Below are 57,671 nucleotides of genomic sequence, written 5' to 3'. Positions count from 1 at the left end.
CCTGGGTGACCTGGACCGGCGGGTCCAGGCCGTGCTCGGGGTGGCCGAGGCGGCCGGCCACGAGGTGCGGGCCGTCGTCGGGGCGGTGCCGTTCGCCCCCGACGCCCACGCCCAGCTGGTCGTCCCCATGCGCCTGCGCCGCACCGGTCCCGCCGGCACCACCGAGCCGGTCCGCATCAGGCGCCAGGGCATCACCGCGCTGCACCCGGTGCCGCCGGCGGACCGCTACGCCGCGGCCGTCGACCGGGCCGTGCACCAGATCGGCGCGGGTCACTACACGAAGGTCGTCCTGGCCCGGTCGGTGCGGGCCGAGGCGCCCGGCTTCGACCCGGCCCCCGTCGTGCGGGCGCTCGCCGCGCGGGAGCCCAGCGGGTACACCTTCGGCATCGATCTCGGCAACGGCCGGACCCTCTTCGGGGCCAGTCCCGAGCTGCTCGTGTCCCGGCACGGCCGCCAGGTCGCGGCCCACCCCCTAGCCGGCTCCGCGGCCCGCAGCGCCGACCCGGCCGAGGACGCCCGCCGCGCCGCCGCCCTGCTGCGCTCCGAGAAGGACCGGCACGAGCACGCCGTCGTGGCCCGCGCGGTCGCCGACGCCCTGGCCCCGTTCTGCGCACAGCTCTCGGTGCCACCGGAGCCCGCACTGGTGCGCACCGCCACCATGTGGCACCTGGGCACCCTCGTCACCGGTACCGTCGCCGACCCCGCCACCAGCGCCCTGACCCTGGCGGCGGCGCTGCACCCGACGCCGGCCGTCTGCGGCACCCCGACCGCCGCCGCCCGGGCCGCGATCGGCGAGCTCGAACCGTTCGACCGCGGCTTCTACACCGGCATGGTCGGCTGGGTCGACGCCGCCGGCGACGGCGAGTGGGCGGTCACCATCCGCTGCGCGGTCGCCGACCCGGGCGGGCTCGACCTGTTCGCCGGGGCCGGGATCGTCGCCGGCTCCGACCCGGCGGCCGAACTGGCCGAGACGTCGGCCAAGCTCGGCACGATGCTGGCCGCGCTCGGCCTCGCCGCGGAGCACGGCAATGTGGCCTGAGGACATTGCGCGGGGGTACCGCGAAGCCGGCTACTGGACCGGACAGACGTTCGACGACCTGCTGCGCGAGCGGGCCCTCGAGCACGGCGAGCGGATCGCGGTCGTCGACGGCCCACACCGTATTACCTATGCGCGGCTGCGCGACCGGGCGCTGCGCCTCGCCGCCGGGCTGCACCGGATCGGGGTGCGCCGCGGCGACCGGGTCGTGGTGCAGCTGCCCAACCGGGCCGAGTTCTTCGACGTCATCTTCGCGCTGTTCCGCCTCGGGGCCCTGCCGGTCTTCGCGCTGCCGGCCCACCGCGCGGCCGAGATCGGCTACTTCTGCGCGCACACCGAGGCGGTCGCGCTCATCACCACCGATGTGCACGAGGGCTTCGACCACCGCACCCTGGCCGCCGCGGCCGCACCCGCGACCCTGATCGTGGCCGGTGACGCGGGCGGGCACGTGAGCCTGGCCGCGCTCTACGCCGACCCGGAGGACGTCGAGCGGCTCCCGGCCGGGCCGGGCGCCGACGAGGTCGCGTTCCTGCAGCTGTCCGGCGGCAGCACCGGGTTGCCGAAGCTCATCCCGCGGACGCACGACGACTACCTGTACAGCGTCCGCGCCTCCGCCGACATCTGCGCCCTGCGCCCGGACAGTGTCTATCTGACGGCGCTGCCGGTGGCGCACAACTTCACCATGTCCTCGCCGGGCGTGCTCGGGGTCCTGCACGCCGGGGGCCGGATCGTCCTCGCGCCCCGCCCCGACCCGGCGACGGTATTCCCGCTCATCGATGCGGAGCGGGTCACCATCACCGCCGTCGTGCCACCCCTGGCCCTGCTCTGGCTGGAAGCCGTCGATCGACAAGGTTCCAACGGGAGTGTGCGGAGCCTCGAGGTGCTCCAGGTCGGGGGAGCGAAGCTTGCCGATACTGTCGCCGCGCGGATCGGGCCGGTGCTCGGCTGCCGGCTGCAGCAGGTGTTCGGCATGGCCGAGGGCCTCGTCAACTACACCCGGCTCGACGACCCCGACGAGGTCGTGCTGCACACCCAGGGCCGCCCGATCAGCCCCGCGGACGAGCTGCGCATCGTCGACGACGCCGACCAGCCGGTGCCGGTGGGGCAGGTGGGGCACCTGCTGACCCGGGGCCCGTACACCATCCGTGGCTACTGGCGGGCGGCCGAGCACAACCGCACCGCCTTCACCGCCGACGGCTTCTACCGCACCGGCGACCTGGTGCGCCGCCGCCCCGACGGCTACCTGGTCGTCGAGGGCCGGGCCAAGGACCAGATCAACCGCGGCGGCGAGAAGATCGCGGCCGAGGAGGTCGAGAACCACCTGCTCACCCACCCGTCGGTGCACGACGCCGCGGTCGTCGCGGTCCCCGACGCCTACCTCGGCGAGCGCGGTTGCGCCTTCGTCGTGCCCCGGCCCGGCGCCGAACCGCCCACCCTGCCGGCCCTGCGCCGCCACCTGCGCGAGCGGGGACTGGCCGAGTACAAGATCCCGGACCGGCTCAAGGTCCTCGACGCGTTCCCCGTCACCGGCGTCGGCAAGGTCAGCCGGCGCGAGCTCCGCGCGGCCCTCGCCGCCACCCGGAGCACCACCCGGAAAGGCTGATCCCGTGCTGCCCCGAATCACCCCGTATCCGGCTCCGGCGGACTTCAGCGGCGACCAGGCCCGGGTCGGCTGGCGCCTCGACCCGCGCCGCGCCGTGCTGCTCGTGCACGACATGCAGAACTACTTCCTTGCCCCGTTTGGTACCGCCGGTGACGAACCACTGGCCCCGGTGGTCGACAACATCACCGTGTTGCGCAAGCACGCCGTCGCGGCCGGGGTCCCGGTCGTCTTCTCGGCCCAGCCGGGCGGGCAGAGCCGGGCCGAGCGCGGCCTGCTGCAGGACTTCTGGGGCGACGGGCCGCCGCCGGACGAGCACGCCCTGGCCATCACCGCCGCGCTCACCCCGGCCGCGGGCGAGCACCGGATCACCAAGCGTCGATACAGCGCGTTCGTCGGCACACCCCTCGGGCAACTCCTGCGGCAGTGGCAGCGCGACCAGCTGGTCATCACCGGGGTGTACGCGCACATCGGCGTGCTCGCCACCGCGCTTGACGGGTTCATGCGCGACATCCAGCCGTTCGTGGCCGCCGACGCGGTCGCGGACTTCGGCCCCGAGCACCACCGCGACGCCCTGCGCCACATCCGGGACTGCTGCGGCGTCGTGGCGACGACGGCCGAGATCGCCGAGGCACTGCGGTGAACGAAGAGAAAGGCGAACACATGGACTCGACGGTCTACGACGTCGTCGGCATCGGCTTCGGGCCGTCCAATCTGGCCCTGGCCATCGCGATCGAGGAGTACAACCTCGAACGCCCGGCGCCCGAACGCATCCGCGCGACCTTCGTCGAGCGCCAGGACCGCTTCGGCTGGCACCGCGGGATGCTGTTCACCGACGCCACCATGCAGGTCTCGTTCCTCAAGGACCTCGTGACCCTGCGCAACCCCAGCAGCGACTACAGCTTCGTCTCGTACCTGCACGCGAAGAACCGGCTCGCGGACTTCATCAACTACAAGTCGATGTATCCGCTGCGGGTCGAGTTCCACGACTACCTCGAATGGGCGGCCGGCCGGGTCGGCGCGCCGGTGCTCTACGGCCACACCGTCACCGACGTCGTCCCGGCCGCCGGCGGGGAGCTGCTCGACGTCGTCGCGACGGGTGCCGGGGGACCGGGGGCCGGGGGAGCGGTCCGGCACCTGCGGGCCCGCAACGTCGTCGTCGCCGCGGGCCTGGAGCCGAGCCTGCCGGCCGGGGTGGAGCCGGCCGAGCGGGTCTGGCACAACCTCGACATCCTGCACCGGGCCGAGCGGTTCACCGTCGAGCGGCCGGAGCGGTTCATCGTGATCGGCGCCGGCCAGAGCGCGGCCGAGTCGGTGGCGTTCCTGCACGAGCGGTACCCCACCGCCGAGGTCTGCTCCGTGTTCCACCGCTACGGCTACAGCCCGGCCGACGACAGCAACTTCGCCAACCGCATCTTCGACCCGGACGCCATCGACCTCTACTTCGACGCGCCCGCCGACGTGAAGCGGATGCTGTTCGACTACCACCGCAACACCAACTACTCCGTCGTCGACGGCGACCTCATCGAGGAGCTTTATCGGCGGGGGTACCGCGAGCAGGTCCTCGGCCACCGCCGGCTAAGGATGCTCAACGCCTCCCGCCTGGCCGAGCTGCGGCCCCGGCCCGACGGCGTCACCGCGGTCGTCGAGCACCTGCCGTCCGGTGCGGTCCTCGAGCTCGAGGCCGACGCGATCGTCTACGCCACCGGCTACCGCCCGGTCGATCCGGCCCGGCTGCTCGGCGCGGCCGGTGCGCACTGCCGGCGGGACGAGGAGGGGCTGCTGCGGCTGGGCCGCGACTATCGGGTCGTCACCGGCGCCGGGCTGCGGGCCGGCGTCTATGTCCAGGGCGGCACCGAACACGCCCACGGCATCACGTCGACGCTGCTCTCCGCGGTCGCGGTGCGCGCGGGCGAGATCGCGGCCGCGATCGGCGCCGGCGTCGGCGACCGCCCCGAGGCCGCGTCGGGGCCGGCCCGTCCGCTCGTGGGCATCACCCCCTGATCGGCTGCTCACCCAACCGTTTCAGTGGTTTGGTCGGAGGATTAAGAACATGAATATTTGCACCTAATTCACCACGAATGGGTGATGCTCCGGGGGGAAAGCCGGAGGAAAGGTGCGCCGGAATGGCTGCAGGCGAGAACATCGCGATGCGGCGGGCCGTCATGCTCGGTTCGTTCATCGCTGTCGGCATCGGGTTCGTGCTGCTGACCTTTACCCAACGCGCGGAGGCGAAAACAACCGCGGATACGGGGAAGGGCACGTCGGCCGTCGTGGTGAAGGCTTCGAAGCCCGTCACCGCGCCGACCGGCAAGGCATCGACGAAACCCGTGGCCACCAAGCCGCCGGTATCGAAACCGGCCGCCACGAAGGCGACCGCGGTATCGAAACCGGTGCCCACCAAGGCCGTCACCGCACCCCCGAAGGCGGCCACCGCGGCCACCACGGCGGGCACCGCCCCGGCGAAAGCCGCGAGCACCGCCCCCGTGAAGGCCGCGAGCACCGCCCCGGCGGCGAAAACGGCGAGCACCGCGCCGGCGAAAGCCGCCAGCACCGCTCCGCCCGTGAAAGCCGCGAGCACCGCGCCCGCGAAAGCCGCGGGCACCACCGCGAGCACAGCCGCGACCCCGCCGCCCGGCGGTGGCGTCGCGCACATCGAGGCCGCTCCCGCCGCCCCCACGGTGCTCACCGTGGCGGGCGGCGTCAACGCGATCTCGGCGACCTGGCTCGGCTCGCTCGGCGCCAGCGGCTACACCCTCACCGCCACCAGCGGCGCCACCACCAAGACCTGCACCTCGGCCGGGCTGACGTGCAGCATCGCGAGCGTCCCGGCCGGCAGCTGGGTCGTCACGCTCACCGCCACCGGCGTCGGCGGCACCTCGATCCCGGCCGCGGCCGGCACCGTCACCGTCGTCGACCCGGCCAACCCGCCCGGCATCCCCACCGGCGTCTTCGCGACCTCCGGCAACCAGCAGGCGGTCGTCACCTGGACCGCCCCGGCCAACGCCGGTGCTGGCATCGCGTACTACACCGTGACGACCGTCCTGGGCGCCCAGACCTGCACCACGACCGGCACCTCCTGCACCGTCGGCGGCCTGACCCCCGGCGGCTCGTACTCGTTCCAGGTCACCGCGACCGCGATCAACGGCGCCGGCACCTCGCTCGCCAGCGTGGCATCGCCGCTGGTCAACATCGGTCCGCCGAGCGCGCCGCTGTCCGTCGGCGCCATCGCCCTCGCCAACTCGGCCCAGGTCTCCTGGCTCGGCCCGCTCAACGGCGGCGCCGGCATCGACTACTTCCGGGTGACCGCCAGCCCCGGCGGCCAGACCTGCACCGGCACCCTGCTCACCTGCACCGTGACCGGCCTGACCAGCGGGCAGGTCTACACGTTCTCCGTCGTCGCGGTCGGGCTGGGCAACACCGGCACCTCGGCCGCGGCCGTCACCAACGCCGTGACCCCCGGCCCACCCGGCGCACCGACGAACGTCACCGTCACCCCCGGCTTCCTGACCGCGACCATCAACTGGACGCCGCCGGCCTTCGCCGGCGCGGGCATCGACCACTACGTCGCCTACGCCAGCCCGGGCCTGCTGCCCTGCGCCACCCTCACCGCGACCGACACCAGCTGCACGATGCTGAGCCTGCTGCCGACCACCAGCTACACGGTGACGGTCGTCGCGGTCGGCGTCGCGCTCACCGGCACCTCGGTCGCCAGCCAGCCGTCGGCGGCGTTCGTCCCCGGCCCGCCCGGCACCCCGACCGCCGTCACCGCGACCCCGGGCAACGCGGCCGCCACCGTGTCGTGGACCGCGCCGGCCAGCCCCGGCTCCGGCATCACCGGCTACACCGTGACCGCGTCGCCGGGCGGCGGCACCTGCGTCACCGCCGGCACCTCGTGCACGGTGGCGCTGCTGACCCCGGGCACGGCGTACACGTTCACGGTCGTGGCCAACAGCATCTCCGGCCCGTCACCGGCCAGCGCCGCGTCGAACTCGGTCCGCCCCGGCCCGCCGGGCCTGCCGACGGCCGTGACCGCCGTCGCCGGTGACAGCTCGGCCACCGTGTCGTGGACCGCGCCCGCCACCACCGGCGCCGGCATCGACCACTACACGGTCACCGCCGTGCCCGGCGGTGCCACCTGCACCACCACGGGCACCGGCTGTGTGGTGAGCGGGCTGGCCAACGGCACCGCCTACGCCTTCACCGTCACCGCCTACGGCGCGGGCGGCAGCGGCACCTCGCTGCCGAGCCTGGCCTCGAGCATCGTCGTGCCCGGGCCGCCGGACGCGCCGATCCTCGTCAGCGCGAGCCCGGGCGTCGGGGCCGCGACCGTGTCGTGGACCGCGCCGCTCGTGCAGCGGGCCGGCATCACCGGCTACACGGTGACCGCCAGCCCGGGCGGGAGCACCTGCACCACCACCGGCACCTCGTGCACCGTCACGGGGCTGAGCACCGGCACGCAGTACACCTTCGGGGTCGTCGCCACCGGCCCGGGCGGCACCTCGGCCGCCGGGACGACGTCGGCCACCACGAACGTCGGCCCGCCGGGCGTCCCCTCCGGGGTGCAGGCCACCGCGCTCAACGGCGCGATCACCGTCTCCTGGACGCCGCCGCTGCTCTCCGGCAACCTGGTCTCGGCGTACATCGCCACGGCCACGCCGGGCCTGCACGCCTGCGTGACGGTCAACTTCGCGCAGCAGTCGTGCACGATCACCGGCCTCGACGACGGCACGCAGTACACGGTCGCGGTCGTCTCGGTCGGCCTGCTCGGCACCGGCTCGTCGGCCCCCAGCACCCCGAGCAATCCGGTAACGCCCGGTGCGCCCGACGCGCCCACGGCCGTCAGCGCGACGCCCGGCGCCCGCAGCGCCGTGGTCTCCTGGACCGCCCCGGCCGTCACCCGGGCCGGCGTCGACACCTATACGGTGACGGCCGGCCCCGGCGGCGCGACCTGCACCACCGCCACCACGTCGTGCACCGTGACCGGGCTGGTGCCCGGGACCGCGTACACGTTCGGTGTCGTGGCCACCGGCTCCGGCGGCGCCTCGGCCGCGGCGAGCACCACGACCGCGGTCAGGCCCGGCCCGCCCGGCACCCCGACCGGCGCCAACGCGCTGGCCGGCCCGAGCTCGGCGACGGTGTCGTGGACCGCGCCGGCCAACCCGGGTGGCGGCATCGACCACTACACCGTCACCGCCGTCCCGGGCGGCGCAACCTGCACCACCGCCACGACCTCGTGCACCGTCACGGGGCTGACCGACGGCGTGGGGTACACCTTCCAGGTCGTCGCCAACGGCGTCGCGGGGACCGGTGACTCGGCCGCGAGCCTCCCGACCGCGCTGATCGCCCCGGGTGCGCCCGACGCGCCGACGCTCGTGGTCGCCACGCCCGGCAACGCCGCCATCAACGTCGCCTGGGTCGCCCCGCTGATCCAGCGCGGCGGTGTCACCGGCTACACCGTGACCGCGTCGCCCGGCGGCGCGACCTGTACCACCGTCGGGGTGTCGAACACGAGCTGCACGCTCACCGGCCTGACCGGCGGCACGCCCTACACCGTCACCGTGGTCGCCAACGGCAACGCCGGCTCGTCGACCGGCACCACCACGACCGCGGTGACGCCCGGGCCGCCCGGCGCGCCGACGGCCGTCACCGCCACGTCCGGCGCGACCGCCGCGACCGTGTCGTGGACCGCGCCGGCCAACCGCGGCGCCGGCATCGCCACCTACACGGTGACCGCCGCCCCGGGCGGCGCGACCTGCACCACCGCGCTCACCAGCTGCACCGTCAGCGGCCTGAGCGCGGGGACGCCGTACACGTTCACCGTCGTGGCCAACGGCACCGGCAGCACCGGCACCTCGCCGGCCAGCGACCCGTCCGGTGCGACGACGCCGGGTGCGCCCGACGCGCCGACGTCCGTCACCGCGACCCCGGGCGCCGGGATCGCCGCCGTCTCGTGGACGGCCCCGGCCGTCACCCGGGCCGGCCTGACCAACTACACCGTGACCGCCGCGCCCGGCGGCGCCACCTGCACCACCGCCACAACCGGCTGCACCGTCGCCGGTCTGACCAGCGGTACCGCCTACACGTTCACGGTCGTCGCCAACGGCCCCGGCGGCTCGTCGAGCGGCGCCGCCTCCGGCCCGGTCACGCCCGGCCCGCCCGGCGCGCCGACCGGCGTCACCGCGAGCGGCGGCAACGGCACCCTGGCCGTGTCGTGGACCGCGCCCGGCAACACCGGCGCCGGCATCGACCACTACGTCGCCACCGCCACGCCCGGCGGCGCGACCTGCAGCACCGCCGGCACTTCCTGCACCATCACGGGCCTGACCGCCGGGGTGACCTACACCGTCGCCGTCGTCGCGGTCGGCACCGGCAGCACCGGCGCCTCCGCGGCCGGGTACACCGGCCCGGCCACGCCCGGCGCCCCCGACGCACCGACGCTCGTGGTCGCCACGGCCGGCAACGGCGGGGTCGACGTCTCCTGGCTCGGGCCGCTCATCGTGCGGGCCGGGGTCACCGGCTACACGGTGACCGCCTCGCCCGGCGGCGCCACCTGCACCACCAGTGGCCTGTCGTGCACCGTCACCGGCCTGACCGGCGGCACGCCGTACACGTTCACCGTCGTGGCCAACGGCCCCGGCGGCGCGTCGCCCGGCACCACCACGACCGCGGTGACGCCCGGCCCGCCAGCCCCGCCGAGCGCCGTCGCCGTCACCGGCGGCAACACCACCGCGACCGTCACCTGGTCGGCGCCGGCGAACACCGGCGCCGGGATCGCCGGCTACACCGTGACCGCGTCGCCCGGCGGGGCCACCTGCGTCGCCGGTGTGGTCGTGCGCTCCTGCATCCTCACCGGCCTCACCAATGGCACCGCCTACCAGGTGACCGTCGTGGCCAACGGCGTCGGCCTGACCGGCGACTCGCTGCCCAGCGTCGCCGCGAACGTCCAGCCCGGGCCGCCGGACGCGCCGACCGCGGTCACCGCGGCACCGGGCAGCAATGCGGCCACCGTCTCGTGGACCGCGCCGGCCACCACCCGCGCCGGGGTGAGCGCCTACACGGTGACCGCGTCGCCCGGCGGCGCCACCTGCACCACCAACTCGACGTCGTGTTCGGTGCCGGGCCTGCTCAGCGGTACCGCTTACACCTTCACCGTCACCGCGACCGGCCCGGGCGGCACGTCGCCGTCGAGCGGCCCGTCGTCGTCGATGACGCCCGGGCCGCCCGGCGCGCCCACCGCCGTCACCGTGGCCGGGGGCAACACCACCGCGACCGTGTCGTGGACCGCGCCGGTCAACGCCGGCGCCGGGATCGCCGGCTACACCGTGACCGCGTCGCCCGGCGGGGCCACCTGCACGACCGCCGGCACCAGCTGCACCATCACGGGTCTTGGCAACGGGGTGGCGTACACCTTCAGCGTCGTGGCCAACGGCACCGGCTCGTCCGGCACGTCGGCCCCGGGCACGTCGGGCGCCGCCGTCTCCGGCCCGCCGGACGCCCCGACGCTCGTGGTCGCCACGCCCGGCGACGGTGCCGCGACCGTCGCCTGGACCGCGCCGCTCATCACCCGGGCCGGGGTCACGAACTACACCGTGACCGCGGCCCCCGGCGGGGCCACCTGCACCACCAGCGGCCTGTCCTGCGGCGTCACCGGCCTGACCGCCGGGACCGCCTACACGTTCACCGTGGTCGCCACCGGACCCGGCGGCTCCTCGCCGGCCGGCGGCCCCTCGAACCAGGTGCGCCCCGGCCCGCCGGACGCGCCGACCGCCGTGACCGCGACACCCGGCAGCGGCAGCGCCCTGGTGTCGTGGACCGCGCCCGCCACCACCGGCGCCGGCATCGCCACCTACACCGTGACCGCCTCCCCGGGCGGCGCCACCTGCACGACCGCCACGACCAGTTGTACCGTCACCGGCCTGACCGACGGCACGCCGTACACCTTCAGCGTCGTCGCCAACGGCGTCGGCACCACCGGCTCGTCGCTCGCCAGCGGCGCGTCCGCGGCGGTGACCCCGGGCGCGCCCGGCGCCCCCGGCAGCGTGACCGCGGTCGCCGGCTCCCACTCGGCCGTCGTGTCCTGGACCGCGCCGTCCGACCCGCGGGCCGGTGTCACCGGCTACGTCGTGACCGCCAGCCCGGGCGGCGCCACCTGCGTCACCACCGGTCTGTCCTGCACGGTCGGTGGCCTGCTCGGGGGTACCGCCTACACGTTCACCGTCACCGCCACCGGCGCCGGTGGCCTCGGCGCCGCCAGCACGGCCAGCAACTCGGTGACGGCCGGCCCGCCCGGCAGCCCGACCGGCGTCTCGGTCACGCCGCAGGGCGGCACCGACGCGGTGATCGCCTGGACCGCGCCCACCAACGCCGGCGCCGGGATCGACCACTACGTCGTGACCGCGTTCCCCGGCGGTGCCACCTGCTCGACCGCGACCGCGGCCGACACCACCTGCACCGTCACCGGCCTGACGGCCACCGTGGGCTACCTGTTCACCGTCGTCGCCGTCGGCTCGAGCGGCACCGGCGACTCGCTGCCGAGTGTCGCGGGCTCGCTGTCGCCGGCGACCGCACCGGACCCGCCGACGGCCGTGAGCGCCGTCGCCGGCGACAGCACCGCCACCGTGTCCTGGACGGCGCCGGCGGTCGTGCGCGGAGGCGTGGCCGGGTACACCGTGACCGCCTCGCCGGGCGGCGCCTTCTGCGTCACGCTGTCGCCGTCGGACACGTCCTGCGTCGTGCTCGGGCTGACCCCCGGCACCGACTACACGTTCACCGTCGTGGCGAACGGCGCCGGCGGCAGCTCGCCGGCGAGCGACCCGTCGAGCCCGATCGCGCCCGGCCCGCCCGGCGCCCCGACGGCCGTCACGGTCGCGGCCGGCAGCGGCCAGGCCACGGTCTCGTGGACCGCGCCCAGCAGCCTCGGCGCCGGGATCGACCACTACACGGCGACCGCCACGCCCGGCGGAGCGTCCTGCAGCACCGGTGGCACCTCGTGCACCATCACGGGGCTGACCGACGGCGTGCCGTACACCTTCCAGGTCGTCGCCCATGGCACCACCGGCACCGGTGACTCCCTGCCCAGTACCCCGGCCGGTGGTGTGACCGGCGCCCCGGGCGCCCCGACCGCGGTGAGCGCCACCGCCGGCGACCGCTCGGCCGCCGTGTCCTGGACCGCGCCGGGCAGCGCCGGGGCCGGGATCACCGGCTACACCGTGACCGCCGCGCCCGGTGGTGCCTTCTGCGTCACGCTGTCGGCCGCGGACACCACCTGCACCGTGCTCGGGCTCGCGCCCGGCACCGCCTACACGTTCACCGTCAAGGCCACCGGCCCCGGCGGGCCGTCGGCCGCCAGCGACCCGTCGAGCCCGGTCAGCCCCGGCCCGCCCGGCGCGCCGAGCGGCGTCACGGCGGCCGGCGGCGACGCCAGCGCGACGGTGTCGTGGACCGCGTCGGCGAACACCGGCGGCGCGGTGGACCACTACCTCGTCACCGCCCTCCCGGGCGGGGAGACCTGCGCCACCAGTGCCACCACGTGCACGGTGCACAACCTGACCAACGGCGTGCCGTACACCTTCGTGGTGAGCGCCGTCGGCCCGGCCGGCACCGGCTCCTCGCTGCCGGCCCTGCCGTCCACGCCCATCACGCCCGGCCCGCCGGACGCGGTCACCGGCGTGAGCGTGGTCGCGGGCGACGGCGGTGCCACCGTCTCGTGGCAGCCGCCCGGCATCCTGCGCTCGGGCGTCACCGGCTACACCGTCACGGCCAGCCCGGGCGGGCTGACCTGCACCACCACCGGCACCTCGTGCACCGTCGCCGGGCTCACCGCGGGCACCGCCTACACGTTCACCGTGCGGGCGAGCGGCCCCGGCGGCGACGCGCCGCTGTCCACGCCGAGCGTCGGGGTCCTCGTCGGGCCGCCGGGCGCGCCGACCAGCGTCGCCGCCACCGCCGGCAACGGCACGGCCCTGGTGACCTGGACGGCTCCCCTCAACGCGGGCGCCGGCATCGACCACTACCTGGTCACCGCCGCGCCCGGCGGCGCCTTCTGCATCGCCGCGGACGCGTCCGGGTGCACCGTCACCGGGCTGGACAACAGCACCGCGTACGGCTTCTCGGTGGTCGCCGTCGGCCTGGGCGGCACCGGCATCTCGGCCGCGGGCGTCACCGGCGCAGCCGTGAACCCGGGCCCGCCCGGCGTCCCCGGCACCGCGAGCGCCGTGGCCGGCAACGCGAGCGCGACCGTCACCTGGACCGCGCCGACCGGCGGGGCCCCCGTCGACCACTACGTCGTCACGGCCGCGCCCGGCGGGGCCACCTGCACCACCGGCGGCCTGTCCTGCACGGTCAACGGGCTGACGCCCGGCACCTCGTACACGTTCACGGTGGCCGCGGCCGGCGCCGGCTCGGTCGGCTCGTCCGCGCCGTCGGCGGTCTCCAACGCGGTCATCCCCGGCCCGCCGAACTCGCCCACCGCCGTGGTCGCGACCCCCGGCAGCGGCCAGGCCGTCGTGGCCTGGACCCCGCCGGCCTCCGGCGCCGCGGTCTACAACTACGTCGTGACCGCCGCTCCGGGCGGGGCGACCTGCACCACGAGCGTCAACCAGTGCACCGTCACCGGCCTCACCGACGGCACCGCCTACACCTTCGGCGTCGTCGCGGTCGGCCCGTCCGGCACCGGCAGCTCGGCCCCGGGGTACTCGTCCGGCGGCGCGGTGCCCGGCCCGCCCGGGCCGCCCACCGCGGTGGTGGCGACCCCGGGCAGCGGCGCGGCCACCGTCACCTGGATGGCGCCGGTCCAGCTCGGCGCGGGCGTGAACCGCTACACCGTCACCGCCGCGCCCGGCGGCGCGACATGCACCGCGACGACCGGCACCACCTGCACCGTGACCGGCCTGACCGGCGGCACCGGCTACACGTTCACCGTGGTCGCCAACGGCGTCAGCGGGGACTCGAGCGCGAGCGGCGCGTCCGTCGCCGTGACGCCCGGCCCGCCGGCCGCGCCCACGAACGTCACCGCGGTCGCCGGCAACGGCACGGCCAACGTGTCCTGGACCGCGCCCGCGAACCAGGGGGCCGGGATCGTGCAGTACACCGTGACCGCCACACCCGGCGGGGCCACCTGCACCAGCGTCGGGACCAGCTGCACCGTCAGCGGGCTCGTGAACGGGACAGGCTACACCTTCGCGGTCGTCGCCACCGGCGTGCCCGGCACCGGCGACTCCACGGCCGGCCTCACCGCCGCCGCGGTCGTCCCCGGCCCGCCCGGCGCGGTCACCGGCGCCACCGCGGTCCCCGGCGACGCCGACGCCGTGGTCAGCTGGACGGCCCCGACCGGCGGCCCGGCCGTCACCGGCTACACCGTCACCGCCGCGCCCGGCGGGGCGACCTGCACCACCACGGCGACCACGTGCACGGTGACCGGGCTGACCAACGGCACGGCCTACACGTTCACGGTCGTGGCCAACGGCACCGGCGGGGCCTCCACCGGCTCCGTCACCGCCGCCGCCACGCCCGGGCCGCCGGAGCCGCCGACGGACGTGACCGCCGCCGTCGGCAACGGCGAGGTCAACGTCTCCTGGACGCCGCCGGCGAACCGGCGGGCGGGCGTGCAGCGTTACCGGGCGGTCGCCTACCCCGGCGGCGCGGACTGCGAGACCACGGCCACCAGCTGTGTCATCGACGGCCTCGACAACGGCACCTCCTACAGCGTCATGGTCTGGGCCCTCGGCAACGGCGGCGCCTCCGACCCCAGCGTCGCGTCGCCGGCGGTGGCGCCGAGCGCGGGCGTGCCGGCCGCGCCGACCGACGTGACCGCGGCTCCCGCCCCGGCCGCCGGGACCGTGACCGTCACGTGGACCGAGCCGGTCGTCACCGGCGACGGCGTCACCGGCTACACGGTCACGGCCAGCCCCGGCGGGGCGAGCTGCACCGCGGGCGCCGGCGCGAGCTCGTGCACGGTCGCGGGCCTGACCGACGGCACCCCGTACACCTTCGTGGTGGTCGCCGCCGGGCCGGGCGGGCAGTCGGCGCCGAGCGCGCCGTCGCCGCAGACCGTCACCGGCCCGCCGCCGGCGCCGGCCGCGGTCACCGCCGACTCGGGTGACGGGCAGATCGTCGTCACCTGGACCGCGGGCACCCCGGTCGCGGGCGGCGCCACCGCGACCGGCTACACGGCCACGGCCATGCCGGGCGGGGCGACCTGCACCACGACGGGCGCGACGCACTGCACGATCACGGGCCTGACCAACGGCACGGCCTACACCGTCACCGTCGTGGCCACCGGGCCGTCCGGTGCCTCCGCACCCGCGGCCGCGGCCGCGACCGTGCCCGGGCCGCCGCGCACGCCGTCCGGTGCGACCGCGACCGCGGCCGCGTTCGGCGCGACCGTCTCCTGGGACCCGCCGGCCGCGAACACCCCGGCCGTCACCCACTACACCGTGACCGCGGTGCCCGGCGGCCAGACCTGCACCGCGACCGGGCCGAGCTGCACGATCACCGGCCTCGACCCGGGTGACCCGGTGACGTTCAGCGTCGTGGCCAACGGCCCCGGCGGCGCGTCGAACCCGGCCAGCACGGGGCCGATCGTGCCCGGCCCGCCCGGCCGCCCGGACAACGTGACCGCCTCGCCCGGCAACGGCGCGGCCACCGTCACCTGGGACGTGCCGACGAACACCGGGGCCGGCCTGGACGTCTACACGGTCACCGCCGCGCCCGGCGGCGCGGGCTGTACCACCACCGGCCGCACCTGCACGGTCACCGGCCTGACCAACGGGGCGCCCTACACGTTCACCGTCGTCGCGCACGGCGCGGGCCTCACCGGCTCGTCGCCGGCCAGCGACCCGTCGGCCGCGGTCACGCCGCAGGCCGCCCTGCCCGGCCCGGTCGGCGCGGTGAACGCGGTGGCCGGCAACGGCTCGGCGACGATCAGCTGGTCGGCGCCGATCGTCAGCGGCGGCGGCATCGACCACTACGAGGTCATCTCCGACGACGGGCAGACCTGCACCACGACGGGCACGACGTGCACGGTGACCGGCCTGACCAACGGCCGCGACTACCACTTCGTGGTCCGGGCGATCAGCTCCGTCAACCCGGGCACACCCGGCGCCGGGACGATCAGCATGCCCGTCACCCCGCTGACCACGACGGCGAGCGTGCCGACGGCCGTCACCGCGGTGGCGGGGGACACCACGGCCACGGTCAGCTGGACGGCGCCGGCCGACGGGCCCGCGGTGACCGGCTACACGGTGACCGCCGCACCGGGCGGGTTCACCTGCGACGCGCCGAGTGGCGCCACGTGCGTCGTCAGCGGGCTGACCAACGGGGTGGCGTACACGTTCACCGTGGTCGCGCACTCGGCCGGCGGCGACTCCGCCGCGAGCACGCCCTCCAACACGGTGGTCCCGGCCCCGCCGTTCAACCCGAACGGGACCGCTCCGGCCAGCCCCGGCGGCGTGACCGCGCAGCCGGGGTCGGGGCAGGCGACGGTGAGCTGGACGCCGGGCACCGGCGGGCCGGCGGTCACGGGCTACACCGTCACCTCGGTGCCGGGTGGGCTCACCTGCACGACGACGGGCGCCACCACGTGTACCGTCACCGGGCTCACCGACGGCCTGGCGTACACGTTCACCGTCGTCGCGCACGGGTCGCTCGGCGACTCGCTGGCCAGCGCGCCGAGCACGGCCGTGTATCCGAGCACGGCACCGGGCGTGCCGGTGAACGTGACGGTCACGGCCCGGCACAGCGGCCTGGTCGTGAAGTGGACGCTGCCGTCGTCCGTCGGCACCGGCATCAGCCACTTCACCGCGACCTCGCGCACCGGCAACGGCCGCTGCGTGACGACGTCGCCGACGGCCAGGCGGTGCACGATGTTCGTGCCGATCGGCGCCGACTACACCGTCGACGTCGTCGCCAACGGCCTGCACGGCCAGGACTCGGCGCCGGTCTCGGCGACGACCCCGGCCCGGCCGTCGTTCCCGCCGCTGCCGACGTGGCCGCCGGACCTCAACGGGGCCGACGCGCTGCACAGCGACCTGGGCTCCGGCAGCGTCCGGATGAGCCCGGGCGACGGGATCACGCTGCAGGCGGCCGGATTCGCGCCGAATTCGTCGGTCCGCTTCACGGCGTTCATGACGAAGGGCTCGGCCGACCAGAACCCGACCGCCGACGCCGATGTGCACAAGCGCGACGGTGACGTGTCGGCGCAGTCGGGCGGCCCGATGGTCTCGGCGACCGTGCTCGGCACGCCGACGGTCGCCAACGACGGCACGGCCACCATGTGGGCGCAGATCCCGGCGACCTTCGCCGACGACGACGTGGACTTCCTCGCCGAGGGCGTGGCGCCGGACGGCTCGGTGCGCATGCTGGTGCTCGACGTCGACCCGATCAGCGCGACGGCGCCGGTGGTGACGCCGCCGGTGATCACGCCGCCGGCCGAGCCGGTCACGTCGCCGGTGAAGGCGCCGGCGAAGGCCCCGGTCCGGCACGGCGGAAGCTCGGGCACCGGCACGTCCGGCAGCGGCTCGGGCGCGCTGGCCACGACCGGTGACCCGGTCGGGTCGCTGGCCCTGGCCGGCCTGATCCTGCTGCTGCTCGGCGTGGGCGCGTGCCTGCTCGGCCGCCGGCCCGGGCGCCGGGGTGGCCGCACGGCTCAGGCCTCGCCGACCACGTACCGGCCCTTGCCGCCGGACTTCGCCGCGTACATCGCGGTGTCGGCCCGGCGCAGGATGTCGTCGACGTCCACCGCGTCGCCGCTGAGCGCGACCCCGACGCTGGCGGTGACCGGCAGCTCGGCCGCGGCCGGCGGGACGCCGTCGATCGGCTCGATCGGCCGCTCGACGGCGCTGATGATCCGGTGCGCCGCGATCCCGGCGTCGCCGGGGGCGGCGAGCTGCTCGACGAGGATCGCGAACTCGTCGCCGCCGAGCCGGGCGACGGTGTCGGCGGCCCGGGTGGCCCGGCGCAGACGATCGGCGACCTGGCGCAGCACGGCGTCACCGGCGGTGTGCCCGAGGCGGTCGTTGACCGGCTTGAACCCGTCGAGGTCGACGAAGAGCACGGCGAAGGTCTGCGCGGCCCGCTGATGGGTGGCGAAGGCGTGCTCGACCCGCTCCCAGAACAGGGCGCGGTTGGCCAGCCCGGTCAGCGGGTCGTGCAAGGCCAGGTGGCGCAGCTCGCTCTCGCGGGCGCGCAGCCGGCTCTCGGTCTCCTCCCGGCGGGCGATGTCCTCGCGCAGGGCCAGGGTCGCCGCCGCGACCTGCGACACGGCCCGGTCCCGGGCCCCGGTGAGGGTCCCGACGAGCCCGGCCACCAGCACGGTCACGACGACCCCGCCGGCCAGGGTCAGCGCCGTCATCCGCCGGTCGGTGGCCGACAGCAGGCGGTCGGTCGGGGTCACGGAGAGCTGCCAGGTCCGCTGCCCGATCTCGAGGATGCGGTCGCGGTCCAGCTCGGGCCCGGCGTCGCGGGGCGTGCCGGCCGCGGCCGAGGCGATGACGCGCTGGATCGTGCCGTCGTGCTCGGTGAGCGTCAGCCGCACGGACCCGCGGGACTCGGCCCGCAGGGTGTCGGTCATGAAGTCGGTGCCGCGGACCCCGAGCACCACCCAGCCGCGGAACCGGTTGGGGTCCCAGGCGCCGCCGGTCTGGCCGAAGACGGGCTGGACGAGCATCACCGAGCGCTGCCGGCTGGCCTCGGGCAGCTTGCGGTCGCGCAGCAGCACGTAGCCGCGGGAGATCGCGAACGCGGCCGACACCCGGGCCATCCGCAACGCCTCGATCGGCTCGGCGGCCTCGCTCAGGTCCCGCCCGGTGGCCGCGCTCTGCCCGTCGAAGGAGCGCTCCAGCACCACGAACGCGTGCTCGGTGCCGAACACCGGGGCGTGCGGGGCCAGGGTCAGCCCGGTGGCGCCGCGGTCCCGCCAGGCGGCCTGCAGCGCGGCGACACCGTCGTCGTCGGCGGCCGCGACGAACGCGACCCCGGCCGCGGCCGGCAGCCGCTGCCGGTTGAGGTTGGAGGTGACGGCGGCGAACCGGGCCGCGGTCGGCTCGTCCTCGGCGCCGAGCGCGGTGGCCAGGTCGGCCAGGGTGTGCTCGTAGTCGCCGACCTGGTCGACGACGGCGGACGTGGCGTCGTCGGCGTAGCGGTCCATCAGCTGCCCGGCGTAGCGGCGCTCGCCCTGCCCGACGAGCACGCCGGCCATGACGGTGAGCCCGCCGCCGATCACCAGGACGACGGCGACGACCACCGTGTTGACCACGCGGCGCCGCTCGCCGGGCGCCGCTCGTGCCGAACCCCGCATACCTGTGGCATCGGCGCGCACAGCGCGGACCTGCGCGTTCTGCGCCGCGGGCCCGGGCCGGCGGTCCGGCCCGGGCCCGCCCGGATTCACGCCGCGGTCAGCAGATCGATGACCTCCAGGGCCGCGTCCGGGCGGCCGACGACCACGACCACGTCGCCCGGGTGCAGCCGGCCGTCCGGCGGGGCGACGATCTCGTCACCGCGCACGACGGCGACGACGACCGCACCGTCGACGGCCGCGCCGTCCGGGGCCGTCCGGACCGGGCCGCTGCCGATGAGGACCTGCAGGACGGCGACCCGGTCGGCGTAGCGCTCGAGCCGGGCGCAGTGCACCGTGGGCCCGTCCACGCCGAGGACCCCGGCCAGGACCGTGGCCTCGGCCGCGGTGAGCAGGACGCCGGTCCGGCGGGTGTCCGGGTCGGCGGGGTCGTAGACGACGAGCTCGCGGCGGTCGTCGGCGTGCCGGACGATGCCGACGTGGTGACCGTCCACCGCGTGCAGCACGTGCAGCGTGCCCACGCCGGGCAGGGCGATGTCCCGTTCCAGATTCATGAGAAGTACCTCAGCCAGACGTAGAGCCACGCGATGACCGTGGTCATGAGCGTGGTGACGATGCCGTAGCGGGTGAACTGCCAGAAGCTGATCGGCTCGCCGGATTTCGCGGCGATGCCGAGGACGACGAGGTTGGCGCTGGCGGCCACGGCGGTACCGTTGCCGCCGAAATCCGCCCCGAGCGCGAACGCCCACCACAGTGACCGTCCGGTCGCCGGATCGGGTGTGGTGGCGACGAGGTCCTCGACGATCGGGGCCATCGTCGCCACATACGGGATGTTGTCGAAGAACGCCCCGAGGATCGCCGAGCCGAACAGCAGCCCGGTCGCGGCCAGGAAGTAGTCGTCACCGACCCGGGCCGACGCCCAGCTGCCGATGCTGTGGATGACGCCGGTCTCGACCAGCCCGCCGACCATGACGAACAGGCCCATGAAGAACACCAGCGTGCCCCACTCGACCTCCTCCAGGTAGGCCTCGGTGGGGACCCGCGCGACGAGCACCATCAGCCCGGCCCCGAGCAGCGCGATGATAGCCGGCTCGACGTGGATGACGGCGTGCAGCCCGAACCCGGTGACGACCAGCGCCAGCACGGCCAGGCACCGCCACAGCAGCCCCCGGTCCCGGATGGAGGCCCGCTCGTCGAGGGCCATGACCTCGGCCACGCGCTCCGGGTGATACTCGAAGCGCTTGCGGAACATCACCCAGCCGAGCAGGACGAACAGCACGAACAGTACGACGACGATCGGGGCCATGTTGACGATGAAGTCGTTGAACGTGAGCCCGGCCCGGCTGCCGATGATGATGTTGGGCGGGTCGCCGATGAGGGTGGCCGCGCCGCCGATGTTGGACGCGAGCGCCTCCGCGATCAGGTACGGCACCGCGGAGATGCCGAGCTTGCGGCAGACCAGCACCGTCACCGGGGCGACGAGCATGATGGTGGTGACGTTGTCCAGGAACGGCGACGCGACCGCCGTGATGGTGAGCAGCAGCACGAACAGCCGGTAGGGCCGGCCCCGGGACCGTTTCGCGGCCCAGATCGCGAGGAACTCGAAGAGCCCGGTCTGCTTGATCACCCCGACGATGATCATCATGCCGAGGAGCAGGAAGATGACGTTCCAGTCGATGCCGGCGTGCTCGGAGAAGAACACGTCCTTGCCGGGCACCAGGCCCAGCAGTGCCATGAGGCCGGCCGCGAAGAGCGCGACGGCGACGCGGTGGATCTTCTCGGTGGCGATGAGCGCGAAAGCGATCGTGAAGATGACGATCGCGGCGACGGCGCTCATCGGCGCCCCGGCGGGCCGTGCAGGGTGACGGGGGTCTTGCGCATCGGGAGCCTCCTGATGGTTTTCGGGCAACACAACTAGGCCGTCGGCCCTCGCGGGTCACGGCTTGACGTGGTTGTGCCTCAGGAGGTGGGTGGTCCCCGGCAGCCGGTGGCCTCGCCGATCCGTCCACAGTGGATGTCCTGCGGGCCGGCCGGCACCTCGGTCCGCTGCGGGCCGGGGTCGAGGGTCACCGGGTCGGGCGCGGTGACGGGCGGGGCGGCCTCGGTGCCGTGGACGGCCGCGGTGGCCGACGCGGTGCGTGCGACCTGGAACGTGTCCCCGGGCAGGGCGTTGTGCGCGTGGGACAGGCCGAGCAGCAGCCCGCACAGGGTCAGGGCGAGCCCGACGGCGGCGGTGCGCAGCGCGGCTGACGTCCTCACGGTGCACCTCCCGCCCGGTAGCTGAACGGAAGAGTCTACCAGGCGGCCTTCAGTCCACAGTGGATGGCTATCCGTCGATCGTGCGGCGGCGACCGGCGTGGGCGGCTATCCGTCGATCGTGCGGTCCCGGCCGGCGAGGTATCCGAACACGACCAGGAGGACGTCGAGCCCGATGACGGTGACCAGGGCCGGCGTCCACGAGCCGGTGGCGTCGTGCAGGGCGCCGGCCGCGACCGGGCCGGCCGCGGCGACGATGTAGCCGACCGACTGCGCCATGCCCGACAGCGCCGCGGCCTGGTTGTGGTGGCCGGTCCGCAGGCCGAAGAACGACAGCGCGAGCACGATGCCGAAGCCGCCCGCGATGCCGGCGAGACTGCTCCAGACGGCGCTGTACTGCGGTGCGGTGAGGATGCCGGTGACCGCGGTACCGTAGAGGACCGGGGTCAGCACGCCGAGCGGTCGCTGGTCGCGCAGCCGCGGGATCAGCGTCGAGCAGGCGATGCTGCCCGCGATGCCGAAGCCGTTGAGCAGCAGCTGATGGACGCCGGCCTCGGTCGCGCCGATCCCGGCCGCCTTCTCGATCGACGGCAGCCAGGTGATGAGGATGTAGTAGCCGATCGACTGCAGCGCCATGAACGCGGTGACCTGCCAGCCGAGCGCGGTGCGCCAGGGGCTGCGCCCGGCCGGGGGCCGCTGCGCGGTGCCCTCCGCCGCGACTGTGCGCCGGCGCAGCTGCGGGGCCAGGACCGCGATCGCGATCAGGGCCAGCCCGGCCCACATCCCGAGCGGGAGACGCCACCCGGCGGCGGTCAGACCGGCCACCGGTACCGCCACGCCCGCCGCCGTTGCCGCGAAGACCGCCTGCACCACCGAATAGGCGCCGGTGACCGGCCCGATCCGGCCGGGGAAGTCGCGCTTCACCAGGGCCGGCAGCACGACGTTGAGCACGGCGATGGCGACGCCGAGCAGCGCGGTGCCGAGCCATAGCAGCGCCAGCCCCGGCAGCGACCGGACCACCAGCCCGGCGGCCAGGACGACGAGCCCGGCGCCGAGGGCCCGCTCGATCCCGGTCCGGCGGGCGAGGCCCGGCGCGATCGGCGACACCACCGCGAACGCGACAAGCGGCAGGCTGATGAGCGCGGACGCGGTCAGCGACGACAGGCCGAGGTCGGTGCGCAGCTCGTCGAGGACGGGCCCGACGGTCGTGATCCCGGCCCGCAGGTTGCCGGCGACGAGCAGCAGCCCGGCCAGCACCAGCGCCGGGCTCAGGCCGTGGGTCCGGACCTGGCTGCCGGTCTTGGGTGCGGTGGTGGTCATCGGTCGCCCTCCGCGCTCTTTGCCACTTCGCCGGTTTCCACGGCTGCGCGGGCCGCTTCGCCGGTTTCCGCGGCTGCGCGGGCGGCTTCGCCGGTTTCCGCGGCTGCGCGGGCGGCTTCGCTGGTTTTCGCGGCGGCGCGGGCCGCGAGTTCGTGGGCCAGGCGGGCGGTGTGTTCGGCCGCGGTCGCCGCGGCGTCCGGGTCGCGGGCCACGACGGCGTCGACGATGGCGGCGTGGGCGGCGTCGATCGGGGGCAGGTCGTCCGGGTAGTCGGCGACGTCGACGGCGGGGGAGTTGAGGTGGGCCAGGGCCTGCTCGTTGCCGCCGACGCCGCGGTAGAGCTCGGCCAGCAGCGCGTTGCCGGACGCCTCCATCAGCAGCCGGTGGAAGGCGATGTCGGCGGCCGCGTAGGTCGCGCCGTCGGTCGCGGCGGCCCGGGCCAGCAGGGCCTCGCCGAGCTGCGCGCGCTGCTGCGGGGTGGCCCGCTCGGCTGCCAGCCGTGCACCCTCGCGCTCCAGCAGCAGCCGTACCTCGGCCACGTCGGCCGCGCGGTCCTGCTCCAGCCGCCGGGCCAGGGCCGGGGCCAGGTCGCTGGTGGCGACCACGAACGTCCCGTAGCCGGCCCGCGCCCCGAGCAGCCCGGCGTGCACGAGCGAGCGCAGCCCCTCGCGGACGCTGTTGCGGCTCACCCCGAGCTCGCGGGTCAGCTCGAGCTCGGTCGGCAGCAGCGCACCGACCGGGAACTCGCCGTCGGCGATCCGGCGGCGCAGCTGCCCCGCGACCTGCTCGGCCAGGGACACGCTGGGTTCAAGGCGGGCCATGACGTCCAGTCAAGCATTGAGCCAAATGTTGGACAATAGTGTTGAGCTGCTCGGTTGTGTGGCTTCGGCCTCAGGTTGTCGCCGCTGCCGCTGCTCGCTGTGCAGGTTGGCCGACTGCCGGTTGTCGACTGCTGGCCGCTTGCTTGACTGCCGCCGGCCGGACTTCGGCTTGGCGCCTGCCCTGACTGCTGCTTGCCCGACTCCGCTTGCCGGCTGCCGCAGGCCTGACTTCCTTGCCGGCTGCTGCTTGCCCGACTTCGACTGTCGCTTGTCGCTTGGCCGGCGGTCAGGGCGCGCCGAAGCCGGGGCGGCCCTGGGCCCATTGGGGCTGGAGGTGGACGGTGCGGCGGGGGAAGCCGCGCTGCTCGACCAGCGTGCGCTGGATGAGGCGGCAGGTTTCGCTTTCGCCGGCCACGTACGCGGCTCCAGTACCCACCGAGGGCACTTCCAGGTCTTGAACCGCGTGCAGCAACACCCTGGAGGCGACCGCGGACGCGGTGCCACGGTGCACCCACGGGAGCGCGGGCACGCCGTCGGCGCCCGGCATCTCATCGGCCGGGGCCGGCGCCTCGAACACGCCGTGCACCGGGCGGTCCGAACCGTGCAGGGCGGCGCGCATCGCCAGGAGCGGTACCGCACCGGTCTCGTCGCCGATGAACAGGTGGAACGCGGCGGACCGGTCGATAGTGATCTTGCTGCGGGGAGCCTCCACCGTGACACGGTCGCCCGGTGCGGCCCGGCGGGCCCAGTCGCAGCCGGGACCGCCGGCGTCGTGCAACGCGACACGCAGCGACAGGCGCGACTCGCCGGGGGTGTGGCGCCAGATGGAGTACACCCGCCGCGCCTCACCGCCGCCGCCGGGCACCCGCACGACCAGGTGCGCGCCCGGGCTGCACCGCAGGCGGGGAACGTCCGGGCCGACCAGGTCGACCTGCCGCATCGACGCGGTGACGTCGTGCACGGCCTCGACCCGGGTCAGCAGGTGCGGGCGCGGCGCCCGGCGCGGATAGGTCACGACGCACCCTATCCATCGGGAGGTTGCAGCGGGTGGCAGTGGTGTTCGTCAACTGGCGGTTCGGGCGCCGCGGGGGCATTGTCGACGCTATGAGATTTGGTCGGCAGTCGCGTGTGGCGGTGCTGCTCGTCGCGCTCGGGGTGGGGCTCGCGGCCTGCGGTGGCGGCGGATCGCCACAGGCCTCCTGGCAGTCGCCCGGAGCCGGCGCGTCCGGGGCACCGGCGGCCGGGCCGAGCGCCTCCGCGTCCCCCGCGCCCAGCGGCAAGCCGGTGCACGTGCGGCTCTACGAGAAGGACGGCACGACCTACGGCGTCGGCATGCCGATCATCGCGTACCTCTCCGCGTCGATCACCAGCGCGAAGGACTTCGCCGCGGCGACCCAGGTCACCGTCAACGGGTCGCCGGTCGACGGGGCCTGGTACTTCCAGAAGTCGGCGATCTACGACGGCTACCCCCTGGAGGCCCACTACCGGCCGGCCGAATTCTGGGCCGCGCACGCCGACATCCACATGGACCTCGCCGTCAAGGGCAAGTCGGCCGGGCCCGGGCTGGTCTTCGACAACAGCCTCACCATGGACATCAAGACCGGCCCGGCGAACATCGGCAAAGTCGACGGCAAGACGCTGCACATGGTCGTGACGTCCGACGGCAACCAGGTCTTCGACTTCCCGGTGTCGCTGGGCAAGGCGAGCACCCCCACGTTCAACGGCACCAAGGTCGTGATGGGCAAGTCCGCGGTCGAACGCATGGTCGGGGACGGCTACGACGAGAAGGTGCCGTGGTCGGTGCGGATCACCAACTCCGGCGAGTACGTCCACTCGGCCAGCTGGAACGGCGGCAACATCGGGCAGCGCAGCACGTCGCACGGCTGCACCAACCTGACCGAGGCCAACGCCAAGTCGTACTTCGACTTCGCTCAGGTCGGCGATCCGATCACGTACACGAACACGGGCGGGCCGACCATGCCCACCTGGGATGGGTACGGGGACTGGAACGTCGCCTGGACGACTTGGCAGGGTGGTGGCGTGGTGGCGCGGGGCTAGCGGTTCTTCCGGGGCCGCTCGCTCCGGGGCCGTTCGTTCGGTGGCCGTGCCGCGGTCCGGGTGTTGGCGTGGGTGCAACCGTTGGCCCGGCTTCGGACGTCGGCGTGGCTTCGGACGTCGGCGTGGGTCGCCGCGCTGGGTGGCACGTTGATCGCGGGGCCGGACGGCGGTGGCGGGTATCGGGTGGAGGCGACCGTGCCGGTCGGCGTCAGGCGCCGAGGATCGACCAGCCGTGGGGTGGCACTGTCGCCGTTTCGCGGGCGTCGTCCGGGGCGTCGGACTCCAGCACCCGCAGGCCGGTGACGTCGATCGGAAACGTCGTCGGGGCGTCGCCGGTGTTGAGCAAGGTGATGACGCGCTGATCCGCGGCGGTGGAAACCAGTGCAGTTGCCGTGTTGGTCAGGTGGGCCGGGGTCGTGCGGGCGTACGTCAGCCACGGGTGGCGGCGGCGCAGGGCGATCAGGCGCTGGTGGAGGCGGTACACCGGCCAGCCGTACGGGGCCAGGTCGGCGGGCGTGGCCGGGAACGCGGGGCGGATCGCGTCGTCGCCGCCCGCGCGGTCCTCCTTCAGGCCGCGGAACGCCTGCTCGTCGCCGTAGTACACGCTCGGGGCGCCGGCCACCGTGAACAGGACGGCCAGGGCGTGGCCCAGGTGGCGCTCGTCGGTGAGGCGGGTGGCCAGGCGGGTCACGTCGTGGTTGCCGACGAACGTCAGCGGCAGACCGGCCTCCAGGACGGCGTTGTGCCGCTCGAGGGACCAGGCCAGCTCGAAGAAGTTGCGGTCGTTGAGGCTGCTCCAGATCGCCTTCCAGAGTTCGTACTGCGTGATCGAGTCCAGGCCGCTCGCGTTCAGGTAGGCCACGTAGTCGCCATGGATCAGCTCGCCGGTGAACCAGGCGGTCGCGTGTTTCGGCCGTAACTGTTCCAGCGCGGCCCGCCAGAACTCGGGCGGCACCGCGTAGGCGGCGTCGAGACGCCAGCCCGACGCGCCCCGGCGCAGCCAGTGGTCCATCGTCTGGACGACGTAGTCGAGGACCTCGGGCTCGCCGTGGTTGAGCGCGACCAGGCCGTGGTGGCCCTCGAACACGGCGAAGTCGTCGGAGCCCGGGCCGGTACGCCGGAACCAGTGCTCCGGAGCTTTGAACCCGCGCCCGACGTGGTTGAACACGCCGTCGAGCAGCAGGTGCAGGCCGCGCTCCCGGCAGGCTTCGGCGAGCCGGTCGAAGTCGGTGTCGTCGCCGAGCCGGGCGTCGATTCTGCGATGGTCGACCGTGTCATAGCCGTGTGTTTCAGCGGCGAAGATCGGGCCGAGCTGCAGGCCCGACACCCCGAGGTCAACGGCGTAGCCGAGCCAGTCGACCAGGCGGGTCAGCCGGTGCCCGGGCGCCGCGTTGAGCGCGTTCGTGAAGCCCAGCGGGTACACCTGCCAGAAAATGTCCTGCACTTACATCGCGCTCCATTCCCGCTCGTGGCGCGCGTAGCCGGCGCTGTCGTGGGTGTCGAACTGTAACCCGTTCCAGCGGCGGTTCCGGACGGTGAGCCGGTCGCCGTCGGCCTCGATGAGGTTGTAGCTGTTCGGCTCGCCCTTGAGCCGGTTCGAGAACGCGGTGCCGGACTGCGCGACGACGAGACCGGCCACGACACCGCTGTACGCGAGGTGGATGTGCCCGCCGAGCAGCAGGTCGGCGCGGTCGCGCAACTGCCGCAGCGCGAGGGCCGAGCGGCCGACCAGCCCGCGCCGCCGGCCGGGTTCGGTGAGCAGAAACGGATGATGCGTCACGACAACCCGGAACATTTCCACGGGGGTACTGTCGAATGCCCCGCGAATCGCCGCCAGCTGCCCGACGCTGATGCGGCCCCGCGACCAGTCGGTGTGCAGGGTCCACGGCCGCGCCGTGTTGACGCCCACCGCCATCAGCCCGTCGCCCTGGAACGTCACCGCACCGTGCGGGTCGGTGCCCAGGTGCTGCCGCCACCGCCGCCACGGCCGGGCGGCCCGCGACCACACCCGCCAGCCGGGCAGGTCATGGTTGCCGGGCACGACCAGCGCCGGCGCCGGCAGCGAGTCGAGGAACGCGCGGGCGGCCCGGAACTCGGCGTCGCGCGCGGTCTGGGTCAGGTCGCCGCAGACCGCGACCAGGGTCGGCGCGGCCGCGCGCAGGTCCGCGAGCAGGGCCTCGGCGACGGCCGGCACCTCCCGGCCGAAGTGCAGGTCAGAGATCTGCGCGAGCCGGATCACGCCGCCGCCCCGGGCGCGAGCATCGCCAGGGCGCGCGGCCGGAGCTCATACCGCAGCGGCACGGTGAGCTGGGCGATCTCCCCGTCGCTCATGACGCTCAGCAGCCCCGAGCCGGCCGCGTGGACCTCCACCGTCGCGCCCTCGTAGGCGCGGACCCGCTTGTCCCGCTGCCAGCTGCCGTCGAACAGCTTGGCCGCCACCGCGAGCAGGTCCCACCGGGTCCGGTCGTGCGCGACATACACGGCGAGCTTCCCGGCGTCGAGCCGCTCCCGCCCCGGCATCGGCGAGGGTTTGAAGCCGGCGCCGGCCGATCGCGTCTTGACCGACGTGGCCTGTGTCGCCTGACTGCTGAGGGGGTTGCAGGAGATCACCATGGCGCGGGTCTTCTCCTGGTACTCGCGCCCGTCGACGACGATCGTCAGCCGCATCCGCGGATAGCGCCGCAGCACGCGCAGCATCCGGCCGAGCAGTGGAACTGTTGCACGGGCCGTGCCGCCGCGGGCCCGTTCCCGCAGCCGCCCGATGTGCGGCAGCATGGCCAGCATCGAGCTGCACAGGAACACCTGCCCGTTGACGGTGGCCACGTCGATCCGCTCGACCGGGGCGGTGGCCAGGGCGGCGACGGCCTTCTCCAGCTCCGTCGGCACGCCCAGATCCCGGGCCAGCACGTTCATGGTCCCGCCGGGCAGGATCCCCATCGGCACCGCGCAGCCAGGCGACCCCGATGGCGCCTCGGCGTCCGGTGTTCCCATCGGCGTCCTGGCGTCCGGTGTTCCCATCGTGTTTCCGGAGCCCAGCGTTCCGATCGCCACCTCGGAGCCCGGCACCCCCATCAGCGTCTCGGAGCGCGGCTTTCCCATCGGCACCTGGGCGCCGAGCATGCATTCGGCGACGGCCCGGGCGGTGCCGTCCCCGCCCGCCGCGACCAGCGCGTCCGGCCGGCTCGCCAGCAGCTCCCGCACGTCCGCCGCGAGGGTCCCCGGGTTGAACGCCCGCAACTCGGCCCGGATGCCGTGCCGCGCGAACAGTTCGGCCAGTTGATCGCCCGGCTCCGCTTCGGCCCGGGCCAGCAGCGCGCCCGAGCGCGCGTTGTACACCACGGCAACGCGTTCCACGGCACGCTGGTTCCCGATTGCCGTCGAACGAAAACTCCCCGGGAGCGACCGGACGAGGCGTGATCACCATCCGCCGCCGCCGGCTGCACCTTGTTGCTGTTCTGTTCGCGGGGCTGCGGCGGCCGCGGGGCTAGGATGCGCCGATGTCCGGGGACTTCATCGCCGATCCGCAGCTGGCCGCGTTCCTGCGGGCGGCGTCCGCGCAGCCGGCCGCTGCAACAACGAACATTGACGCGTTGCGGCAGGCGGCCCGAGCCCGGGCGGCGGCGCGCGAGCCGGGGCCGGGGCCGGCCGGCGTCGATGCGGTGATTGCGGGGGTACCCGTACGCGTCTACCAGCCCGGCCGGTCAACGGTTGTCGTGTACCTGCACGGCGGCGGGTTCGTCATCGGGGACCTGGACACGCACGATCCGCAGGTGCGGCGGCTTGCGGCGGCCACGGGGGCGAGTGTTGTCGCGGTGGACTATCGGCGGGCGCCGGAGCATCCGTGGCCGGCCGCGGTCGACGATGCCGTCGCCGTGATCACCGCGGTCGCCGGCTCCGGGGGCCGGGTTGCGGTGGCGGGGGACTCGGCGGGGGGCCTGATTGCGATTTTGGCGGCGATTCGGGTGCGTGGAACGGTACCAATGACGGCTCAGCTCTTGGTTTGTCCGAACACTGATCCCACGCTCGGGTTGGCGAGTGTCGAGGAGAAGGGGCGGGGGTGGCTGCTCGATGCCGGGGTGCTGCGCGGGTGGGTCGGGATGTGGCTGCCCGATGCGGAGTTTCGGGCGTCGGCTGTGGTCAATGCGTTGCGGGCGGATCTGCGGGGGTTGCCGCCGGCTGTGGTGGTGACGGCGGAGCATGATCCGTTGCGCGATGAGGGTGACGCGTATGCGGCTCGGTTGCGTGATGCGGGGGTGCCGGTGGTGCATCGGTGTGAGCCTGGGCTGGTGCACAATTTCCCGACGATGCGTGCTGTTTCCTCGGCTTGTGCGGCGGCTGAGGATCGGTTCCTCGCTGATGCGGCGGGTGCGCTGGGGGCTGGGACGATGGAGGTGCGGGCTCGCGGAGCGCGCTCGTAGGACCTGCTCGGTGCCGGCATTGACGCGGTGCGGCAGCGGGGGCGCTCTCGCAGGGGGTGCTCGGGGCCTGGCTGGTGAGGGTGCGGGTTCAGGGTAGGGACGGGGTGGTTGCTCGTAGGCGTTCGGCGTCCTGGCCGGGTGGGGCGCCGAAGAGGCGGCGGTATTCGCGGTTGAACTGGGATGGGCTGTCGTAGCCGACCAGGTGGCCCACGCCGGCTATGTCGTCGGCGTTGGCGGTCAGCAGGGCGCGGGCTTCCTGGAGCCGAATGCGTTTCTGGAACTGTAGCGGGCTCATCGCGGTGATGGCGCGGAAGTGCCGGTGGAACGCGGACGGGCTGAGGCCGGCCAGGTGGGCCAGGTCGGCTACCCGCATCGGCTCGGCGTAGTGCTCGTGCAGCCAGCCTATCGCCCGGCTCACGTGGGCCAGGTTGCTGCCGGCCTGGCCAATCTGGCGGACCATGGGGGCGTGCGGGCCGGTGAGCAGGCGCCACAGGATCTCCTGCTCGATGAGCGGGGCCAGGACGGGGGCGTCGGCCGGGTGTTCCAGCAGCCGTAGCAGGCGGACGGCCGCGTCCAGCAGTTCGGGGCCGGCGGGGCCGGTGGAGATGGCGGCGGCACGACCGCTGGAGGGAAGTACAGGTGGGCTTGCGGCGTTGCTGGTCCGTCCTTTGGCCGGAGCGGAAACATGTTTCGGGCGGCTTGTTTCTGTAACACGCAACAGCAGCGGGGCGATCGCCTCCGGGCGCAGGGCCAGGCCCAGGCCGAGGGCGGGGCGTTTCGGGGTGGCGCGGAGGAAGTGGCCGCTGACCGGGAGCGTGGTGGTGACCACCAGGACGTCGCCGGCCCGGTATTCGTAGACCTGGTCGCCGACCAGCAGCCGCTTGCCGCCCTGCGCCATGATGACCAGCAGCGGCTCCGTCAGCGAGTGCTCCGGCGGCGACGAGTCTACTTTGGACAAGGACAGACCCGCGATGGCGGTGCGCAGAGCCGGCCGCGCGTGCCTGGCGATGAGTGCGCACAGCTCGTCCAGCACATTCTGCACGCTGTCCAGTCTTGCCGTTGCGAGCAGGATTGTGCAAGAGCCCGCGCCGATCGGTCTACCGGACCGTTGCCGTGCGCGGTTTTCTGGAGTCATGCCACTTGACCACTTCGTCACGCTGGGCCGATCGGGCCTCCGCGTCAGTCCTCTCGCCCTCGGTGCCATGACCTTCGGCGAGGATCCCGGGGCCGCCGGGTGCAGCGTCGAGGAGTCGGAGAAGATCCTCACCGCCTACCTGGAACAGGGCGGCAACTTCGTCGACACCGCGAACTTCTACACCAACGGCCACTCGGAGCGCATCCTCGGCGACTACTTCGCGGCCCGCCCCGGCGAACGCGACCGGGTCGTCCTCGCGTCCAAGTTCTTCACGAACATGCACCCCGGCAACCCCAACGCGGGCGGGGCCGGCCGGTCCGCGATCCGCTTCCAGCTGCACGAGACCCTGCGCCGCCTGCGGACCGACCACATCGACCTGTACTGGCTGCACAACTGGGACCGCAACACGCCGATCGAGGAGACCATGCGCGCCCTCGACGACCTGGTGCGGGAGGGACACGTCCGGTACGTCGGCTTCTCCAACACCCCCGCCTGGGTCACGGCGCAGGCGCAGACCATGGCGCTGCTGCGGGGCTGGACGCCGCTGGTCGCGCTGCAGGTGGAGTACTCCCTGCTGGCCCGCACGGTGGAAGGCGAGGTGGCCCCGCTCGCCCTCGACCAGGGCCTCGCGCTGGTGCCGTGGAGTCCGCTGAAGAACGGGTTCCTGTCCGGCAAGTACCGCCGCGGCACCGACGTCACCGACTCCGCCCGCAGCGCCTTCGTGGGGCAGCCGTCGGAGGCCGAGTTCGCCGTGATCGACGCGGTCGACGCGGTCGCGGACGAGCTCGGTGTCACGGCGGCCGCGGTGGCGCTGGCCTGGCTGCGCGCCCGCCCGGGCACGGTGGTGCCGATTGTCGGGGCGCGGCGGCTGGAACATTTGCAGGGCAACCTGGCCGCGCTGGACGTGACCCTGACCGCGGAGCACCGTGCGGCCCTGGAGGCGGTCTCGGCCCCGGACCTGAACTACCCGGCCCCGCTGCACGGCCCGCTGCGGGCGATGTTGCAGTTCGCGGGCTCTACTGTGGATGGCGAACCGTCGGCCGTGTATCCGCCGCTGTTGCAGAGTGCCGTGCGCTACTGAAACACGCGGCTACTGCAACACGCGGCTACTGCAACACGCCGCAGCTGGAAAACACCGCTACTGCAACACGTCGCTGCTGCAGAGTGCGGTGCTCGCTGAAGGCACGCCGCTGCCGCGGAGTGCGGTGCGGTGCTGCAAGTGCGCGCCACCGCAGTGCCACGGAAGGGGGTCAGAGGCTGCGCGGCGGCCGGGAGCGTGGGATCATGCGGGGCGGAGGTGACGCCATGACCGGAGTCCGGGTGCTCGTCGGCACGCGCAAGGGGGCCTTCGTCCTCACCGCCGACGGCAAACGCAAGGATTGGACCGTGGACGGGCCGCACTTCGGCGGGTGGGAGGTGTACCACGTGAACGGCTCGGCCGCCGACCCCGACCGGCTCTACGCCTCGCAGTCCGGCGGCTGGTTCGGGCAGCTGATCCAGCGCTCCGACGACGGCGGCCGCACGTGGGAGCCGGTCGGCAACGACTTCACCTACCGGGGCTCCGTGGGGGAGCACCTGTGGTATGACGGCACGCCGCGGCCGTGGGAGTTCAAGCGGATCTGGCACCTCGAGCCGTCCCGCGACGACCCCGACACCGTCTACGCCGGGGGCGAGGACGCCGCGCTGTACCGCTCCACCGACGGCGGCCGCGAATGGTCCGAGCTCACCGGCCTGCGCACACACGAGTCCGGCCCGCGCTGGCAGCCCGGCGCGGGCGGGATGTGCCTGCACACGATCATCCTCGACCCGGTGCACCGCGACCGGATCTACGTCGCGATCTCGGCCGCCGGGGCGTTCCGCTCCGACGACGCCGGCGAGACGTGGCGGCCGATCAACCGCGGCCTGGTGTCGGGGCAGATCCCCGATCCGGACGCCGAGGTCGGCCACTGCGTGCACCGGCTCGCCATGCATCCGACCAGGCCCGACGTGCTGTTCATGCAGAAGCACTGGGACGTCATGCGCACCGACGACGGCGGCGGGTTGTGGCGGGAGATCAGCGGCAACCTCCCCAGCGACTTCGGCTTCCCGATCGCCGTGCACGCCCACGAGCCCGAGACCGTCTACGTCGTGCCGATCAAGAGTGATTCGGAGCATTACGTTCCAGACGGACGGCTGCGGGTGTACCGCTCGCGCCTGGGCGGTGACGAGTGGCAGCCGCTCACCGAGGGCCTGCCGCAGGCGAACTGCTACGTCAACGTCCTGCGGGACGCCATGGCCGTCGACACCCTCGACGACTGCGGGGTCTACTTCGGCACGACCGGCGGCCAGGTGTACTGCTCCGCCGACAGCGGCGACTCCTGGGCGCCGATCGTCCGCGACCTGCCCGCGGTGCTCTCGGTCGAGGTGCAGGCCCTGCCGTGATCAAGGTCGTGCTGCCACCGCACCTGCGCAACCTGGCCAAAGCCGGCCACGAGGTCGAGCTCGACGTGCCCGCCCCGCCGACCCTGGGCGCCGTCCTCGACGCCCTCGAGGCCCGCTTCCCCGCGCTGCTCGGCACGATTCGCGACCGCGCCACCGGCCGCCGCCGGGCCTTCGTGCGCTTCTACGCGTGCGAGGAGGACCTGTCCAACGACACCCCGGACACCCCGCTGCCGGACCCGGTCGCCGCCGGCCGCGAGCCGCTGCTGATCATCGGAGCGATGGCCGGCGGCTGACACGGCCGATCGGGACGAGCTGTTCGGGCGTCTACCCGCGGGTGCCGTAGGCGCGGACCCCGGCGTGGACGGAGGCTTCGGCTCGGGCGTGTCGAGGTGCCCGCGGCTCTCGGAGCCCGGCCGCGGCCCGGTCAGCCGTTCCCGGGCTCGGCGTGGCGCCCGGTGACGTGCGACCAGGACGGGCAGGTGGCGCAGGTGGCGTAGGTGGAGTGCCCGGCGGAGCCGTAGGAGATCGGCTGCCCCGCATCGCGGCGGCGCGGCCGAGCTACAGCGCGCTCGCCGGCACCACGATCACTCGCCGCACGCCGTGCACAGTGGCCAGCGCCTGCTGCTCCGGTGAGATCCCGCCCGCAACAGTGACCTTGAACCGATAGGACGCCAACGCATCCGCCGGTGACAGTCCGTCGACGCGATGCCGCATTCGGGTGTACGCGTTCCCGCCGGACTCGAATACCGCAGGCGAGGCGTTCGGGATCGCCTTGATCGCGTTCTCGATGTCCGCTTGGCCCTCGTCGTCCACCTTGACGATGACGCCGCGCTCCCCCTTCGGGTCGGCGAGCCCACCCGAAGGGTCCCCGGCCACCGATACTTCCGGCATCCCGCCGATGAGGTCGGTGACCGGCTCGATCAGCGTCGGATCGGTGATCACGGCCCGCAACGAGTCGGGCAGGCCCGATGGATCGACGCGCTTCGCCGCCTCCGGGTTCGCCGACTCCAGCACCTTGTAGGCATCCTGGCCCGACAGCAGATGCACATTGCTCACCGCCGGCAGCGTCTTCAGCCTCGCCTCCACCGCGCTGCGCTGCTCCGCCGTCGCACCCTCGTAGAAGTACACCCCGAGCTTGTATGTGATCCGCGGCTTCTGCTCGTCTTTGCCGGCGGTGCATCCGGTCTGTCCCAGCACGGCCACGATGGCAATGAGCGTCATCAATCGCTTCACGCCCGAGATGGTAGCCGCCCCAGGGGGTCGACGAGGTCACGACGGACGCCTCCTCATGACTGCGCCTGGAACGCGGGCGTACTGGGCCGACGGGCGGACCGGGCTCTGGGCGGGTTCGCTCAGATCAGGCGGCCGGCGTTGGTCAGGGCGGACACGGCCTCGGCGTAGCCGTCGGCGTCGGGGTGGATCTCCAGGTACTCGCCGTAGGTGAGGTCCACGGTCAGGCCGGCCGGGTCGAGCGACACGCCGGCGATCTCGTCCCACGGCAGGTCGGAGACGACGGTGGCGGCCGGGCGCATTTCCTTGCCGTGCATCGACAGGACCGGCTCGACCACCGACGTCACCGTGATGCCGGCGTCGGTCACCGTGATGCGCTCCATCGCCGCATCGTACGGGGGGACCCGGCGCAGCAGCGCGGCCGACAGGAGCAGGCCGGCGGCCGCGCCCAGCAGGACCAGCCGGTAGTCGAGGATCGCGATGAGCGCCGCGCCCGTGGCCAGGCCGGCGGTCTGGGGGCCGGTGGTGCAGAGCTCGAACGCGGCGTACACCCGGCCCTGCAGCTGTCGCGGCGCGCGGCGCTGCAGCAGCGTGATGACGGCGATGACGATGCCGACCAGGGCGGCGCCGGCCCCGGCCTGGCCGGCCAGGACCGACGGCAGCCACGGTGTCGTCAGGAGCAGGGTGGAGGCGGCCAGCAGGGCGAAGCCGGCGGCGGCCGCGCGGATCTCGCCCAGGCGGCGGATGGCGGAAACGGAGTACAGGCCGCCCGCGATCGCGCCCAGGCCCTGCAGTGTCTGTACGACGCCGGCGAACTCCGGCGGGCGGTGCAGGCCCTGGCCGATGACCGCGTAGACGGTGGCCTCGCCCGCGCCGAAGGCCAGGGTGCAGACGGCGGCGGCCACGGTCAGCCGGCGCAGCGCCGGGGCGGTGAACAGGAACCGGAAGCCGGCCCCGAGGCGGCGGTCGGGCGCGGCCGGGCGTGGTTCGGCGACGTGGACCGCGGCGGTGCACGCGGCCGCGGCCAGGAACGTGGCCATGTCCAGCGCGGCCACCGCCGGGCCGCCGACCAGGGTGAACAGGCCGGCGCCGGCGAGCGGTGCGAGGATTCGCAGGCCCTGCTGGACGGTGCGCAGTGTGGCGTTGGCGTCGGCGAGCAGGTCGGGTGGCAGCAGTACCGTCAGCAGGGCCGACTGGGCCGGGGCGATGACGACGTTGAGCAGGCCGTACAGGGCCATGACGGCGTAGATGAGCCAGACGTCGCCGCGGTCGCGGACCAGCAGGAGCGGCGCCAGGACGGCGGTGCCGGCGAGGTTGGCCGCGATCAGCAGCGGGCGCCGCGGGAGCCGGTCGACGAGCAGGCCGGCGAGGGGGGCCAGCAGCGCCGGGGCGGTGAAGCACACGAACGTGAGCGCGGCCGCCGTGTCGCTGCCGGTCAGCGTCTTCACCCAGATGCCGCCGGCCAGCCACAGCGCGCTGTCGCCGAGCAGGGAGAGCGCCTGCCCGGTGAGGTACCGCCGCGCCTGCCGCTGACGCCACATCCGGCGGACGCTCATGTCGCCGGGTAGACGCCAAACAGGACCTCCACCGGGAGCGCGCCCTCGGGGCGCTCGGCGCGGGCGGCCCAGCGGGCGCGGAACTCGTCGGTGAGCGCGCGGTAGGCGGCGGCCATCTCGGCGGCCTCGGCCGCGGTCACGTGCATCGTCGAGGTGTGGCCGGCCGCGGCCGCCTGCCACTCGGCCGGGTAGGTCGGGGCGGTGTCGACGTAGCGGCGGGCGCGGGCCAGGAGCCGGTCGAGCAGCACGTGGTCGAGGGCCTGCTGGGCCCGGGTGAACTCCGGGTCGCCGGGCTGGGCGGGGGCGGTCCAGCCCGGGTGGGTCAGCCGCCAGGGGCGGACCCGGCCGCGGCCGCCGCCGGCCTCCTCGACGAAGCCGTAGCGGGCCAGCTGGCGCAGGTGGAACGAGCAGGTGGTGGGTGATTCGCCGATCAGCTCGCCGGCCTGGGTGGCGGTCAGCGGGCCGTCCTGCAGCGCGTCGAGCAGCGCCAGGCGGACCGGGTGGCTGAGCGCGCGGAGGGTCTGGGGGTCGGTGAGCGTTCGCGGGGTGACCTCGGCCATGCCGTCGAGAGTATTCTCTCGAAAGAAAACTGTCGAGATGATCCTCTTATCAACCCAAGTACTGCTCAGGGCTCGTCGGGCATCGCAGGGGTGCAGGGGGCGGTGAGTCCCTTGCCCGGGGCGGGAGCGAAGCGGCCCCGGAATCCGCATCCGCTGTTGATCTTTGCGTCTGTCTTAAGAAAACCTTTGGGGTATTCGGGGACCGAGATGCTGTCGTTACGTTTGGTGCGCTGACCGGTCGACGCCGCCCAACCCCTGGACGGCCCGGACGGCACCGCCGAGTTGCGTATCGAGCCTGGTGACAGGCCTGGTACGGGAGCCGGGGAACCATGTTCCCGGGGTGAATCCGTGCACGCACGGTAGGGCGCACCTTCTTTCCGCCCGAACCCGTCAGCTAACCCGGTAGGCGGTCCGGAAGAAGGAACAACGTGTTCATCCGACGAACGGCGCTGCGCTCGCTTCTCATCGGGCTGACGGTTGCGGCCGTGGTCGCGCCGGCGTGCGCCGCGCACGCCGATCCCTCGCCCGAGGAGATCCAAGCCAAGATCGACCAGGGCAACAAGGACCTTGAGCTGGTCGTCGAGCAGTACAACAAGACCACCGGGGACCTGACGGCCACGCAGGCCGCGATCACCAAGCTCGAGGACGGCCTCAAGCCGCTGCAGACCGACATGGAGGCCGCGCAGGCCGGGGCCGAGCAGGTCGCGATCAACGCCTACAAGACCGGCAACAACCTGCGGACCTGGTCGCTGATGCTCGGGGCCAGCTCGTCCGACGGGTTCGTCGACCGGGTCGGGACCCTCGAGCAGATCTCGCGCAACCAGCAGCACGACATCGCCGCCTACTCCGCGGCGAAGGGCACGTACGACACCGAGAAGAACCGCCTCAACGAGCAGCTCGCGGCCCAGACCCGGCAGAAGACCGAGCTGGAGACCAAGCGCAAGCAGATCGAGGGCGACATCGCCCGGCTCGACGACATGCAGCGCAAGGCCGACGAGGCCGCGGCCAAGGCCAAGACGCCGACGAAGACGACCACCACCACGACCTCGACCTCGGCCTCGTCGACGGCGGGCTGTGGCAGCGGGGCCGGCACAGTGGTGAAGTTCGCCTGTGCACAGCTCGGCAAGAAGTACGTCTTCGCGACGGCCGGGCCCAACACCTACGACTGCTCCGGCCTGACCATGGCCGCGTGGAAGGCGGCCGGGGTCACCCTGCCGCACAACGCCGCGCAGCAGTGGGGCAAGGTCAAGCACATCAGCCGCAGCCAGCTCGTCCCCGGTGACCTGGTCTTCTACAACGGTCTCGGGCACGTCGGGATCTACATCGGCAACAACCAGATCATCCACGCGCCCAACAGCCGCACGGTGGTCAAGGTCGCCCCGATCGACGTCGACTCGCTCTACGGCTACGGCCGCCCGTAACGACCGGTTCGCGGAACCGCCCGGTGCTTCGGCGCCGGGCGGTTTTTTTGCTACAGACGGGCCCGGGGGCGCCGATCAGGCCGGGGTAGGCGATCGGAGCGCACACAGGACGGGCAGAGCGGTGAGTATCACCCACAGGGCCGCAGACGACGCGCAGCCGGCCGGCGGGCTCGAGGCCGGGCGGTACCTCACGTTCACGCTGCACGATGAGGCGTACGCGCTCGACATCTTCCACGTCATCGAGATCATCGAGTATCGGGCGCTGACGGCGGTGCCGATGGCGCCGGACTTCGTGCGGGGCGTCATCAACCTGCGCGGGCGGGCGGTGCCCGTGGTCGACCTCGCCATCCGCTTCGGGCAGCGTGCGACCGCCGTCGCGCGGCGGACCAGCATCATGATCGTGCGCAGCGGCGATCAGGAAATCGGCATCCTGGTCGACATGGTCAACAAGGTCGTCGGCTTCGGGCCGGGGGACCTCGAGCCGCCGCCGACGTTCGGCACGGGCATCCAGCCGGAGTTCATCAGCGGCATGGCGCGCCGCGAGCACGACTTCATCATCGTGCTCGACCTCGAGCGGACCCTGTCGCCGGCCGACGTCGCGGTGCTCAGCCAGGCCGGCCGCGACTTGGCGGACGAGAGTCCGTGACCGGATCGCTCCAAACCCCGCCGGAGATCACCGGGGCGGACTTCGCGGCGATCAGCGCGCTGCTGCACGAGCGCACCGGCATCCGGCTCGTGCCCGGCAAGGAGACGCTCGTCATGGGGCGGCTCAGCAAGCGGCTGCGGCAGCTGGGTCTGCGCGGCTACGACGAGTATGTCCGGCTCCTGCGCACACCCGGCGGCCACGAGCTCGGCCAGGCGATCGACCTGCTCACCACCAACGAGACGTCGTTCTTCCGGGAGCCGCAGCACTTCGAATACCTGCGCGACACGATCGTGCCCGAGCACCGGCCGGGGCGGATGTTCCGGCTGTGGAGCGCGGCCAGCTCCAGCGGCGAGGAGGCGTACACGGCGGCGATGGTGCTGCTGGAGAAGCCACCGGCCGGCGGGTTCGAGATCCTCGGGACCGACGTGTCGACCCGGATCGTGGCCGGAGCGCGGCGCGGGCTCTACCCCCTCGAGTCGGCCGCCCGGATCCCGATGGAGCTGCTGCGCAAGTACTGGCTCAAGGGCCGCGACGAGTACGCCGGGCTGATGGCGGCCGGCGCGACCCTGCGCGAGCGGGTGTCGTTCCAGCACGCGAACCTGCTCGACGACCTGCGGGACCTGGGCCTGTTCGACGTCATCCTGCTGCGCAACGTGATGATCTACTTCGACCCGCCGACGAAGGCGGCGCTCGTGCGGCGGCTCCAGCAGATGCTGTACCCCGAGGGCCACCTCATCGTGAGCCTGTCCGAGACGCTCAACGGCATCCCGGCCCGGCTGCGGATGATCCGCCCGTCGATCTACCGGCTCCCGGCGGGCTCCCGTGACTGACGAGGTCTTCCTGCACCCGGGCGAGTTCTGCTTCGCCGAGGCCGGCACCCGCATCTCGACGCTGCTCGGCTCGTGCGTCTCCGTCTGCCTCTGGCACCCCGGGCGGCGCATCGGCGGCATGTGCCACTACCTGCTCCCCGGGTCGCACCGCGGCGACGGGCGCTACGCCGGTGGGGCCTTCGACCTGTTCCTCCGCGAGCTCGACCGGACCGGGACGGAGCCTTGGCAGTACCACACGAAACTCTTCGGCGGCGGTGCCCAGCTGCTCGAGGGCCGGGTCGCGGCGGCGAACGTGGCGGCCGGCCTGGCGCTGCTGGAGCGGCACAGCTTCACGCTCCTGACCAGGGACGTCGGCGGGACGGGGGCGCGGTTCCTGCGCTTCGACCTCGACACCGGTGACGTCTGGGTGCGCCGCAACAGCGGCCGCGGGCTGGGCGTGGCGTCATGACGACCCGGGTGCTGATTGTCGACGACTCGGCGGTGGTACGGCAGGTGCTGTCCGCGGTGCTCAGTGGCGCGTCCGGCATCGAGGTGATGGGCACGGCGCCCGACCCGATCAAGGCGATGACGATGATGCAGCGGGCCTGGCCCGACGTGATCGTCGTGGACATCGAGATGCCGCGCATGGACGGGCTGACGTTCGTCAAGCAGGTCATGGGCACCCGGCCCACACCGATCGTCGTGTGCTCGTCGCTGGTCGGCGCGGGTGCCAAGGCCGGGCTGGAGGCGCTCGCGGCGGGCGCGGTGACCGCGGTGGCCAAGCCGACGAGCGGGCTGAAGCAGTACCTGGAGCAGGACAGCGGCAACATCGTGGCGGCCGTGCGCACCGCCGCCACGGGCCGGGCCCGGCGCGTGGATCGCCCGGCGGCCCGGCTGGCCGAACCGGCCCCGGCGCGCCGGACGCAACAGCGGCGGCCGGAGCGGCGGGTCGTGGCGATCGGCACCTCCACCGGCGGCACCCAGGCCCTCGAACGGGTCCTGACCGTGCTGCCGTCCCGCTCGCCGGCCGTGGTCGTGGTACAGCACATGCCCGAGAAGTTCACCGCCGCGTTCGCCGAGCGCATGAACACGCTGTGTGCGGTCGACGTGCGCGAGGCCGCCGACGGCGACCGGGTCCAGGACGGCCTCGTCCTCGTCGCGCCGGGCGGGCGGCACATGGAGCTGCTGCCCGACGCGGCCGCCGGATATCGGGTCCGGGTCTTCGACGGCCCGCCGGTCAACCGCCACCGGCCCTCCGTCGACGTGCTGTTCCGGTCGGTGGCGAGAGCGGCGGGCGCGGACGCGCTCGGCGTGATCATGACCGGGATGGGCGACGACGGCGCCCGGGGACTGCTGGAGATGCGCCAGGCGGGCGCCGTGACCGTCGCCCAGGACGAGGCGACGTGCGTCGTCTACGGGATGCCCAAAGAGGCGGTGGCGCTCGGCGCGGCTGAGCGCGAGGTGCCGCTCCCGGCGATAGCAGAGGTGATCCGCAACCATGGCTGAGGCGCTGTACATCCTCATCGCACTGCTCGCCGGCCTGGCCGGCGGCTTCGCCCTCGGCCGGCGCCGACCGGCGGCCCCGCCACCCGCGCCGGCCGCCGCCCCGGACGCGTTCCGCCGCGGGGTCGGCGCGTTCGCCGAGGAGGTGGCCCCGGTCTGGTCGGCCCAGATCGAGTCGTCGCGGGCCCAGATGGAGTCCGGGATCGCCGCCGTCACCCAGCAGTTCAGCCAGATCGTCGACAACGTCGACGCCGTCCTGGCCTCCTCGGCCGATGCGATCGACAGCGGCGGCGCCGGGTCGTTCGACCGCGGCCGGGAACGGCTGGGCAACGTGGTCCGCACGCTCGACGACGCGATGCGGGCCAAGCGACAGGCCGTGCACGACCTGTCCGGGCTGGCCGCGTTCAACGACGAGCTCAAGCAGATGACCGCCGACGTGGCCCAGATCGCCGCGCAGACGAACCTGCTGGCCCTCAACGCCTCCATCGAGGCGGCCCGGGTCGGCGCGGCCGGCGCCGGCTTCGGCGTGGTCGCGCTGGAGGTCCGGCGGCTGGCCGACCGGTCGCTGCAGACCAGCGAGCAGATGGCGGACAAGGTCGCGGGCATCGGCGCGGCGATCGGTTCGGTACTGGCCGGGGCCGAGGGCGACGCCGAACGCGAGAGCGTGGCCGTGGCCCGGGCCAACGACGACGTGCGGGAGGTCATCGACGACCTGCAGGACGTCGTGAACCGCTCGCGGGACTCCTCGCAGCGCCTGGAACGGGCGGCCGTCGACATCCGCTCCACCATCTCCGACGCGATCGTCAACCTGCAGTTCCAGGACCGGGTCGGCCAGGTGCTGCAGCACCTCGAGGACAACATCAGGCTGCTGCCCGGCCACGTCGCCGGCGCACCGGACACCGGGCCGCAGGCGCGGGCGCTGCTGGAGGAGCTCGAGCGCACCTACACCATGCAGGGCGAGCTGCAGGCCCACCGCTCGGGCGCGGTGACCGAGGCCCCCGAGTCGGAGATCACGTTCTTCTAGTTGTTGTGGAGGCGGCACATGTCCAAGACCGTTCTGATCGTCGACGACTCGGCCTCGGTCCGGCAGGTGGTCACGATCGCGCTGAAGGGCGCCGGCTACGAGGTCATCGACGCCGTCGACGGCCAGGACGCGCTGCGCAAGCTGGCCGGCAAGCGGGTCCACCTCATCATCTCCGACGTCAACATGCCGAACATGGACGGCATCACGCTCGTCGGCGAGGTCCGCAAGCAGCCCGACCACCGCTTCACGCCGATCATCATGCTGACCACCGAGTCGCAGGAGGAGAAGAAGCGGCAGGCCCAGGCGGCCGGCGCGAAGGCGTGGGTGACCAAGCCGTTCCAGCCCGCGCAGATGCTCGCGGCCGTCTCGAAGCTCATCGCGCCGTGAGCACCCGGCTGGACCTCGACGGTGAGCTGACCATCGTCTACGCGGCCGAGCAGCACGAGCAGCTGCTGCGCTTCCTGACCGGCGGCCCCGACCTCGAGCTCGGCCTCGGCGGGGTCACGGAGCTCGACACCGCCGGGCTGCAGGTGCTGCTGCTGGCCGTGCGGGAGGCGCGGCGGCGGGGCCTGCGGCTGCGGCTGACCGACCTCAGCCCGGCCGTGCGCGACGTGCTGGCCGTGGCCTGGCTCACCCCGGACCTGGAGGCGGCGTGAACGAGGACGACCTGCGCGACGCGCTGGACACCTTCATCACCGAGGCCCGCGAGCTGGTCCAGGACTTCGAGGAGGGCCTGCTCGAGCTGGAATCCGCGGCCGACGGCCCGGAGGCGGTCCGGAGCCTGTTCCGGGCCATGCACACGCTGAAGGGCTCCTCGGGGCTGTTCGGGCTGGGCCACATCGTGTCGTTCACGCACGTGCTGGAGTCCGTCCTCGACGACCTGCGCGAGGGCCGGCTCCAGGTCAGCGCCGGGCTGGTCAGTGCGATGCTGCCGTGCGCCGACCACATCACCGCCCTGATCGACGGGGTCGCCGCCGGCCACACCGAGCCGAGCCCGGCGGAGCAGGAGCTGAGCACCCGGCTGCTGGCCGGCCTGGAACCGTTCCAGTCCGCCGGTCCGCCGCCGCCCGCGCCGGTGTCCCCGGCCGCGACCGGCGCGCGGACCTGGCTGCTGAGCATCTGGTTCGGGCCGGAGTGCCTGCGCAACGGCATGGACCCGTTGTCGTTTCTGCGGTACCTCACCGGCCTCGGCACGATCGGCCACCTGGTCACCCGCACCGACGCGCTGCCGCGGGCCGACGAGGCCGACCCGGAGGTCTGCTACCTCGGCTTCGACCTGGAGTTCACCACCGCCGCGGCCAAGGAGGAGATCGAGGCCGTCTTCGAGTTCGTCCGCGACGACAGCACGATCCGCATCCTGCCGTCCGGCGAGGCGGCCGACCTCATCGCCGCCCTGCCCGAGGAGGACCGGCTCGGCGACCTGCTGCGCCGCGGCGGCGTCGTCACCGACCGCGAGCTGGCCACGGCCCTGGCCAAACAGCACACCGGCGAGTCCGCGGGCCGGCCGCTCGGCGAGATCCTGGTCGAGGAGCAGATCGTCCAGCGACCCGTGGTCGAGGCGGCGCTCAACCGGCAGCGCAAGACGGCCGAGAGCCGGCAACAGGACAATCAGACGATCCGGGTGTACTCCTCCCGCCTCGACAAGCTCATCGACCTCGTCGGCGAGCTGGTCATCGCCCAGTCCGGGGTGGCGACGGAGGCCGGCCTGTCCGAGGCCCAGGCGCACGTGCTCCGGCTCGTGGAGGAGGTCAGGCACACCGCCCTGTCACTGCGGATGGTGCCCATCGGCACCACACTGCGCCGGTTCGAGCGGGTCGTTCGCGACGTGTGCGTCGAGCTCGGCAAGGAGGTCGACCTGGTCATCACCGGCGGCGACGCCGAGATGGACAAGGCGCTCGTCGAACGCATCGGCGACCCGCTGCTGCATCTGGTCCGCAACGCCCTCGACCACGGCATCGAGCCGCCCGCCGAACGCGAACGGCTGGGCAAACCGGCCCGGGGCCGCCTCGCGCTCAACGCCTACCACGACGCCGGCAGCATCGTCATCGCGATCTCCGACGACGGCCGCGGCCTGGACCGCGAGCGGATCCTGGCCAAGGCGGTCGAGCGGGGCCTGGTCGCCCGCGGCGAGACGCTCAGCGACCAGGAGGTCTACGCGCTCATCTTCGAGGCCGGCTTCTCCACCGCCGCCACGGTGTCGAACCTGTCCGGCCGCGGCGTCGGCATGGACGTGGTCCGCGGCGCGGTGACGGCCCTGCGCGGCAGCATCGACGTGCAAACCACCCCCGGCGCCGGCACGGCCATGCTGATCCGGCTGCCGCTCACCCTCGCGATCATCGACGGCTTCCTGGTCTGCTCGGGCGACACCCACTTCATCATCCCGCTGGACCGCGTCATCGAGTGCGTCGAACTGCCGGCCGAGGCCCGCGGCCGCTCCTTCATGCACCTGCGCGGCCAGACCCTGCCGTTCGTCCGGCTGCGCGACGTGTTCGGGCTGCCCGGCCGCCCTCCGCGCCGGCAGAGCGTCGTCGTGGTCGAACACGCCGGCCAGCGCGCCGGCTTCGTCGTCGACCAGCTCCTCGGCCAGTCGCAGACCGTGATCAAGCCGCTGGGCAAACTGTTCCAGGAAGTACGCTGCGTCGGCGGCTCCACCATCCTGGGCAACGGCGATATCGCCCTGATCCTCGACATCGACGCCCTGGTCTCGCAGTACGTGGCCCGCGACCGCTCCACCACGACCCGCCCCAACCTCCTCGCAACGCCCGCCGGCACCGTCGTCGAGGCCACCGCCGCCCGCTGACCACGCTTCGATCCCAGCATGGGGACCTTGCAGCGGCGCAGGCGACAAAGGCACCGTCTACCTGGCTGTCACCAACACCGCGGTGTGACCCGGCGCGCGGGCCCGCTCGTCGCCGGGCGGGCCCGCGGCCGGCGGCGGCGCGGTTTCAGAAGCGGTCGAACTTGGTCGGGTCGAGGTCCGGGGCGTCGGAGCGGCCCGCCGAGGCTGAGACCAGGGCCGGTGCCGGGCGCTGGGCGCGGCCGTTGCCGCCGCCGTTGTGCCGGTGGGCGCCGCGGTCGTAGCCGGCCGGCAGCGCGGCCCGGGCGCCACCGCTGCCGCTGCTGTTGCCGTTGCCGGCGTCGGTGACGAAGAAGGTCATCAGGTCCTGCAGCTGGTGGGTCTGCGCCGCCATCTGCTCGGAGGTGGCGGCCAGCTCCTCGCTGGACGACGCGGTCTGCTCGGTGACCTTGCCGATCTGGGTCATCGCGATGTTGATCTGGCGGACGCCGGTGGCCTGTTCGCTGCTCGCCGCCGCGATCTCCTGCACCAGGTCCGACGTGCGGGTGATGCTCGGGATGATCTCGCTGAGCAGGCCGCCGGCGCGTTCGGCGGTCTGGACACTGCCGGCCGCGAGCTCGCTGATCTCCTGGGCCGCGACCTGGCTGCGCTCGGCGAGCTTGCCGACCTCGGTGGCGACGACGGCGAAGCCCTTGCCGTGCTCGCCGGCCCGGGCCGCCTCGATCGTGGCGTTGAGCGCGAGCATGTTCGTCTGGAACGCGATGTCGTCGATGATGCTGATCTTGCTGGTGATCTGTTTCATCGCGTCGACGGTGCGCTGGACGGCGTCGCCGCCCTGTGCGGCCTCGCCGGCGGCCTGGGCGGCGATGCGCTCGGTGGTCGTGGCGTTGTCGCTGTTGCCGCTGATGCTGGCGGTCATCTGTTCCATGCTGGCGGTGGTCTCCTCGACGCTGGCCGCCTGCTCGGTCGCGGCCTGCGACAGGCTCTGCGACGCGCCGCTGATCTGGTTGGACGCGTTGGCGAGCTGGTGGGTCGAGTCGACGACGGTGCGCACGGTCTCGGAGAGCCGGTCGAGCGCGCTGTTGAGCGCGGTGCCCATCATCCCGACCTCGTCGCGGCTGTCGACCGGCAGCCGCTGGTCGAGCCGGCCCTGGGCCAGCCCGGTGAGCACGGCGACGGTGTTGCGCAAGGGGCGGGAGACGGCCCGGACCACGACCGTCACCATGCCGAACGTGATGACGATGGCGAGCAGCGTCAGCCCCAGCAGCAGCAGGCGCGCGGTGTCGTAGTCGCGCTTGGACTCCTCCAGCGCGCCCTTGGCGGCGGTGTTCTGCCGGGCGACGAGGCTGCCGAGCGTCGCGGTGAGACGCTGCGCGACCGGGTCGACCTCCTCGCGGCTGATCCGGTTGTACTCCACGTAGTTGCTGGCCCGCGCGGCCGGGATCGACTTGCCGTTGAGGATCTTCTGGTAGTCGGTCCACGCGGCCTCGAACGCGGCCCGGTCGGTCTTGCCGGCCGCGTCGCTGTCCCGGCCCACGTACGCCTTCCAGCTCTCGTTGAGCCCGGAGACGGCGTCGGTGATCTTCTGCTCCGCGGCCGCCGCCTCGGCGTCGCCCTGCGCCAGGGCCAGTCCGCGGACGGAGAAGCGGACCTGGAGATAGTCGTTGGCCACGTCGTCGAGGATCTGCACCGACTGCAGGTTGCGGTTGTACAGCGAGTTGAGGCGATCCTGACTGTTGCCCAGATACAGCAGCCCGATCAGCCCGACCCCGGCCAGCAGCGCACAGACCACGATGGCGACGGTGCGCAGCTTCCACGCGACGGACACATTGCGAAAGGCGGACCCGAAGGATCGGCGATGCGGGACCGTGGCAGTGCTCATCTCGGCTGCTCCCCCCAATGGCGTAGTACAGCCACACCAATCGGGCCGGGCGCGCCCCAGCTGAGCATTCCGCGCAGCGGCTATTTCGTCATCGCCGCCACGGCCGTGTCGACGTCCTCGGACAGCAGGTCGGGGATGAAACCGATCAGGTCCAGCGTGAACCGGACCATCCCGTCCATCGGGGCGGCCACGCGGACCGGGGCGCCGCGGTCGCTGAACGCGGTCACCACGCGGTCCAGGCACAGCAGGCCCGCGCTGTCCAGGAACGTGGTCTCGGTCAGGTCGACGACGACGCCGGTCGTGGCGCGGACGCTGACCAGGACGTCGCGTTCCACCAGGGGCGCCGTGGCATGGTCGATCTCGCCGAGCAGCTGGACGACTTCGCAGCCGCCCGTGGTGTACACCCGGATTTGACGCTCGCCGTCCATCTCAGCGCCTCCCGCCCCCGGTGTTGCGGCGCATCAGCACCGTCGTCCCGCCCGTGCCGCGATCGATGATCAGCCCGTCCATGAGGCGTCCGATGAGCGCCAGGCCACGGCCCCGCTGCAGGGCCCCGCGGGGCGGACGCCACTGGCCGGTGTCGGTGACCCGGACGGAGACGGTGACCCCGTCCACCTGCGCCAGGACGCCGACGTTGCGGCTTTCATCCATGTCGTACCCGTGTTCGATCGCGTTCGCCACGGCTTCCGCGGTGGCCAGGACGACACCGAAGCGGTCGTACTCGCCGACGCCCTGGTGACCCAGCCAGTTGTCCAGGGCGGCCCGGAAGCCGGCCAGGGACTGCATCCGCGCGGGCACCTCGGCCCGGAACGGCGGCGCGTCCGCGTAGTCCAGGGCCAGCAGGCACATGTCGTCATGACCGCCGCCGCCGGGGAGCATCGCGTCGCTCAGCTCGGTCGCGAGGGCGTCCAGCGGCGTCTGCCAGTGCTCGGCGGCTGCGGCGGCGAGGCGGTCCAGACCGTGGTGGAAGCGTTCGCCGCGGCGTTCGACCAGACCGTCGGTGTACAACATCAGCCTCGAACCGCGGGGGACCGTCAACCGGGCCTCGCTGCGGGCCCGCCCGGCCGACGTGGCACCGAGGGGGCCGGACCGCGCGTCCCAGAGGAAGCTCGGGACCCCGCCCGGGCCAACCAGCAGCGGCGGCGGGTGCCCGGCGCAGGCGTAGCGCAGCTCACCGCTGTCCAGCGCCAGCTCCGCGTAGGCCAGGGTGGTCATCTGCCCGGCCGCGAAGTGCGACACGAAGTCGTCCATGTGCCGCAGGACCTCGGCCGGCCCGTCGTGCGCGGTCGCGAGCGCCCGCACGGCGCTGCGCAGCTGGCCCATGGCGCTGGCCGCGTGCAGGCCCCGGCCGACGACGTCGCCGACGACGATGCCGACGCTCTCGGCGGAGGTGGCGAACACGTCGTACCAGTCGCCGCCGACCTCGAGGCTGTGGACGGCCGGGCGGTAGGCGGTGACGATGTGGTAGCGCGGGTCCGCCGGCCATTCGCCGGTGAGCAGGCTGCGCTGCAGGGTGTGCGCGACCTCCCGGTCGCGTTCGGCCAGCCGCGCGTTGTCCAGCGACAGCCCGGCCCGGTCGGCCAGGTCGGCCAGGAACTCCGGCCCGACGTGCCCGGCCCCGGCGACGTCGCCCCCGGCCAGCAGCAGCGTGCCGAGGACGGCGTTGCGGGCCCGCAGCGGCAGCACCATGGCCCGGGCGCCGTCGGCGGTCATCAGCGGTATCGCGGCGAGGGCGCCGGCCCGTCCGGCCGCGTGCACCGAGGCGAGCACGTCGTTCGGGATGGCCCAGCCGCCGCCCGGGCGCGGCGGCGCGCAGGCCTGCCACGCCGGTTCGCCGGACGAAGCCGGCCGACCACGTTGCCCGCCGACGAGGCCGGTGTCGCCTGACCGCGAGGCCGGCCGACCACGTTGCCCGCCGGCGAGGCCGGTGCCGCCCGAAAGCTCACCGGCGGCGTCGAGGTCGATCTGGGCGTAGCCGGCGACGCCGGGCACGAGCAGCTCGACGAGGCGCGCGGCGCGCACGGTGAAGCCGACCGTCTCGTCGAGGTCGCGGCTGAGCCGGGCCAGGAACCCCGACTGCCAGGCCCGCCGGGTCGTCTCCTCCAGCAGCCGGATCCGGTCGAGGGCCTGGCCGGCCTGGCGGCCGACGGTGCGCATGAGCTCGATCTCGTCCTCACCGAACGTGCGCGGCGGGGCGTGGCCCGACTCGTCCGGGGGCAGCGGCGCGAACACGAAGGACACCACTCCCAGCACGCGCTGATCGGCCAGCAGGGGCGTGACGAGGTGCAGGCCGCCGTCGTCCTCGGCGTGGCGGACCACGTCGAGCAGGGCCGCGGCCCGCGCCTCGGGGGCCTGGTCGTCGAGGGAGATGAACTCGGCCTGGAAGTCGTCGCCCAGCCGCCGCAGTGCCGCCTCGGCCGGTTCGATCAGCCAGACCCGCGTCTCGGTGGCCGTGAACGCCTCGTCGCCGACCCGCACGATCGGGTCGACGATCTCGTCGGCCCGCTCGATCGCGGCGCAGCGCACCACCATCTCCTGCAGCAGCCGGATCCGGGTCGCGTTGCGCTCGGCGCTGCGCCGCTCGGCCAGCAGCTCCCGCTCGTAGGTGCGGCGCTCCTTAATGTCGAACACCGCCATCCGCACGAGCGCCTGGCTGCCGGCCGGGCCGGCCCGCAGCACCGCGTTGACGAGCGCGTCGAGCCGGGTGCCATCGGCCCGGCGGAACTCGGCGGCGATCTCACCGACCTCGCCCTGGATGTGCAGCAGCGGCGCCAGGTGCGTCTCGTGGAAGATGCGGCTGCCGGCCATGTAGATCTCGTGGACGCGGCGGCCCGTCAGCTGGTCGCGGCGGTATCCCGTCCACCGCAGGAAGGTGCGGTTGGCGCGCACGATCGTGCCGTCCGGCAGCAACGACAGGTATCCGCACGGCGCGCTGTCGTAGAGGTCCTCGGCGTTCTCCTCGGGCAGCGGCTCCGGCACGCCTCAGCCCGTCCGCAGGAAGCCGTCGATGGCCGCGAAGGTCTCCTCGGGCGCGCTGAGGTTGGGGCAGTGGCCGGTCGCCTTGAGCACGATCAGGGTGCTGCCGGGGATGTTGGCGTTGGTGTATGCCCCGACCTCCTGCGGCGCGATGACGTCCTGCGAGCACTGCAGGATCAGCGTCGGCACGGTGACCTCGGCCAGGTCGGCCCGGTTGTCCGAGCGGAACGTCACCTCGGCGAACTGCCGCGCGATGGCCGGGTCGGTGCGGCAGAAGCTGTTGGTCAGCTCGTCGCCGAGCTCGGGCCGGTCGGCGTTGCCCATGATGACCGGGGCCATCGCGGCCGACCAGCCGAGATAGTTGCTGTCGAGGCTCTCGAGCAGCTCGTCGATCTCGGTCGCGCTGAAGCCGCCGTAGTAGTCGCCGTCGTCGATGTATCGCGGGGACGGCCCGACCATCACCAGCTTCGCGAACCGCTCCGGCTCCTTGTTGGCCGCCAGCAGCCCGATCATGGAGCTGACCGAGTGCCCGACGAACACGACCTGGTGCAGGTCGAGCTCGTGCAGGAGGTCGAGCAGGTCGTCGGCGTAGCCGCTGAGCGAGCCGTGCCGCTGCCGCGAATAGGCGGCCAGGTCTGAGTTGCCGGCTCCGACATGGTCGAAGAGCACGACCCGATGATCGCCGGCGAACCGTGGCGCGACGAAGCGCCACATGTTCTGGTCGCACCCGAATCCGTGTGAGAAGACCATGGCTGGGGCGTTCTCGGGACCGAGCAGCCGGACGTTGTTCCGCTCCACAACGCTCACGGCCAGTGACGCTACTCGTGCCCGCCGTGCGCAAACAAGGGGTCAAATGGCTACTGGTTTGTTTCCGTCGATTTCGCGGGACCGGCGCGCCGCGGCGCCGGAGTGGGGTCATGCGGTGCAGGTGAAGGCGCCCGGGCCGGTCGATGTCACGTTCGGCGACGAGGTGCGTACAGCCTCCGGGCGGCGGCGCCTGGCCGGGCCGCGCACGCTGTCGATCACGCGCGGTGAGATCATCCCGGCCGCCGAAGTGCGGGATGGCCGGCGGCGCGGTACCGTGTTGCACGCGAGTCGATGTCCCAGTCCGACCTGTCTGGCTGCTCGTGCGGAGCGTTCGCCGTGCATACAGGTCGCTGGTCGTTGCTGTTCGTTCCCGGTGCCGCCCGGTTCTTCGCCGCCGCCGTGGTCGCGCGGCTGGGTGTGGCGATGACCGGGCTCGCCATACTGTGGGCCGTCCAGGCGACGTCGGGGTCACTCGCCCTCGGTGGCGCCGGCACCGGTGCGTTCGCCATCGCCGAGGCTTCGGTCGGGCCGCAGGTCGCCCGCCTGATCGATCGCTGGGGCCAGCGCCGGGTCGTCCCGGTCACCGGCACCGCGTTCGTCGGCTCCGGGGCGGCGCTGATCGCCGTCTGCGGCGGTGCTTCGCCGGCCTCGCCGGTCGGCTCCTACCCGGCCTGGTCGGTCGTCGTGCTGGCCGCGGCCGCCGGTGCGACGGTTCCGCCCGTCGGTGCGTTGTCCGCGGCTCGGTGGCGGCACGTGCTGGCCTCGTGTTCCAGCCGCCTTCCCGCGGCATTGGCGTTGGAGGGCGCGGCCAACGACACGGCCTTCCTGCTCGGGCCGGTCCTGGTGACCACGCTCGGCACCGGCGTGGTCGCCGGGGCCGGGCTGGCCCTCGCCGTGCTGCTCGTCGGCGGGGGAGTGGCCGGTCTGCTGACCGCCACGGCCACCGAGCCGCCACCGGGTGGGCCGGCGCGCGGGCTGCTCGTCGACCGCCGCCTGCTGCACCGCCGGTTCGCCGCGCTGTTCGCGGCCAACCTGGCCATGGGGCTCTTCTTCGGCGGCATCGGCGTGGCCATCACCGCGTTCGCCCTCGCACACGACGCCGGTGCGCTGGCCGGCCCCATCATGGCGGCCGCCGGTGTGGTGAGCCTGGCCGCCGGCCTGGTCTACGCGGCGGCTGCAACACGTTGCAGCAACAGCCGACCGGCTCCGGTGATGCTCACCGCCGCCCTCGTCATCACCGCCGGCTGCGCGGCCCTGGCCCGCACACCCGGCGTGCCGGTCATGTTCCTCGGCTACAGCCTGGTCGGCGGGTGCGTGGCCCTGGTCCTGATCCCGGGTGCGGTGCTGGTGGCGGCCGTCACCGACCGGGCCGTGTACACCCAGGCGCTGACCTGGATCAACTCGGCCAGCGCGCTGGGGATCGCCGTCGCCGCCCCGGCGGTCGGGTGGTGCACCGGCCGGTTCGGCTGGTCGCACGGGTTCCTGCTGCTCGCCGGTTGCACCGCACTGCTGCCGCTGACCCTGCTGCTCGCGTATCCGCTCCTGCGCGATGTCCGAATCGGCGGCCGCGGATCGTCGTGATGACGTGACTGTCATTGCCGTGTTCTTTCTCAACGGCCTCACGCTGTCGACGTACATCGTGCGGGCGCCGTCGTTCAAGTCCGCGTACCAGCTGACCGACGGGCAGGTCGGGCTCTCGGGGCTGCTGTTCGCCCTCGCGGCCCTGGGCTGCATGCAGCTGGTCGGCCCGCTGATGGCCCGGGTCGGCACGAGGGCGGTGCTGCGCTGCACCCTGGCGGTGATGCCGGTGCTGCTGGCCGGCCTGGCCGTGGCGCCCGGCGCGTGGTGGTTCACCGCCGGTGCCGCCGTCCTCGGTGCGGTACACGGGACGACCGACGCCGCGATGAACGCCACCGCCGTGGCCGTCGAACAGCGCGGCGGCCGCCCGATCATGAACAGCTGCCACGCCGGCTGGAGCGTCAGCGCCGTGGTCGCGTCCCTGGCCACGGCCGCCCTCGCCCACGCCGGCGTCGCCCTGACCACCCACCTGGTCACGGCCGGCGCCCTGCTGCTCGTCGCCGGCCTGGCACTGGGCCCGCGCCTGCCCGCTGCACCTGTTTCACCGGCCGCGGGTGTCACGGCTTCACCGGCCGCCGGTGCCGCGGCGCGGACCCGGGCGCCATGGACCCGGCCGCTGCTCCTGCTCGGCCTCACCGCGACGATGCTCATGATCTGCGAGGGTGGCGCGCTCGGCTGGGGCGGCATCTTCCTGCACGACGTCCGGCACGCCTCGGTGAGCCTGGCCGCCGCGGCGATCACCGCGTACACGGGCGGCCAGGCCGCGGGCCGCCTCTTCGGTGACCGCCTCGCCGTCCGGTGTGGCCCGCGACTCGTGTTCCGCACCGGCGCCGCCGTCGCCGCGGCCGGTCTCGCCGCGGCGGTGCTGGCACCGGCCCCGGCCGTCGCGGTCGCGGGTTTCGCGCTGACCGGCCTGGGCGCCTCGGTCCTGATCCCGCTGACGTACAGCGCCGTCGGCCGCCTGCCCGGAGCCGACCCGGCCACGTTCGTCGCCCGGATGACGACGTTCACCTACACGGGCATCCTGCTCGGCCCGGCCCTGATCGGCTGGCTCGCCGAGCAGATCGGCCTGCTGAGCACCATGACCGCACTGGTACCGCTCCTCGTGCTCGCGGCCGTCGTGTCCCCGATGGACAACCGGCGCCCGCCGTCGGACACCGCACCCGGCGTGGGCGACGAGGTGCCCATCGCCGGCCGCGCCGCTTGACGTGATGGCCTCTGCGGCGGCCGGGGTCAGGCGTTTCACCCCGGCCGGGGAACGAGGTGGCCGTCGCAGGTGGCGGCGGTCGACTTGGTGCCGTCGGGGCAGACGGCGTTGATCCAGCTGGTCGCCGCGACATTCGCCTTGTCGAGTCTCGCACCGCGCAGGTCGGAGTCGGTGAGGGTCGCCCCGGAGAGGTCCGCGCCGGTGAGGTCGGCCGCGCTCAGGTCGGTACGCAGCAGGGAGACCGCATGCAGGTCCGCGCCGCGCAGCCGGGCCCGCTCCAGGCCGACGTCGGTCAGGGTCGCGCCGCGCAGGATCGCCGCGCCGAGGTCGGCCCCGCGCAGGTCCACCTCGGTCAGGGCGGTGTCGCGCAGCGTGGCCCGATAGAGGTTGGCGCCGCGCAGGTCGGCCGAGCCCAGCGGGCCGTCGAGCACCGCACCTTCGAGGTTCGCGCAGCGCAGCGGGCGGCCGTCGAGGTCCAGCGCGGTCACGGTCCGGCCGTGCAGGTCGAGCGCGCCCGGCCGGTCGCAGCGGTGGCCGTGGCCGGTGCCGCCGCCACTGCCGCGACACGTCAGTGCCGCGGCGAGCAGGGCGAGCGCGATGAGGGACAGCCCGCCGACCTTCCGCAGGGCCGGCATACCTCCATCGTTCCCGCGCGCCCGACGTGTGCCGGGTGAGCGCATGGGTAAGTTGGCGGTCATGACGAGAGCACTGGTCCTCGGTGGCGGCGGAATCACCGGCATCGCCTGGGAGTTCGGGATCCTCGGCGGCCTGGCCCGGGCCGGGTTGACGGTCGGTGACGCCGACATCATCGTCGGCACCTCGGCCGGGTCCGTTGTCGGCACCGTCGTCGCCGCGGGGCTGCCCCTCGAGGACGCCGTGGCCGCACAGACCGCGCCCCCGGGGCCGGGCGCCCCCGCTTCGGCCGTGGACCTCACCCCGGCGATGGCCGCGTTCGCGCTGATGGCCGACCGGTCCCAGCCGCGCGCCGAGATCATGGCCCAGATCGGGCAGCTGGCTCTGGCCGCCCCGACCGTCGACGAACAGACGCACGTCGCCCGGATGGCCGTCCAGCTGCCGGTGAGCGACTGGCCCGCCGGCGACCTGCGCATCACCGCGGTCGACACCGCCAATGGCGAGCCCGCCGTGTTCGACCGCGCCTCGGGCGCGCCGATCGAGCTCGCCGTGGCCGCCAGCTGCGCGGTGCCGGGCCTGTTCCCGCCGGTCACCATCGACGGCCGGCGGTACATGGACGGCGGGGTCCGTTCCGGCACGAACGCCGACCTCGCCGAGGGCGCGACCGCGCTGCTCATCGTCGCCCCTCTCAGCGGCCCGCTCCGCCCCCTGATCGAACGAGAGATCGCCACGGTCGGAGCCGCCCGCAGCCTGGTGATCGAGCCGGACGAGGCCGCCCTCGAAGCCATCGGCCCCAACGCCCTCGACCCGTCCCGCCGGGCGCTCGCCGCCGAGGCGGGCCTGCGCCAGGGCGCGGCACTGGCACAGTCGGTCCGCGAGCTCTGGAACGCCTGAAGCGATCGGCCGCGGTCCGCGGTGACGGCCGCGGTCCGCGGTCTCGGTCGGGCGGCCGGGCGGCGGTATGGTGCTGCGATGGAACGCACCGCGCTCGTCACCGGGGCTTCGTCGGGAATCGGCCGGGCGACCGCGGCCGCGCTGGCCGCGAAGGGGTATCGGGTCCTCGGCACCAGCCGCAAGCCGGAGACGCGGCCCGGCTCGCCGGTGGAACTGTTACCGCTCGACCTGGGTGACGACGCGTCGATCGAGGCCCTCGCCGCCCGCGTCGGGCCGGTCGACGTGCTGGTGAACAACGCCGGTGAGAGCCAGTCCGGCCCGTTCGAGGAGCTGCCCGCCGACGCGCTGCGCCGCCTGTTCCAGGTGAACGTGCTCGGCGCGGTCCGGCTGACGCAGCTGCTTCTGCCGGGCATGCGGGAGCGCGGCTGGGGCCGGGTCGTGATGGTCGGCTCGATGCTGGCGTCGTTCCCGCTCGCGTACCGCTCGTCGTACGTCGCCACGAAGGCCGCGCTGAAGGGGTTCAGCGACGGGGCCCGGCACGAGTACTCCCCGTTCGGCGTCTGGTTCACCACGGTCGAGCCGGGCTCGATCAACACGGGGATCAGCGAACGGCGCACGAAGTACACCTCGCAAAGCTCTCCGCACCGCGCCGACTTCGAACGCATGCTGTCCGCCCTCGACCGCAACGAGGCCGCGGGCACTCCGGCGGACCGGGTGGCCGCGACGATCGTCAAGGCGATCGGAGCCGCCCGGCCGAAGGCCCTGTACGCGGTGGGCAGCAACGCGTCGCTGGTCTTCCCGCTCCGCCGCCTCCTGCCCGGCACCCTGGTCGAGAAGGCCACCCACCGCCGCCACGACCTGCGCCGCTGACGTGTGTTTCCACCCGCGGCCGCGCCGCCGGGCCCGGGCAAGTCGATGCCGGGGCCCGGCGGCGCGGCGTCGCATCACAGGCTGGTGAGGAGGCCGCCGTCGATGCCGAGGTTGGTGCCGGTCACGTTGGCGGCCAGGTCGCTCGCCAGGTACACCACCGACGCGGCCACCTCCTCCGGGGTGCTGAACCGGCCCGTCACCGACTGCCGCGCGGCCCCCGCCGCGATCTGCGCCGGGTCGCCGCCGCCCTCCTTGGCCAGGGTTTCGGCCACCCCGCCGGAGCCGAGCCACAGGTCGGTGCTGACCGGGCCCGGGCTGACCGTGTTGAACCGGACGCCCCGCGGGCCGGCCTCTTTCGACATGGCCTTGGAGAAGTTGACCAGGGCCGCCTTCGCCGCCGAGTAGTCCATGACGAGCGGGTCGGGCAGGGCCGCGTTGACCGACGCGATCGTGATGACCGCGCCGCCGCCCGCGGCGTAGAGGTGCGGGAGCACGGCCCGGATGGCCCGCACGTGCACCAGGAAGTTGATGTTGAAGGTGTCGACCCAGTCGGCGTCGGTGATGCTGTCGAAGCCGCCGGGTCGCGGGTGTACCGCACCGACGTTGTTGACCAGCAGGTCGACCCGCCCGAACGCGTCGGCGGCCGCCTCGACCAGCCGGGCCGGGCCCTCCGCGGCCGCGAGGTCGACGGCGACCGGGAGGACCGCGCCGTCCGCGGCGAGCTTCTCCAGCTCCCCGCCGACGGTCCGGGTCCCGGCCACGACCCGCAGGCCCGCGGCGGCCAGCGCGCGGACGACGGCCAGGCCGATGCCCCGCCCGGCCCCGGTGACGACCGCGACCCGCGAACCGGTCATGCCTCGACCGGCTGCCCGGCGGCGGTGCCCGGCTCCGCGGCCTTCGCGATCGCGTCCGCGTGCTTGGCCAGCCAGTCCAGCGTGGCGTCGGCGACGTCGCCCCAGCCGTGGTCGATCGTGAGGGAGTGGGCCCGGTCCGGGAACTCGAGGATCTCGGTGATCGCGTTCGAGTGGCGGTACTGCTTCAGCGTCGCCTTGGTGACCGCCTCGGGCACGGTGTGGTCCTTGCCGCCCATCATGAGCAGCAGCGGGCCCCGCATCTCGTTGGCGGTGTCGACCTTGGCCGGCGAGTGCGGGTCGAAGTTGGCCGCGGCCGCCTCGAACAGCGGCTTGCCCGGCGCCGGGATCGCCCACCGCTCGAACAGCTCGTCGGACTCCTCGGCCGGGATCGCGTTGCCGAACGCGTAGCGGAACTGCTCGGGCGTCAGCGACACCGACCGGTGCCGGTTGGCCGGGTTCTTGAACACCGGCAGCGTCGCCCGCAGCGCCGACAGCGGCAGCGGCAGCACGCCCTTGATCTGCGCCGCGTCGATCGCGACGGCGGCCGCGGCCAGGTCGAGCCCGAGCAGCTTCTGCGCGATCATCCCGCCGAACGAGTGCCCGACGAGGATCGGCTTGGTGCCGAGCCCCTCGATGATCTTCGCGAAGTGCGTGACGACGTCGTCGATGCCGTGGTTGGCGATGGCCTCCGGGTTGGCCCGGGCCTCCGCGACGGTGTCGGGGTCGCCGGGCCAGCCGGGCGCCGAGGCCGTGTAGCCGGCCGCCCGGAACCGCTCGATCCAGCTGTTCCACGAGGTGGCGTGCAGCCAGAGGCCGTGGATGAACAACACGGGCTGTTGTGTGGTCATGGCACTACCGCACCACGGCGCGCGCGTCGTTCGAACCCAGGAGACACCCCAGTGAAGAACGCACGACACCCAGCGAAGAACGCACGAGACACCCAGTGAAGAGTCGCGGGGGGGGGGGGGGGCCCCGCCCCGCCGCGGCCCGCCAAACCCCCCACCACGGGGGGGAGTGGGGGGGGGTTTGGGGGGGGGGGGGGTTAGTGGTGACGCCAAAACCGGG

At 73.7% G+C, this 57,671-nt stretch carries 44 protein-coding genes, 1 pseudogene and 1 riboswitch (1 of these 46 running past the window's edge); of the genes and pseudogenes, 23 read left to right on the top strand and 22 right to left on the bottom strand.

Annotation, left to right across the window (positions count from 1 at the left end; all coding sequences use genetic code 11):
- The 4 genes in view from ACIA8L_RS24185 to ACIA8L_RS24170 are tightly spaced (at most 20 nt apart) and all read left to right on the top strand, a layout consistent with a single transcriptional unit that may run on beyond the window.
- On the top strand, positions 1-1,039 hold the 3' portion of the coding sequence (locus ACIA8L_RS24185) for an isochorismate synthase (protein ID WP_395908168.1). It extends 155 nt beyond the left edge of the window; 1,039 of the gene's 1,194 nt are visible here — the last part of the coding sequence; the start codon falls outside the window, past its left edge; its stop codon occupies positions 1,037-1,039.
- Complete coding sequence (locus tag ACIA8L_RS24180; protein WP_395908166.1) at positions 1,029-2,639, top strand: (2,3-dihydroxybenzoyl)adenylate synthase; 1,611 nt, start codon at positions 1,029-1,031, stop codon at positions 2,637-2,639. Before ACIA8L_RS24185 ends, ACIA8L_RS24180 begins: the two co-directional genes overlap by 11 nt.
- Positions 2,640-2,643: 4 nt before the next feature.
- A complete protein-coding gene (locus tag ACIA8L_RS24175; protein WP_395908165.1) occupies positions 2,644-3,279 on the top strand; it encodes an isochorismatase family protein in 636 nt (211 codons plus the stop codon).
- 20 nt (positions 3,280-3,299) lie between these two features.
- Complete coding sequence (locus ACIA8L_RS24170) at positions 3,300-4,640, top strand: lysine N(6)-hydroxylase/L-ornithine N(5)-oxygenase family protein (protein ID WP_395908162.1); 1,341 nt, start codon at positions 3,300-3,302, stop codon at positions 4,638-4,640.
- Here ACIA8L_RS24170 and ACIA8L_RS24165 read toward each other — a convergent pair.
- On the bottom strand, positions 4,630-5,253 hold the full coding sequence (locus tag ACIA8L_RS24165) for a hypothetical protein (RefSeq protein ID WP_395908159.1): 624 nt from the start codon (positions 5,251-5,253) through the stop codon (positions 4,630-4,632). The two genes, ACIA8L_RS24170 and ACIA8L_RS24165, sit on opposite strands and share 11 nt — an antisense overlap.
- On the opposite strand from ACIA8L_RS24165, the pseudogene ACIA8L_RS24160 reads away from it, so the two are divergent.
- Positions 5,201-16,306, top strand: a pseudogene (locus ACIA8L_RS24160) (fibronectin type III domain-containing protein); the annotation flags it as partial. The gene ACIA8L_RS24165 and the pseudogene ACIA8L_RS24160 overlap by 53 nt on opposite strands.
- A 977-nt stretch (positions 16,307-17,283) precedes the next feature.
- Here the strand turns inward: ACIA8L_RS24160 and ACIA8L_RS24155 are convergent.
- The 7 genes from ACIA8L_RS24155 to ACIA8L_RS24125 form a co-directional block, all read right to left on the bottom strand.
- Entirely contained in the window at positions 17,284-18,891 is a 1,608-nt protein-coding gene (locus tag ACIA8L_RS24155) for a diguanylate cyclase domain-containing protein (RefSeq protein WP_395908157.1), read from the bottom strand.
- Between the two features lie 128 nt (positions 18,892-19,019).
- Positions 19,020-19,484 carry a TrkA C-terminal domain-containing protein gene (locus tag ACIA8L_RS24150; protein WP_395908155.1) on the bottom strand — a complete coding sequence of 155 codons (465 nt, stop codon included), beginning with the start codon at positions 19,482-19,484 and terminating at the stop codon, positions 19,020-19,022.
- Positions 19,481-20,767: an SLC13 family permease gene (locus ACIA8L_RS24145; RefSeq protein WP_395908153.1), complete on the bottom strand. Its 1,287-nt coding sequence runs from the start codon at positions 20,765-20,767 to the stop codon at positions 19,481-19,483. Before ACIA8L_RS24145 ends, ACIA8L_RS24150 begins: the two co-directional genes overlap by 4 nt.
- 122 nt (positions 20,768-20,889) lie before the next feature.
- Entirely contained in the window at positions 20,890-21,189 is a 300-nt protein-coding gene (locus ACIA8L_RS24140) for a hypothetical protein (RefSeq protein ID WP_395908151.1), read from the bottom strand.
- 105 nt (positions 21,190-21,294) lie between these two features.
- Positions 21,295-22,506, bottom strand: coding sequence for an MFS transporter (locus ACIA8L_RS24135; protein WP_395908149.1), 1,212 nt, complete (start codon positions 22,504-22,506; stop codon positions 21,295-21,297).
- Positions 22,503-23,327, bottom strand: coding sequence for a FadR/GntR family transcriptional regulator (locus ACIA8L_RS24130; protein ID WP_395908147.1), 825 nt, complete (start codon positions 23,325-23,327; stop codon positions 22,503-22,505). The genes ACIA8L_RS24135 and ACIA8L_RS24130 overlap by 4 nt, the downstream gene beginning before the upstream one ends.
- A 286-nt stretch (positions 23,328-23,613) precedes the next feature.
- Positions 23,614-24,342, bottom strand: a complete 729-nt coding sequence (locus tag ACIA8L_RS24125; RefSeq protein WP_395908144.1) for a siderophore-interacting protein — start codon at positions 24,340-24,342, stop codon at positions 23,614-23,616.
- 89 nt (positions 24,343-24,431) lie between these two features.
- Between ACIA8L_RS24125 and ACIA8L_RS24120 the strand changes: the two genes are divergently transcribed.
- Entirely contained in the window at positions 24,432-25,385 is a 954-nt protein-coding gene (locus ACIA8L_RS24120; protein WP_395908141.1) for a L,D-transpeptidase, read from the top strand.
- Positions 25,386-25,593: 208 nt separating this feature from the next.
- On the opposite strand, the gene ACIA8L_RS24115 is transcribed toward ACIA8L_RS24120, so the two are convergent.
- From ACIA8L_RS24115 to ACIA8L_RS24105, 3 genes are read right to left on the bottom strand one after another with little or no spacing between them, the layout of a single operon-like run.
- Complete coding sequence (locus ACIA8L_RS24115) at positions 25,594-26,829, bottom strand: alpha-amylase family glycosyl hydrolase (protein ID WP_395908139.1); 1,236 nt, start codon at positions 26,827-26,829, stop codon at positions 25,594-25,596.
- On the bottom strand, positions 26,830-27,624 hold the full coding sequence (locus tag ACIA8L_RS24110) for a metallophosphoesterase family protein (RefSeq protein ID WP_395908137.1): 795 nt from the start codon (positions 27,622-27,624) through the stop codon (positions 26,830-26,832).
- Positions 27,621-28,739 (bottom strand): diacylglycerol/lipid kinase family protein, encoded by a 1,119-nt coding sequence (locus tag ACIA8L_RS24105; protein WP_395908135.1) that lies wholly within the window; start codon positions 28,737-28,739, stop codon positions 27,621-27,623. Before ACIA8L_RS24105 ends, ACIA8L_RS24110 begins: the two co-directional genes overlap by 4 nt.
- 143 nt (positions 28,740-28,882) lie before the next feature.
- Between ACIA8L_RS24105 and ACIA8L_RS24100 the strand changes: the two genes are divergently transcribed.
- Positions 28,883-29,803, top strand: coding sequence for an alpha/beta hydrolase (locus ACIA8L_RS24100; protein ID WP_395908134.1), 921 nt, complete (start codon positions 28,883-28,885; stop codon positions 29,801-29,803).
- Between the two features lie 88 nt (positions 29,804-29,891).
- On the opposite strand, the gene ACIA8L_RS24095 is transcribed toward ACIA8L_RS24100, so the two are convergent.
- On the bottom strand, positions 29,892-30,845 hold the full coding sequence (locus ACIA8L_RS24095) for an AraC family transcriptional regulator N-terminal domain-containing protein (RefSeq protein WP_395908132.1): 954 nt from the start codon (positions 30,843-30,845) through the stop codon (positions 29,892-29,894).
- 91 nt (positions 30,846-30,936) lie between these two features.
- Between ACIA8L_RS24095 and ACIA8L_RS24090 the strand changes: the two genes are divergently transcribed.
- From ACIA8L_RS24090 to ACIA8L_RS24080, 3 genes are all read left to right on the top strand, one after another.
- Entirely contained in the window at positions 30,937-32,019 is a 1,083-nt protein-coding gene (locus tag ACIA8L_RS24090) for an aldo/keto reductase (protein ID WP_395908130.1), read from the top strand.
- Positions 32,020-32,243: 224 nt separating this feature from the next.
- Positions 32,244-33,359 (top strand): WD40/YVTN/BNR-like repeat-containing protein, encoded by a 1,116-nt coding sequence (locus ACIA8L_RS24085; RefSeq protein ID WP_395908128.1) that lies wholly within the window; start codon positions 32,244-32,246, stop codon positions 33,357-33,359.
- Positions 33,356-33,652, top strand: coding sequence for a MoaD/ThiS family protein (locus ACIA8L_RS24080; RefSeq protein WP_395908126.1), 297 nt, complete (start codon positions 33,356-33,358; stop codon positions 33,650-33,652). Before ACIA8L_RS24085 ends, ACIA8L_RS24080 begins: the two co-directional genes overlap by 4 nt.
- Positions 33,653-33,917: 265 nt before the next feature.
- On the opposite strand, the gene ACIA8L_RS24075 is transcribed toward ACIA8L_RS24080, so the two are convergent.
- The 3 genes from ACIA8L_RS24075 to ACIA8L_RS24065 form a co-directional block, all read right to left on the bottom strand.
- The gene (locus ACIA8L_RS24075; protein WP_395908124.1) at positions 33,918-34,562 is read right to left on the bottom strand and encodes a permease-like cell division protein FtsX; all 645 of its coding nucleotides are present in this window, start codon (positions 34,560-34,562) and stop codon (positions 33,918-33,920) included.
- Between the two features lie 149 nt (positions 34,563-34,711).
- On the bottom strand, positions 34,712-36,130 hold the full coding sequence (locus ACIA8L_RS24070; RefSeq protein WP_395908122.1) for an MFS transporter: 1,419 nt from the start codon (positions 36,128-36,130) through the stop codon (positions 34,712-34,714).
- Between the two features lie 11 nt (positions 36,131-36,141).
- Positions 36,142-36,705 (bottom strand): winged helix-turn-helix domain-containing protein, encoded by a 564-nt coding sequence (locus tag ACIA8L_RS24065; RefSeq protein ID WP_395908120.1) that lies wholly within the window; start codon positions 36,703-36,705, stop codon positions 36,142-36,144.
- A 265-nt stretch (positions 36,706-36,970) separates the two neighbouring features.
- A riboswitch (cyclic di-AMP (ydaO/yuaA leader) is annotated at positions 36,971-37,128 on the top strand.
- A gap of 5 nt (positions 37,129-37,133) precedes the next feature.
- Here ACIA8L_RS24065 and ACIA8L_RS24060 point away from each other — a divergent pair.
- The 9 genes from ACIA8L_RS24060 to ACIA8L_RS24020 all read left to right on the top strand — a co-directional run bounded on the left by ACIA8L_RS24060 (position 37,134) and on the right by ACIA8L_RS24020 (position 44,908).
- Positions 37,134-38,126: an NlpC/P60 family protein gene (locus ACIA8L_RS24060; RefSeq protein WP_395908118.1), complete on the top strand. Its 993-nt coding sequence runs from the start codon at positions 37,134-37,136 to the stop codon at positions 38,124-38,126.
- Positions 38,127-38,247: 121 nt separating this feature from the next.
- On the top strand, positions 38,248-38,772 hold the full coding sequence (locus tag ACIA8L_RS24055) for a chemotaxis protein CheW (RefSeq protein WP_395908116.1): 525 nt from the start codon (positions 38,248-38,250) through the stop codon (positions 38,770-38,772).
- Positions 38,769-39,602, top strand: coding sequence for a CheR family methyltransferase (locus tag ACIA8L_RS24050; RefSeq protein WP_395908114.1), 834 nt, complete (start codon positions 38,769-38,771; stop codon positions 39,600-39,602). The genes ACIA8L_RS24055 and ACIA8L_RS24050 overlap by 4 nt, the downstream gene beginning before the upstream one ends.
- Positions 39,595-40,050 (top strand): hypothetical protein, encoded by a 456-nt coding sequence (locus ACIA8L_RS24045; protein WP_395908112.1) that lies wholly within the window; start codon positions 39,595-39,597, stop codon positions 40,048-40,050. The genes ACIA8L_RS24050 and ACIA8L_RS24045 overlap by 8 nt, the downstream gene beginning before the upstream one ends.
- Positions 40,047-41,087 carry a chemotaxis response regulator protein-glutamate methylesterase gene (locus ACIA8L_RS24040; RefSeq protein WP_395908110.1) on the top strand — a complete coding sequence of 347 codons (1,041 nt, stop codon included), beginning with the start codon at positions 40,047-40,049 and terminating at the stop codon, positions 41,085-41,087. Before ACIA8L_RS24045 ends, ACIA8L_RS24040 begins: the two co-directional genes overlap by 4 nt.
- Positions 41,080-42,108: a methyl-accepting chemotaxis protein gene (locus tag ACIA8L_RS24035; protein ID WP_395908108.1), complete on the top strand. Its 1,029-nt coding sequence runs from the start codon at positions 41,080-41,082 to the stop codon at positions 42,106-42,108. The genes ACIA8L_RS24040 and ACIA8L_RS24035 overlap by 8 nt, the downstream gene beginning before the upstream one ends.
- Before the next feature lie 18 nt (positions 42,109-42,126).
- The gene (locus tag ACIA8L_RS24030) at positions 42,127-42,495 is read left to right on the top strand and encodes a response regulator (protein WP_395908106.1); all 369 of its coding nucleotides are present in this window, start codon (positions 42,127-42,129) and stop codon (positions 42,493-42,495) included.
- Positions 42,492-42,764 (top strand): lipid asymmetry maintenance protein MlaB, encoded by a 273-nt coding sequence (locus tag ACIA8L_RS24025; protein ID WP_395908104.1) that lies wholly within the window; start codon positions 42,492-42,494, stop codon positions 42,762-42,764. Before ACIA8L_RS24030 ends, ACIA8L_RS24025 begins: the two co-directional genes overlap by 4 nt.
- Positions 42,761-44,908, top strand: coding sequence for a chemotaxis protein CheW (locus tag ACIA8L_RS24020; protein ID WP_395908102.1), 2,148 nt, complete (start codon positions 42,761-42,763; stop codon positions 44,906-44,908). The genes ACIA8L_RS24025 and ACIA8L_RS24020 overlap by 4 nt, the downstream gene beginning before the upstream one ends.
- Positions 44,909-45,053: 145 nt before the next feature.
- On the opposite strand, the gene ACIA8L_RS24015 is transcribed toward ACIA8L_RS24020, so the two are convergent.
- From ACIA8L_RS24015 to ACIA8L_RS24000, 4 genes are all read right to left on the bottom strand, one after another.
- Positions 45,054-46,787: a methyl-accepting chemotaxis protein gene (locus tag ACIA8L_RS24015; RefSeq protein WP_395908100.1), complete on the bottom strand. Its 1,734-nt coding sequence runs from the start codon at positions 46,785-46,787 to the stop codon at positions 45,054-45,056.
- Between the two features lie 80 nt (positions 46,788-46,867).
- The gene (locus tag ACIA8L_RS24010) at positions 46,868-47,215 is read right to left on the bottom strand and encodes an STAS domain-containing protein (RefSeq protein ID WP_395908098.1); all 348 of its coding nucleotides are present in this window, start codon (positions 47,213-47,215) and stop codon (positions 46,868-46,870) included.
- Between the two features lies 1 nt (position 47,216).
- Positions 47,217-49,766 (bottom strand): SpoIIE family protein phosphatase, encoded by a 2,550-nt coding sequence (locus ACIA8L_RS24005; RefSeq protein WP_395908096.1) that lies wholly within the window; start codon positions 49,764-49,766, stop codon positions 47,217-47,219.
- A gap of 3 nt (positions 49,767-49,769) precedes the next feature.
- A complete protein-coding gene (locus ACIA8L_RS24000; protein WP_395908094.1) occupies positions 49,770-50,570 on the bottom strand; it encodes an alpha/beta fold hydrolase in 801 nt (266 codons plus the stop codon).
- 336 nt (positions 50,571-50,906) lie between these two features.
- Here ACIA8L_RS24000 and ACIA8L_RS23995 point away from each other — a divergent pair, with 336 nt between their 5' ends.
- Together ACIA8L_RS23995 and ACIA8L_RS23990 are read left to right on the top strand one after the other, a co-directional pair.
- On the top strand, positions 50,907-52,151 hold the full coding sequence (locus ACIA8L_RS23995) for an MFS transporter (protein WP_395908092.1): 1,245 nt from the start codon (positions 50,907-50,909) through the stop codon (positions 52,149-52,151).
- Positions 52,152-52,155: 4 nt separating this feature from the next.
- Complete coding sequence (locus ACIA8L_RS23990; protein ID WP_395908090.1) at positions 52,156-53,355, top strand: MFS transporter; 1,200 nt, start codon at positions 52,156-52,158, stop codon at positions 53,353-53,355.
- Between the two features lie 35 nt (positions 53,356-53,390).
- Here the strand turns inward: ACIA8L_RS23990 and ACIA8L_RS23985 are convergent, their stop codons facing one another.
- Positions 53,391-53,990 carry a pentapeptide repeat-containing protein gene (locus ACIA8L_RS23985; protein WP_395908088.1) on the bottom strand — a complete coding sequence of 200 codons (600 nt, stop codon included), beginning with the start codon at positions 53,988-53,990 and terminating at the stop codon, positions 53,391-53,393.
- A 61-nt stretch (positions 53,991-54,051) separates the two neighbouring features.
- On the opposite strand from ACIA8L_RS23985, the gene ACIA8L_RS23980 reads away from it, so the two are divergent.
- Both ACIA8L_RS23980 and ACIA8L_RS23975 read left to right on the top strand, forming a co-directional pair.
- Positions 54,052-54,882: a patatin-like phospholipase family protein gene (locus ACIA8L_RS23980; protein WP_395908086.1), complete on the top strand. Its 831-nt coding sequence runs from the start codon at positions 54,052-54,054 to the stop codon at positions 54,880-54,882.
- A 78-nt stretch (positions 54,883-54,960) separates the two neighbouring features.
- Positions 54,961-55,752 carry an SDR family oxidoreductase gene (locus ACIA8L_RS23975; protein ID WP_395908085.1) on the top strand — a complete coding sequence of 264 codons (792 nt, stop codon included), beginning with the start codon at positions 54,961-54,963 and terminating at the stop codon, positions 55,750-55,752.
- A 74-nt stretch (positions 55,753-55,826) separates the two neighbouring features.
- Here the strand turns inward: ACIA8L_RS23975 and ACIA8L_RS23970 are convergent, their stop codons facing one another.
- Together ACIA8L_RS23970 and ACIA8L_RS23965 are read right to left on the bottom strand one after the other, a co-directional pair.
- Positions 55,827-56,606, bottom strand: a complete 780-nt coding sequence (locus tag ACIA8L_RS23970; protein WP_395908083.1) for an SDR family oxidoreductase — start codon at positions 56,604-56,606, stop codon at positions 55,827-55,829.
- A complete protein-coding gene (locus ACIA8L_RS23965) occupies positions 56,603-57,454 on the bottom strand; it encodes an alpha/beta hydrolase (RefSeq protein ID WP_395908081.1) in 852 nt (283 codons plus the stop codon). The genes ACIA8L_RS23970 and ACIA8L_RS23965 overlap by 4 nt, the downstream gene beginning before the upstream one ends.
- Positions 57,455-57,671 lie beyond the last annotated feature (217 nt).

The organism is Dactylosporangium sp. NPDC051541, from assembly GCF_044454505.1.
Lineage (GTDB): Bacteria > Actinomycetota > Actinomycetes > Mycobacteriales > Micromonosporaceae > Dactylosporangium.
Note: the sequence above shows the minus strand (reverse complement) of the source record. Positions and strands in the feature narration are given on the sequence as shown.

What these genes read in the sequence shown, in the direction of transcription:
- ACIA8L_RS24180 (WP_395908166.1), top strand. Translation starts at nt 1,029, where the DNA reads ATGTGGCCTGAGGACATTGCGCGGGGGTACCGCGAAGCCGGCTACTGG.
- ACIA8L_RS24170 (WP_395908162.1), top strand. Translation starts at nt 3,300, where the DNA reads ATGGACTCGACGGTCTACGACGTCGTCGGCATCGGCTTCGGGCCGTCC.
- ACIA8L_RS24150 (WP_395908155.1), bottom strand. Translation starts at nt 19,484, where the DNA reads ATGAATCTGGAACGGGACATCGCCCTGCCCGGCGTGGGCACGCTGCAC.
- ACIA8L_RS24145 (WP_395908153.1), bottom strand. Translation starts at nt 20,767, where the DNA reads ATGAGCGCCGTCGCCGCGATCGTCATCTTCACGATCGCTTTCGCGCTC.
- ACIA8L_RS24135 (WP_395908149.1), bottom strand. Translation starts at nt 22,506, where the DNA reads ATGACCACCACCGCACCCAAGACCGGCAGCCAGGTCCGGACCCACGGC.
- ACIA8L_RS24130 (WP_395908147.1), bottom strand. Translation starts at nt 23,327, where the DNA reads ATGGCCCGCCTTGAACCCAGCGTGTCCCTGGCCGAGCAGGTCGCGGGG.
- ACIA8L_RS24120 (WP_395908141.1), top strand. Translation starts at nt 24,432, where the DNA reads ATGAGATTTGGTCGGCAGTCGCGTGTGGCGGTGCTGCTCGTCGCGCTC.
- ACIA8L_RS24100 (WP_395908134.1), top strand. Translation starts at nt 28,883, where the DNA reads ATGTCCGGGGACTTCATCGCCGATCCGCAGCTGGCCGCGTTCCTGCGG.
- ACIA8L_RS24090 (WP_395908130.1), top strand. Translation starts at nt 30,937, where the DNA reads ATGCCACTTGACCACTTCGTCACGCTGGGCCGATCGGGCCTCCGCGTC.
- ACIA8L_RS24085 (WP_395908128.1), top strand. Translation starts at nt 32,244, where the DNA reads ATGACCGGAGTCCGGGTGCTCGTCGGCACGCGCAAGGGGGCCTTCGTC.
- ACIA8L_RS24070 (WP_395908122.1), bottom strand. Translation starts at nt 36,130, where the DNA reads ATGTGGCGTCAGCGGCAGGCGCGGCGGTACCTCACCGGGCAGGCGCTC.
- ACIA8L_RS24065 (WP_395908120.1), bottom strand. Translation starts at nt 36,705, where the DNA reads ATGGCCGAGGTCACCCCGCGAACGCTCACCGACCCCCAGACCCTCCGC.
- ACIA8L_RS24040 (WP_395908110.1), top strand. Translation starts at nt 40,047, where the DNA reads ATGACGACCCGGGTGCTGATTGTCGACGACTCGGCGGTGGTACGGCAG.
- ACIA8L_RS24035 (WP_395908108.1), top strand. Translation starts at nt 41,080, where the DNA reads ATGGCTGAGGCGCTGTACATCCTCATCGCACTGCTCGCCGGCCTGGCC.
- ACIA8L_RS24030 (WP_395908106.1), top strand. Translation starts at nt 42,127, where the DNA reads ATGTCCAAGACCGTTCTGATCGTCGACGACTCGGCCTCGGTCCGGCAG.
- ACIA8L_RS24015 (WP_395908100.1), bottom strand. Translation starts at nt 46,787, where the DNA reads ATGAGCACTGCCACGGTCCCGCATCGCCGATCCTTCGGGTCCGCCTTT.
- ACIA8L_RS24010 (WP_395908098.1), bottom strand. Translation starts at nt 47,215, where the DNA reads ATGGACGGCGAGCGTCAAATCCGGGTGTACACCACGGGCGGCTGCGAA.
- ACIA8L_RS23985 (WP_395908088.1), bottom strand. Translation starts at nt 53,990, where the DNA reads ATGCCGGCCCTGCGGAAGGTCGGCGGGCTGTCCCTCATCGCGCTCGCC.
- ACIA8L_RS23980 (WP_395908086.1), top strand. Translation starts at nt 54,052, where the DNA reads ATGACGAGAGCACTGGTCCTCGGTGGCGGCGGAATCACCGGCATCGCC.
- ACIA8L_RS23975 (WP_395908085.1), top strand. Translation starts at nt 54,961, where the DNA reads ATGGAACGCACCGCGCTCGTCACCGGGGCTTCGTCGGGAATCGGCCGG.
- ACIA8L_RS23970 (WP_395908083.1), bottom strand. Translation starts at nt 56,606, where the DNA reads ATGACCGGTTCGCGGGTCGCGGTCGTCACCGGGGCCGGGCGGGGCATC.
- ACIA8L_RS23965 (WP_395908081.1), bottom strand. Translation starts at nt 57,454, where the DNA reads ATGACCACACAACAGCCCGTGTTGTTCATCCACGGCCTCTGGCTGCAC.